This is a genomic window from Duganella sp. sic0402, assembly GCF_019219065.1.
Classification (GTDB): Bacteria; Pseudomonadota; Gammaproteobacteria; order Burkholderiales; family Burkholderiaceae_D; genus Rugamonas.
The window spans coordinates 395,814-451,912 of record NZ_JAHUWK010000004.1 but is presented as its reverse complement, the minus strand read 5'-3'; the positions used below and the strand labels follow the sequence as shown (position 1 = coordinate 451,912).

At 62.8% G+C, this 56,099-nt stretch carries 54 protein-coding genes (1 of these 54 only partly in view); 25 read left to right on the top strand and 29 right to left on the bottom strand.

What is annotated here, in order from left to right; genetic code table 11:
* Window positions 1-48: 48 nt before the first annotated feature.
* The 5 genes from KW842_RS13995 to KW842_RS13975 all read right to left on the bottom strand — a co-directional run bounded on the left by KW842_RS13995 (window position 49) and on the right by KW842_RS13975 (window position 2,371).
* The gene (locus tag KW842_RS13995; protein ID WP_218304727.1) at window positions 49-675 is read right to left on the bottom strand and encodes a hypothetical protein; all 627 of its coding nucleotides are present in this window, start codon (window positions 673-675) and stop codon (window positions 49-51) included.
* Window positions 676-733: 58 nt separating this feature from the next.
* Window positions 734-988, bottom strand: coding sequence for a hypothetical protein (locus tag KW842_RS13990; protein ID WP_218304693.1), 255 nt, complete (start codon window positions 986-988; stop codon window positions 734-736).
* 65 nt (window positions 989-1,053) lie between these two features.
* The gene (locus tag KW842_RS13985; protein WP_218304692.1) at window positions 1,054-1,440 is read right to left on the bottom strand and encodes a hypothetical protein; all 387 of its coding nucleotides are present in this window, start codon (window positions 1,438-1,440) and stop codon (window positions 1,054-1,056) included.
* Between the two features lie 64 nt (window positions 1,441-1,504).
* Window positions 1,505-1,825 carry a DUF6678 family protein gene (locus KW842_RS13980; RefSeq protein ID WP_218304691.1) on the bottom strand — a complete coding sequence of 107 codons (321 nt, stop codon included), beginning with the start codon at window positions 1,823-1,825 and terminating at the stop codon, window positions 1,505-1,507.
* 87 nt (window positions 1,826-1,912) lie between these two features.
* Window positions 1,913-2,371, bottom strand: a complete 459-nt coding sequence (locus KW842_RS13975) for a hypothetical protein (protein ID WP_218304690.1) — start codon at window positions 2,369-2,371, stop codon at window positions 1,913-1,915.
* A gap of 486 nt (window positions 2,372-2,857) precedes the next feature.
* On the opposite strand from KW842_RS13975, the gene KW842_RS13970 reads away from it, so the two are divergent.
* From KW842_RS13970 to KW842_RS13945, 6 genes are all read left to right on the top strand, one after another.
* Window positions 2,858-3,604: a cytochrome c gene (locus KW842_RS13970; RefSeq protein WP_373925185.1), complete on the top strand. Its 747-nt coding sequence runs from the start codon at window positions 2,858-2,860 to the stop codon at window positions 3,602-3,604.
* Window positions 3,605-3,669: 65 nt separating this feature from the next.
* Window positions 3,670-4,869 (top strand): cytochrome c, encoded by a 1,200-nt coding sequence (locus tag KW842_RS13965; RefSeq protein WP_229223694.1) that lies wholly within the window; start codon window positions 3,670-3,672, stop codon window positions 4,867-4,869.
* A 10-nt stretch (window positions 4,870-4,879) separates the two neighbouring features.
* On the top strand, window positions 4,880-5,059 hold the full coding sequence (locus KW842_RS13960; protein ID WP_218304688.1) for a hypothetical protein: 180 nt from the start codon (window positions 4,880-4,882) through the stop codon (window positions 5,057-5,059).
* Window positions 5,060-5,623 (top strand): cytochrome C oxidase subunit II, encoded by a 564-nt coding sequence (locus tag KW842_RS13955; RefSeq protein ID WP_218304687.1) that lies wholly within the window; start codon window positions 5,060-5,062, stop codon window positions 5,621-5,623. It abuts the gene before it with no gap.
* Complete coding sequence (locus tag KW842_RS13950) at window positions 5,607-7,229, top strand: b(o/a)3-type cytochrome-c oxidase subunit 1 (RefSeq protein WP_218304686.1); 1,623 nt, start codon at window positions 5,607-5,609, stop codon at window positions 7,227-7,229. The genes KW842_RS13955 and KW842_RS13950 overlap by 17 nt, the downstream gene beginning before the upstream one ends.
* Before the next feature lie 4 nt (window positions 7,230-7,233).
* Window positions 7,234-8,022, top strand: a complete 789-nt coding sequence (locus KW842_RS13945; protein ID WP_218304685.1) for a c-type cytochrome — start codon at window positions 7,234-7,236, stop codon at window positions 8,020-8,022.
* Here KW842_RS13945 and KW842_RS13940 read toward each other — a convergent pair.
* From KW842_RS13940 to KW842_RS13925, 4 genes are all read right to left on the bottom strand, one after another.
* Complete coding sequence (locus KW842_RS13940; RefSeq protein WP_218304684.1) at window positions 8,019-10,550, bottom strand: excinuclease ABC subunit UvrA; 2,532 nt, start codon at window positions 10,548-10,550, stop codon at window positions 8,019-8,021. The genes KW842_RS13945 and KW842_RS13940 overlap by 4 nt on opposite strands.
* 117 nt (window positions 10,551-10,667) lie before the next feature.
* The gene (locus tag KW842_RS13935) at window positions 10,668-12,398 is read right to left on the bottom strand and encodes an EAL domain-containing protein (protein WP_218304683.1); all 1,731 of its coding nucleotides are present in this window, start codon (window positions 12,396-12,398) and stop codon (window positions 10,668-10,670) included.
* A complete protein-coding gene (locus tag KW842_RS13930) occupies window positions 12,395-12,808 on the bottom strand; it encodes a CBS domain-containing protein (RefSeq protein ID WP_218304682.1) in 414 nt (137 codons plus the stop codon). The genes KW842_RS13935 and KW842_RS13930 overlap by 4 nt, the downstream gene beginning before the upstream one ends.
* Before the next feature lie 12 nt (window positions 12,809-12,820).
* Complete coding sequence (locus KW842_RS13925) at window positions 12,821-15,007, bottom strand: SUMF1/EgtB/PvdO family nonheme iron enzyme (protein WP_229223675.1); 2,187 nt, start codon at window positions 15,005-15,007, stop codon at window positions 12,821-12,823.
* Between the two features lie 140 nt (window positions 15,008-15,147).
* On the opposite strand from KW842_RS13925, the gene KW842_RS13920 reads away from it, so the two are divergent.
* Complete coding sequence (locus KW842_RS13920) at window positions 15,148-16,152, top strand: family 43 glycosylhydrolase (protein ID WP_218304681.1); 1,005 nt, start codon at window positions 15,148-15,150, stop codon at window positions 16,150-16,152.
* 12 nt (window positions 16,153-16,164) lie between these two features.
* Here KW842_RS13920 and KW842_RS13915 read toward each other — a convergent pair whose 3' ends face one another.
* From KW842_RS13915 to KW842_RS13880, 8 genes are all read right to left on the bottom strand, one after another.
* On the bottom strand, window positions 16,165-16,536 hold the full coding sequence (locus tag KW842_RS13915; RefSeq protein WP_218304680.1) for a hypothetical protein: 372 nt from the start codon (window positions 16,534-16,536) through the stop codon (window positions 16,165-16,167).
* Entirely contained in the window at window positions 16,520-17,350 is an 831-nt protein-coding gene (locus tag KW842_RS13910) for a DUF3325 domain-containing protein (protein WP_218304679.1), read from the bottom strand. Before KW842_RS13910 ends, KW842_RS13915 begins: the two co-directional genes overlap by 17 nt.
* The gene (locus KW842_RS13905) at window positions 17,347-17,646 is read right to left on the bottom strand and encodes a DUF3649 domain-containing protein (RefSeq protein ID WP_218304678.1); all 300 of its coding nucleotides are present in this window, start codon (window positions 17,644-17,646) and stop codon (window positions 17,347-17,349) included. Before KW842_RS13905 ends, KW842_RS13910 begins: the two co-directional genes overlap by 4 nt.
* Window positions 17,643-19,253: a PepSY domain-containing protein gene (locus KW842_RS13900; RefSeq protein ID WP_218304677.1), complete on the bottom strand. Its 1,611-nt coding sequence runs from the start codon at window positions 19,251-19,253 to the stop codon at window positions 17,643-17,645. Before KW842_RS13900 ends, KW842_RS13905 begins: the two co-directional genes overlap by 4 nt.
* A gap of 106 nt (window positions 19,254-19,359) precedes the next feature.
* Window positions 19,360-20,358, bottom strand: a complete 999-nt coding sequence (locus KW842_RS13895) for a FecR domain-containing protein (protein WP_218304676.1) — start codon at window positions 20,356-20,358, stop codon at window positions 19,360-19,362.
* Complete coding sequence (locus tag KW842_RS13890; RefSeq protein ID WP_373925184.1) at window positions 20,355-20,960, bottom strand: RNA polymerase sigma factor; 606 nt, start codon at window positions 20,958-20,960, stop codon at window positions 20,355-20,357. The genes KW842_RS13895 and KW842_RS13890 overlap by 4 nt, the downstream gene beginning before the upstream one ends.
* Before the next feature lie 42 nt (window positions 20,961-21,002).
* Window positions 21,003-22,007 (bottom strand): proline iminopeptidase-family hydrolase, encoded by a 1,005-nt coding sequence (locus KW842_RS13885; protein ID WP_218304675.1) that lies wholly within the window; start codon window positions 22,005-22,007, stop codon window positions 21,003-21,005.
* Between the two features lie 63 nt (window positions 22,008-22,070).
* On the bottom strand, window positions 22,071-22,880 hold the full coding sequence (locus KW842_RS13880; protein ID WP_218304674.1) for a hypothetical protein: 810 nt from the start codon (window positions 22,878-22,880) through the stop codon (window positions 22,071-22,073).
* A 25-nt stretch (window positions 22,881-22,905) separates the two neighbouring features.
* Here KW842_RS13880 and KW842_RS13875 point away from each other — a divergent pair, with 25 nt between their 5' ends.
* Entirely contained in the window at window positions 22,906-23,544 is a 639-nt protein-coding gene (locus KW842_RS13875; protein WP_218304673.1) for a TetR/AcrR family transcriptional regulator, read from the top strand.
* Between the two features lie 3 nt (window positions 23,545-23,547).
* Here the strand turns inward: KW842_RS13875 and KW842_RS13870 are convergent, their stop codons facing one another.
* The 3 genes from KW842_RS13870 to KW842_RS13860 all read right to left on the bottom strand — a co-directional run bounded on the left by KW842_RS13870 (window position 23,548) and on the right by KW842_RS13860 (window position 25,994).
* Window positions 23,548-24,516, bottom strand: a complete 969-nt coding sequence (locus KW842_RS13870) for an alpha/beta fold hydrolase (protein ID WP_218304672.1) — start codon at window positions 24,514-24,516, stop codon at window positions 23,548-23,550.
* A gap of 89 nt (window positions 24,517-24,605) precedes the next feature.
* A complete protein-coding gene (locus KW842_RS13865; protein WP_218304671.1) occupies window positions 24,606-24,980 on the bottom strand; it encodes a DsrE family protein in 375 nt (124 codons plus the stop codon).
* 114 nt (window positions 24,981-25,094) lie between these two features.
* Entirely contained in the window at window positions 25,095-25,994 is a 900-nt protein-coding gene (locus KW842_RS13860) for a LysR family transcriptional regulator (protein ID WP_218304670.1), read from the bottom strand.
* 116 nt (window positions 25,995-26,110) lie between these two features.
* Here KW842_RS13860 and KW842_RS13855 point away from each other — a divergent pair, with 116 nt between their 5' ends.
* The 9 genes from KW842_RS13855 (at window position 26,111) to KW842_RS13815 (ending at window position 37,383) form a co-directional block, all read left to right on the top strand.
* Entirely contained in the window at window positions 26,111-27,034 is a 924-nt protein-coding gene (locus KW842_RS13855; RefSeq protein ID WP_218304669.1) for a pyridoxamine 5'-phosphate oxidase family protein, read from the top strand.
* Window positions 27,035-27,038: 4 nt separating this feature from the next.
* The gene (locus KW842_RS13850; RefSeq protein WP_218304668.1) at window positions 27,039-27,983 is read left to right on the top strand and encodes a PDR/VanB family oxidoreductase; all 945 of its coding nucleotides are present in this window, start codon (window positions 27,039-27,041) and stop codon (window positions 27,981-27,983) included.
* Between the two features lie 80 nt (window positions 27,984-28,063).
* Window positions 28,064-29,365, top strand: a complete 1,302-nt coding sequence (locus KW842_RS13845; protein ID WP_218304667.1) for a hemolysin family protein — start codon at window positions 28,064-28,066, stop codon at window positions 29,363-29,365.
* 79 nt (window positions 29,366-29,444) lie between these two features.
* Window positions 29,445-29,942 carry a sigma-70 family RNA polymerase sigma factor gene (locus KW842_RS13840; protein ID WP_218304666.1) on the top strand — a complete coding sequence of 166 codons (498 nt, stop codon included), beginning with the start codon at window positions 29,445-29,447 and terminating at the stop codon, window positions 29,940-29,942.
* Window positions 29,942-30,883 carry a FecR domain-containing protein gene (locus KW842_RS13835; protein WP_218304665.1) on the top strand — a complete coding sequence of 314 codons (942 nt, stop codon included), beginning with the start codon at window positions 29,942-29,944 and terminating at the stop codon, window positions 30,881-30,883. The genes KW842_RS13840 and KW842_RS13835 overlap by 1 nt, the downstream gene beginning before the upstream one ends.
* 70 nt (window positions 30,884-30,953) lie before the next feature.
* Entirely contained in the window at window positions 30,954-33,383 is a 2,430-nt protein-coding gene (locus tag KW842_RS13830; protein WP_218304664.1) for a TonB-dependent receptor, read from the top strand.
* Between the two features lie 50 nt (window positions 33,384-33,433).
* Window positions 33,434-33,823, top strand: coding sequence for a DUF2946 domain-containing protein (locus KW842_RS13825; protein ID WP_218304663.1), 390 nt, complete (start codon window positions 33,434-33,436; stop codon window positions 33,821-33,823).
* 75 nt (window positions 33,824-33,898) lie between these two features.
* Window positions 33,899-35,905, top strand: coding sequence for a TonB-dependent receptor (locus tag KW842_RS13820; RefSeq protein WP_218304662.1), 2,007 nt, complete (start codon window positions 33,899-33,901; stop codon window positions 35,903-35,905).
* Window positions 35,902-37,383, top strand: a complete 1,482-nt coding sequence (locus tag KW842_RS13815; protein WP_218304661.1) for a PepSY domain-containing protein — start codon at window positions 35,902-35,904, stop codon at window positions 37,381-37,383. Before KW842_RS13820 ends, KW842_RS13815 begins: the two co-directional genes overlap by 4 nt.
* Here KW842_RS13815 and KW842_RS13810 read toward each other — a convergent pair.
* The 5 genes from KW842_RS13810 to KW842_RS13790 all read right to left on the bottom strand — a co-directional run bounded on the left by KW842_RS13810 (window position 37,380) and on the right by KW842_RS13790 (window position 42,145).
* Entirely contained in the window at window positions 37,380-38,021 is a 642-nt protein-coding gene (locus tag KW842_RS13810; RefSeq protein ID WP_218304660.1) for a VTT domain-containing protein, read from the bottom strand. The genes KW842_RS13815 and KW842_RS13810 overlap by 4 nt on opposite strands.
* 66 nt (window positions 38,022-38,087) lie before the next feature.
* Window positions 38,088-39,059, bottom strand: coding sequence for a glycosyltransferase (locus tag KW842_RS13805; protein ID WP_218304659.1), 972 nt, complete (start codon window positions 39,057-39,059; stop codon window positions 38,088-38,090).
* A gap of 2 nt (window positions 39,060-39,061) precedes the next feature.
* Window positions 39,062-40,102: a bifunctional UDP-4-keto-pentose/UDP-xylose synthase gene (locus KW842_RS13800; protein WP_218304658.1), complete on the bottom strand. Its 1,041-nt coding sequence runs from the start codon at window positions 40,100-40,102 to the stop codon at window positions 39,062-39,064.
* 76 nt (window positions 40,103-40,178) lie between these two features.
* On the bottom strand, window positions 40,179-41,486 hold the full coding sequence (locus KW842_RS13795) for an ATP-binding protein (RefSeq protein WP_218304657.1): 1,308 nt from the start codon (window positions 41,484-41,486) through the stop codon (window positions 40,179-40,181).
* Window positions 41,483-42,145 (bottom strand): response regulator transcription factor, encoded by a 663-nt coding sequence (locus KW842_RS13790; RefSeq protein WP_218304723.1) that lies wholly within the window; start codon window positions 42,143-42,145, stop codon window positions 41,483-41,485. The genes KW842_RS13795 and KW842_RS13790 overlap by 4 nt, the downstream gene beginning before the upstream one ends.
* A gap of 188 nt (window positions 42,146-42,333) precedes the next feature.
* Here KW842_RS13790 and KW842_RS13785 point away from each other — a divergent pair, with 188 nt between their 5' ends.
* The 3 genes from KW842_RS13785 (at window position 42,334) to KW842_RS13775 (ending at window position 46,375) form a co-directional block, all read left to right on the top strand.
* The gene (locus KW842_RS13785; protein WP_218304656.1) at window positions 42,334-42,840 is read left to right on the top strand and encodes a sigma-70 family RNA polymerase sigma factor; all 507 of its coding nucleotides are present in this window, start codon (window positions 42,334-42,336) and stop codon (window positions 42,838-42,840) included.
* On the top strand, window positions 42,830-43,807 hold the full coding sequence (locus KW842_RS13780; protein WP_229223673.1) for a FecR domain-containing protein: 978 nt from the start codon (window positions 42,830-42,832) through the stop codon (window positions 43,805-43,807). The genes KW842_RS13785 and KW842_RS13780 overlap by 11 nt, the downstream gene beginning before the upstream one ends.
* A gap of 93 nt (window positions 43,808-43,900) precedes the next feature.
* Window positions 43,901-46,375: a TonB-dependent siderophore receptor gene (locus KW842_RS13775; protein ID WP_218304655.1), complete on the top strand. Its 2,475-nt coding sequence runs from the start codon at window positions 43,901-43,903 to the stop codon at window positions 46,373-46,375.
* 106 nt (window positions 46,376-46,481) lie between these two features.
* Here KW842_RS13775 and galB read toward each other — a convergent pair whose 3' ends face one another.
* From galB to KW842_RS13760, 3 genes are all read right to left on the bottom strand, one after another.
* Window positions 46,482-49,202 carry a beta-galactosidase GalB gene (galB, locus tag KW842_RS13770; protein WP_218304654.1) on the bottom strand — a complete coding sequence of 907 codons (2,721 nt, stop codon included), beginning with the start codon at window positions 49,200-49,202 and terminating at the stop codon, window positions 46,482-46,484.
* Between the two features lie 113 nt (window positions 49,203-49,315).
* Complete coding sequence (locus KW842_RS13765; RefSeq protein WP_218304653.1) at window positions 49,316-50,044, bottom strand: CPBP family intramembrane glutamic endopeptidase; 729 nt, start codon at window positions 50,042-50,044, stop codon at window positions 49,316-49,318.
* Entirely contained in the window at window positions 50,041-50,451 is a 411-nt protein-coding gene (locus KW842_RS13760; RefSeq protein WP_218304652.1) for a hypothetical protein, read from the bottom strand. The genes KW842_RS13765 and KW842_RS13760 overlap by 4 nt, the downstream gene beginning before the upstream one ends.
* A gap of 222 nt (window positions 50,452-50,673) precedes the next feature.
* Between KW842_RS13760 and KW842_RS13755 the strand changes: the two genes are divergently transcribed.
* Genes KW842_RS13755 through KW842_RS13740 form a run of 4 tightly spaced genes read left to right on the top strand, consistent with a single transcriptional unit; the run spans window position 50,674 to window position 55,347 of the window.
* Complete coding sequence (locus tag KW842_RS13755) at window positions 50,674-52,179, top strand: ABC transporter substrate-binding protein (RefSeq protein WP_229223672.1); 1,506 nt, start codon at window positions 50,674-50,676, stop codon at window positions 52,177-52,179.
* Complete coding sequence (locus tag KW842_RS13750; protein WP_218304650.1) at window positions 52,176-53,141, top strand: ABC transporter permease; 966 nt, start codon at window positions 52,176-52,178, stop codon at window positions 53,139-53,141. Before KW842_RS13755 ends, KW842_RS13750 begins: the two co-directional genes overlap by 4 nt.
* Entirely contained in the window at window positions 53,138-53,944 is an 807-nt protein-coding gene (locus KW842_RS13745; protein ID WP_218304649.1) for an ABC transporter permease, read from the top strand. Before KW842_RS13750 ends, KW842_RS13745 begins: the two co-directional genes overlap by 4 nt.
* Window positions 53,941-55,347, top strand: coding sequence for an ABC transporter ATP-binding protein (locus KW842_RS13740; RefSeq protein ID WP_218304648.1), 1,407 nt, complete (start codon window positions 53,941-53,943; stop codon window positions 55,345-55,347). The genes KW842_RS13745 and KW842_RS13740 overlap by 4 nt, the downstream gene beginning before the upstream one ends.
* Here KW842_RS13740 and KW842_RS13735 read toward each other — a convergent pair.
* Complete coding sequence (locus tag KW842_RS13735; RefSeq protein WP_218304647.1) at window positions 55,342-55,827, bottom strand: nuclear transport factor 2 family protein; 486 nt, start codon at window positions 55,825-55,827, stop codon at window positions 55,342-55,344. The genes KW842_RS13740 and KW842_RS13735 overlap by 6 nt on opposite strands.
* A gap of 182 nt (window positions 55,828-56,009) precedes the next feature.
* Between KW842_RS13735 and KW842_RS13730 the strand changes: the two genes are divergently transcribed.
* Window positions 56,010-56,099, top strand: the beginning of a protein-coding gene (locus KW842_RS13730) for a LysR family transcriptional regulator (RefSeq protein WP_218304646.1). 807 nt of this gene lie beyond the right edge of the window; 90 of the gene's 897 nt are visible here — the first part of the coding sequence; it begins with the start codon at window positions 56,010-56,012; its stop codon lies off the right edge, out of view.

Genomic DNA, 56,099 nt, shown 5'->3' with positions numbered 1-56,099 from the left:
GGACATCAGCCACTATCTGATGCACCGGTATAACTGGATACGGCCACATCAGTTCAATGAAGGATTGGCGCCGGCCGTCACCGAAGAAAAACTTAACGTAGTGTCCGGGATGGGTTGACCACTACACAGTTTCGGAACAAACCTAAACCCCTTAGTAGTTCCTCTCGCTTCGACGAAGTGACCGCCGACATCGTCGAATTCGGCGTTAAACACTGTCGCGCGCATCGCTCTACCTATTCCGGTCCTGTTGCGTTCTGGCGCCCTGAACACCTTTGCGGCGGCCTCGCCATTTCCAATCCAACCATGCTGCGGGCATGCTTTAAATTCCTGATCAGTTATCCGATAAACGATCGGTTCAGGCCCCGATTGGGCCAGCAAGAAATCCGGAGATACCTCCCGGCCTAATTCCTCACTAATGGAGGCGCACCTTAGATGTAGCAGATGTGCCAAGTCTCCCACAGAGAGTTGAGGCGGGCTCTCTTGCTTAATTAAGTCAAAGAAAACTTCTAAGGCTTGTCGGTAGGCCCCACTAAAAGCAATCACCAAAGTAGGAGAAAGCATCAGTATTTTTAATACATGAAAACCTGGTTTCCCTTGCTGTTTGCTAAAGCTAACGAGCGTGTCGCTATACAGGTAGACCTCACCGTCTTCTATGTAAGACACTATAAGAGTCATCAGCATTCCTTTTAATAACTGCTTCGCTTTGTCGGCGGCAGCTACTGGCCGAACTCGCCTACGCAGTGGTGAACAGATCGCCAAAATCAGATGACGTGACGTCCCACCAATCCTGAGTCAGTGGCGTTACACCACCCAACTGCGCGATGCGTTTCGAGATGTCTGCCGCGATTGGTAAAGGCCCAGTCAACCAAACCCGGTAATGATTGGCACCGTTGTTTGGCAACTGAATGACAGCCATGATGCTGTCTGCGTTGACTGCAATCTCACTCTCAAGTACCGACAACGTCATTCGATAAAATTTCTTAGTCATGTAAATCCTCTTTTTTTCCTTTAACGGCACCGGCCGCTGTTGGCCGGTAGGTGATGCTGGCAAAATTATTTTTCCTTCGTAATCGTAGCGCCCTCCCATCCACAGGCCGCGCCGGAATAGACCATACAGGCGTCTCCCTTAATCCTGGCACGTTTAAAAGACTTATCGAATTCAACAGTGATGACGCAAGCATCACCATTCTCTTCCTTAGTAAAAGGAGTGAACGTCATCTTCCTACCCGCCACTTTCCCTAAACCTGCAACGGTACCAGAACATGCCCCTTGGACGACCGTCGTTGTTGCTGCGACATCGCCTTTTTGACTATCCAACACAATCACTTGCAGAGAAACACCAATAGGTGCTGAGTAGCTTCCTTCCATGTTTGCATATTGAGCCAAGGCATACGGGGAAGCTGCTAACAATGTGAACGCCAAAATTCTATTCTTTTTCATTTTTGGAATTATTGTGTAAAGCAAAAAATGTTAAAACTGACCGGCTGCTGTTGGCCGTTAGACGTCAAGCTAGGTAATCGACCTCGATACCCAGTTCGGCGTAGCCAAGAACTCGAAACCCGGTTTCATTGGACTCTCCTGGAACGTGTACCTTGGCCAGCTCAGTCAATACCGCCTGCCGTTGTGTGGGGGATTCGATAGCGATTTCTACCCATTTAATGAATTTATATCCGCCATTCCGGAAGTGGTAAAACCATTCTCCATCCCACTCTGAGAGGTGCCCATTTTCCACGTCCAATGTACGCCATTTGGGTGAGAGTGGTCCAAGCTGATACATCGCCAGTCGCAACTCATCCCACTTCGTATCGTTCATCAATGACAGCATACGGCTGTTCTTTCTATGGCTAGGTCCGCTCTTGGCCGCTGACCGACTGGCCGGTCAAGCGATTTTCCTAAGCTGCTTATCGCTCCATCATTCGTCTCCAAAATGCTTTTCAGCCAAAGCACGAATGTAGCCATAACCCCAAATTGACGGGCCATCGCTACTCAGGCCCATGTACATCACCTCTGGCGCGACATCCCAAGTGCCATCGACTGCGCCGTTCACTTCACCACCGTTACGCTGAATTGCTCGAATGTGCATAAATCCGCTTTGCAATACACCGGCGTTCTTTAGGTTCGACGGCGTAGGCAATGAGAGGCCGGACCAATTTAAAAGCCCACCAAGAAACAAAGTGCGATTCAGCTTCCCTTCCGAAGTAGTGCGTGCCAAAACCAAGCCGCAGGCAAAGTGACCATTGCTCAGCTGAAAACTCCAGTATTGTCCCTGTCGTAGATAGGAAGTGGAGCGAGGTTCAAAAGGGAAGTTCATCACACGGAAATCTTTGCGAAAGTAAAAATCGAATGTCTGTTGTTGGCCGAACTCGGACAAATATCTTCAGGATAACATCTTGCCAATACGAAAGGTTCACGCATTGTCACCATTGTTGCAGCGTAACCGCCGGTGGGGGGCGGCTTATAAGTGTTCGCGCCGAGCAATTCATACCCGGCACTGCAATCATCAGCAACAGTTCTGCGCAGCAACATTTGGGCGAGCGCGCATTGATGTCGCGGAGGGCCGTGTCTGACAGCGCAGCAGCATTCCCACATCCGCCATCCTGCCTATTAGGAAACCGTGGGCTTGACCGACCGCCAGGTGCCGCTAGGGCCGTCAAGTCCTAGCGTAGCTGAGGCAAGTCGTCGGCCTGCCAGATGTAATCTCCACACGAACGCGGATACCTTGTCGTAGACAAATCGTTCCTTTTCCACAACAATCAGCTCTGCTATGTGGTAGAGCGTGCGCTACAGCAGGGAGTTAAGGTTGTAAGATATATATTGATTAGCACCCGATCTTGTGCAGCAGCCCAGAGGAGACGGCATGGCCCCATCTCGCGGTTTATCAGCGTTATTGGTTTTAAGTACCTTCGCCTGCCACGCATACGCGCAGCAGGACGCGACGATTCCGCCACCGCAGCGCGCGCCGGATACGATGGAGGCGCGGGTTTTAGCCTGCGTCGGCTGCCATGGCGACAAGGGGCGCGGCGTCACCAATGTGTATTTCCCGCGCCTGGCCGGCAAGCCGTCCGGCTATCTGTACAACCAGCTGATCGCCTTCCAGGAAGGCCGCCGCCGTTACGCGCCGATGAATTACCTGCTGGCCTATCTACCGCCCGCCTACCTAAAGCAGATGGCCGATTATTTCGCCGCCCAGCATCCCGATCCGATCACCGTCACCGCGCCCAGCGCGCCACCGGCCACCATCGCCCAGGGCCAGCAGATCGTCACCAAAGGCCTGCCGGACAAGAAGATTCCCGCCTGTACCACCTGTCACGGCGCGACGCTGACTGGCCGCGAGCCCGGCATCCCCGGCCTGCTTGGATTGCGCACCGACTATGTCAGCGCGCAGCTTGGCGCCTGGCGCTACGGCACCCGCACCGCGCTGGCGCCGGACTGCATGCAGCTGATCGCCTCGACACTGTCCGAGCCTGAAGTGGCCGCCGTCTCCGCCTACCTGGCCACGCTGCCCGTACCGGCCAATGACAAGCCCGCGCCGGCCGACAATACCCAATTGCCGATGGGCTGCGGCAGCCAGAGTCCGCACGCGGCAGCGGGAGCCAAGCCATGATCAAACGCATCCTGCTTGCCGCCGTGCTGATCCTCGTTTTGCTGGCAGGCGCCGCCTGGTGGCTGATGAATCGCGGTTCGTCCGCACCCGATACCACCATCAACAGCGCGCAGATCGAGCGCGGCAAATACCTGGCGCAAGCGGGCGATTGCATCGCCTGCCACACCGTGCCGGGACAAGCGATCTTCTCCGGCAACCGCGCCATGCCAACGCCGTTCGGCAATCTGTACGCGCCGAATATCACGCCGGACAAGGAAACCGGCATCGGCAAGTGGACCCCGGCGCAGTTCTACGACATGCTGCACACCGGCCGCTCGCCGGACGGCAAGCTGCTGTACCCGGCCATGCCGTTCGCTTCCTACACCAAGGTGACGCGCGAGGATTCCGACGCCATCTTCGCTTACCTGATGTCGGTGCCGCCGGTGCACAAGGCCAACCGCGAGCACGAGCTGCGCTTCCCCTACAACAACCGCAGCCTGCTGATCGGCTGGCGCACGCTGTACTTCCAGGAAGGCGAGTACAAGGCCGATCCGCAGCAGTCCGTTGAATGGAATCGCGGCGCCTATCTGGTGCAGGGCCTGGGCCACTGCGCCATGTGCCACTCGCCGATCAACGCGCTCGGTGGCTCGGCCGAGGCCAAGGCCTTTCAGGGCGGCCTGATCCCGATGCAGAACTGGTACGCGCCGTCGCTGACCTCTAACCGCGAGGCGGGCCTGGGCAACTGGGAGCTGCAGGACATCATGGACCTGCTGCAAACCGGCGTCTCGCATCGCGGCACCGTGTATGGCCCGATGGCGGAAGTCACCTTCAACAGCCTGCAATACCTGAGCGATGCCGATGTGAAGTCGATGGCGGTCTACCTGAAAAGCCTGCCTGGCGACGATCCCCCTGCGCCGCCACCCGCACCGCTGACCAACGACGTGCAGCAGCAGTTTGCCGAAGGCCAGCGCATCTACGAAGCCCAATGCGCCACCTGCCACGCGGCCGACGGACGCGGCATGCCGCCGCACTTCCCGCCGCTGGCCGCCAACCAGTCAATCCTGATGGGATCATCTGTGAACCCGGTGCGCATGATCCTCAACGGCGGCTACCCGCCGGGCACGCGCAAGAATCCAACGCCGTACGGCATGCCGCCGTTCGCGCAGGATCTGAACGATGCGCAGGTCGCGGCCGTGGCCACTTATATCCGCAACGCCTGGGGCAACAGCGCCGCGCCTGTGACGCCGCAACAAGTCAACCAGCTGCGCAGCGCGCTGCTTGAATAGGAGGACAGCAATGATCGTGGAACCCGATACGCCCGCCGAAACCGAGGCGGCAAATCAGCAGCGCGTGGACGCCATCGTGGCGCAAGGACCGGGCGGCGCATTCGCACTGGCCGGTGTGGCGGTCGCCATCGTCATGCTGATCTGGTTCGCCTTTTATTTCCTGGTGTTTGTCGCGCGCGGAGGTGCCTAGATGAGCGATCAACAGCATACCGCCGCTCACGTTGCCGAACAGGCGGAAACACGCTGGGTGTGGGTGGTCGGCATTGTCGTCGCCACCCTGCTGTTCATGATGGGTTATATGAGCTTGCACTGGATTACCATGCCGCCGCAGCGCATGGAAACCGTCAATCCCGGCACACTGCACCTGGCCGGTGAATTTGTCGAGGCCAATCTGGGCAGCGCCACCGAAACCGATGGCAGCGTCACCGTGCGCGTGGTCGGCAGCCAGTATTCATTCACCCCGCAATGCGTGGTGGTGCCGGAAGATACGCCGATTGTCATTCGCGCCACCAGCGCCGATGTGGTACATGGCTTCAGCGTGACCAACACCAATATCAATGTCAACCTGATCCCCGGCTATGTATCGACCTTCCACGCACGCTTCAAGGAAACCGGCGATCACACCATGCCCTGCCACGAGTTCTGCGGCGTCGGCCACGCCGCCATGTGGGCCCACGTCAAGGTAGTCGACAAGGAAACCTTCGCCCGTGCGGCACAACAAAAACGGAGGCTGAGCTGTGCTGAACGTTCCTAACCGGCGCCTGGTGCTGGCCCACTTCTGGCTGGCCTTCATTGCCTTCTTCCTGGCGCTGATTCTGGGCGAGTGGCAGATGTATATCCGCAGCCCGCTGTCGGCCTGGCTGGGCAATCCTGAACTGTATTACCGCTCGGTCACCGCGCACGGCTCGGCCATGGGCTATGTGTTCCCGACGCTGGTGGCGATGGGCTTCGGCTACGCCATCGTCGAACTGGCGCTGAAGCAGGCGCTGGTCGGCCTGAAGTGGGCCTGGCTCGGCTTCGGCCTGGTAGTGGTCGGCACGGTGACGGCCATGGTGCCGGTGGCGCTGGGCAAAGCTTCGGTGCTGTACACCTTCTATCCGCCGCTGATCGCTAACGCCTTCTACTATATCGGCGTGGTGCTGGTGGTGGTCGGCTCGTGGATCTGGGTGGCGCTGATGGCGATCAACCTGCGCATCTGGCGCCGCAGCCATCCCGGTGAAACGGTGCCGCTGGCGATGTTCGCCAATAATGCCGGCGCCTATCTGTGGGCCTGGACCTCGGTAGGCGCGGCAGTGGAGATTCTGTTCCTGATCCTGCCGGTGGCGCTGGGCTTCAAGACCACCATCGACGCCGGTCTGGCGCGGGTGTTCTTCTCATGGACCTTGCACGCCATCGTTTACTTCTGGCTGATGCCGGCTTATATTGCCTTCTACACGCTGGTGCCGCGCGCGATAGGCGGACGGCTGTATAGCGACGCCATGGCGCGCATCTCTTTCATTCTGTTCCTGGTGTTCTCGATGCCCATCGGCGTGCACCATTTGTTCCAGGATCCGCAAGTCGGCACGGGCGTCAAATTCCTGCACGCGGTCTTCACCGGCATGGTGTCGGTGCCGACACTGCTGACCATCTTTACCATCTGCGCCTCGGTGGAAATCGCCGGCCGGCTGCGCGGCGGCACAGGCAAGTTCGCGTGGATCGCCAAGCTGCCATGGAAAAATCCGCTGATGCTGGCCTTGGCGCTGTCTTTCATCATGCTCGGTTTCGGCGGTGCGGGTGGCTTGATCAATATGAGCTACCAGCTGGACTTCGCCATCCACAACACGCAGTGGATCACCGGGCACTTCCACCTGATTTTCGGCGGCGCTATCGTGATCATGTACTTCGCTGTTGCCTATGACTTGTGGCCGCATCTGACCGGCCGCGCGCTCGATTGCTGGAAGCTGATGCGGGTGCAGCTGTGGCTGTGGTTTGTCGGCATGATGGTGTTGACGCTGCCATGGCACTGGGTCGGCATCCTCGGCATGCCGCGCCGTATGGCTTACTACGACTACACCGCTGCTGATCTGGCGCCGATGGCGCTGTCGGTGATCATCACTTTCAGCGGCGGGCTGCTGCTATTGGCGTCCGGCGTGCTGTTCCTGTGGATTTTGTTCAGCGGCCACCGCGCCGCGCGCATCGAGCTGCCGCAATTCAGTTTCAGCAAAGCTGCACATGAGACGGGGCGCGTGCCTGCCGCGTTGAACGGCTTCGCACTGTGGCTGGCCTTGATGATCGGCCTGAGCCTGATCAACTACGGCTTCCCGATCGCGCAGCTGATCAACACTCCGAATACCGCCGTGCCGGCCGTTCCGATCAGGTGATCCCATGCAAGAACATTCTGTCCTTTCCCTGAAAAACCGCTGGACACGCTACAGCGTCATCATCCTGCTGCTGACGGCCCTGGTGTCGGCCGCCATCGGCTTCATCTGGGTGCCGATGGCGAATAACCGCCAGGCCACGCTATCGCTGTGGGAAGCCATTTGCAGCGCCGCGGGCATTGCCGGGCCGACCCGCTCCAGCGAGTTGGGTGATGATGCCGCCCAACGGCCCAGCAACGTTATCGTGACTGCCAATATGATGCGGCCGGCGAATGCCGAGTCAATCGGCCGTGGCGCCACGCTGGCCATGCGCTGCACCATGTGCCACGGTATTCGCGGCGTCAGCGAGGCCAACTCGCCCAATCTGGCTGGGCAGATCGAGGCGGCAATGTACAAGCAGCTGCGCGATTACCAGTCGGGCCACCGCGTCAGCGCTATCATGCGGCCGATGGTGCAGGGATTGAGTGACCAGGACATGCGCGATCTATCGGCCTATTACGCTTATCTGCCGCATGAACGCGAGCCTGGGAGTGACAGCCATGCGGCGCCGAAGCTAGTCAGCAATGGTGCGCCGATGCGCAATATCGGCGCTTGCGCCAGCTGTCACGGCGGCATGGCGCGGCAGGCGGCCACGCCGATACTCGACGGCGAACCGGAAAACTACATCCGCGACCAGCTCTACGCCTTCCGCAACGGCACCCGCAGCAACGATCTGAATCAACAGATGCGCAACGTCGCACGCCAGCTGACCGACGCTGAAATCGCCGAGCTGGCAGCATATTACTCGCGCCGCTAGCTGGCTTTGAGCGCCGCACGCAGATAGGGCGCGGTGCGGCTGTCTCTTTGCCGCGCCACCTTGGCCGGCAGGCCGCTGGCGACGATGCGGCCGCCCTCCTCGCCCGCGCCGGGACCGATATCGATCAGCCAGTCGCTGTCCGCCAGCACCTGCACATTGTGCTCGACCACGATCACACTATTGCCCGCATCCACCAGGCCATGCAGCTGTTGCAGCAGCAGGTCGATATCGGACGGATGCAAGCCGGTGGTCGGCTCGTCCAGCACATACAAGGTATCGCCACGGCTGGCGCGTTGCAGCTCGGTCGCCAGCTTGATCCGCTGCGCCTCGCCACCGGACAATTCGGTCGCCGGCTGCCCCAAGCGCAGATAGCCCAGGCCAACCGCGCGCAGCACGTCCAGCGCATGGCGCAGCGCTGGCACGTCCTCAAAAAACTCCCAGGCCGCATCCACGGTCATCGCCAGCACCTCGGCGATATTGCGTTCGCGATAGCGCACCGCCAGCGTTTGCGGGTTGTAGCGCGCCCCTTCACACTCCGGGCACGGCGCGTACACGCTGGGCAGGAACAGCAGTTCGACCATGACGAAGCCCTCGCCCGAGCAGTGCGGACACCGCCCCTTGGCGACATTGAACGAGAAACGACCGGCATCGTAATGCTTGGCCTTGGCCGCGCGCGTGCCGGCAAACAGCTTGCGCACATGATCGAATAGTCCGGTGTAGGTGGCAAGATTTGAGCGCGGCGTGCGGCCGATGGGCTTCTGGTCTACCTGTACCAGCCGCCGTACGCGATCCATACCGCTGACAATCTGGCCTTGCAGCTCGCCCTCATCTGCCGCCTCCAGCAAGTCCTCGCTGGCGTCTGCGGGTTCGGCCGCCACCGCATGGCCCAACTGCGCCTGCACCAGCTGGATCAGCGCCTGACTGACCAGGCTCGACTTGCCGGAGCCGGACACACCGCTAACGCTGGTCAATACACCCAACGGAAAATCGGCAGCCAGGCCTTGCAGGTTGTTGCGCGTGATGCCGCGCAGTTGCAGCCATCCCTGCGGCTCGCGCAGCGGACGTTGCGACCTTTTCGCCGCACCGAACAGATAGTGCGCAGTACGCGACTCCTGCACCGACTTGAGTCCATCCGGCTTGCCGCTGTACAGCACCCGGCCGCCGTGCTGGCCCGCCTTCGGGCCGACATCGATGATCCAGTCCGCATGCCGTATCACATCGAGCGCATGCTCCACCACAAACAGCGAATTGCCCGAGGCCTTCAGCCGGTCCAGCGCGCGCAGCAGCGCTTCAGTATCGGCGGGATGCAGCCCAGCCGATGGCTCGTCCAGCACATACACCACGCCGAACAGGCTGGAGCGCACCTGCGTGGCCAGCCGCAAGCGCTGCAACTCGCCAGGCGACAAAGTCGGCGTGCCGCGCTCCAGATTAAGATAGCCCAGGCCCAGATCCAGCATCACCTCCAGCCGCGCCAGCAAGTCAGCGGCAATGCGCTGCGTGACCAGCGCCTTTTCGGGATGCGCCTTCCCTGCCGCGCGCCGCTTGCCGCCGGATGGCGTGCCCGCCGCATACGGTTGCAGCAGCTGTGCCAAGTGGCGCAAGGACAGCCGGGAAATCTCGGTGATGTCGTGGCCGGCAAATGTCACCGACAGCGCCTCCTTGCGCAGCCGCTTACCCTCGCAGGCCGGACACGCCATGCTGACCAGGTACTGCGCCACGCGCTTCTTCATCAGCGCGCTCTCGGTGCCGGCAAAGGTTTGCAGCACATATTTGCGCGCACCGGTAAACGTGCCCTGATAGCTTGGCGTCTCCTTGCGCTTGAGCGCCCGGCGCGTCTCGGCCGGCGTCAGGCCGGCGTAGACCGGCACGCTCGGCTGCTCGTCGGTGAACAGAATCCAGTCGCGGGTTTTCCTGGGTAGATCACGCCACGGTGTATCCACATCGTAGCCCAGCGTGACCAGAATATCGCGCAGATTCTGGCCATGCCACGCCGTCGGCCAAGCGGCAACAGCGCGTTCGCGGATCGTCAGGCTGTCATCCGGCACCATCGACTTTTCGGTCGCTTCGTAGACGCGTCCCAGTCCATGGCATTGCGGGCACGCGCCCTGCGGCGTGTTCGGCGAAAACGATTCGGCGTACAGCAACTCCTGCCCCGCCGGATAATCGCCAGCGCGCGAATACAGCATGCGCAAGGAATTCGACAGCGTGCTGACGCTGCCGACCGAGGAACGCGTCGTCGGCGTGCCGCGCTGCTGCTGCAAGGCCACGGCCGGTGGCAAGCCGTCGATGGCGTCCACTTCCGGCACCGGCATCTGATGAAACAGCCGACGCGCATACGGTGACACCGACTCCAGATAGCGCCGCTGCGCCTCCGCGTACAGCGTGCCAAACGCCAGCGACGACTTGCCAGAACCGGATACGCCGGTGAACACCACCAGCGCATTGCGCGGAATATCGACATCCACGTTTTTCAGATTATGTTCACGCGCGCCACGCACGCGAACATAGCCATCGAAGTCATTCGCCATACATCAGTCCAGAAGGGTTGCGATTGGGGGGCATAGCTTGATTATGGAGACTCCGGTCAGCAGCTTGCATCGGGAACAATGCTGTGTTTGCGTAAGACAATGCTTACGCGGACGTATTTAGTGTTTCACGTCAGGTACGCAAGCGGTGATGAAGGCATAGCAAACGCGTGCGTCGCGGGCAATTTCGTCAAACCGCATCGGGTCAGGCCGCCAATCCTTGAAATCCGGCCCATGACGGCGCGCCGCTGTGCTATCGACCAGCAGCATGCTCCAGTGGGTGAACATGCGCCGCCGCGCCGGCCCCTGCATCACCACGCGCACGCCGGTGTGCAGCGCACTGACGCGGATGCGCTCGAACGTCTCCTGCACCCTGCCACGCTCACCCTCCAGGATCTGCATGAAATGCCCGTCCTCGTACAGCAGGCAGCCAGTGATGCCTGCATTGGCGTTGTTGACGCGGGTACGGGTCAGCAATTGCTCCAGCTTCGCGCCGGACAACGGCGCCACCGCCTCGCTGACGTACAGCAGGAAATACAGTTCGTTGGCCGGCACCTGTTCGCCGCTGGCGGCTTGCTCCTCCATCGCCTTGACCAACTGCGCGGCGGTCAGCGGCTTGTAAAAGTAGTAGCCCTGAATCAGATCGCAGCCGTAGCCGCACAGTTCCAGTTGCTGATCGGCCGTCTCCACGCCTTCCGCCACCAGCTTCATGCCGAGCGCGCGGCCAAGGCCGATCACCACTTCCACCACCGCGCGGCTTTCGCCGCTGTTGGCGATATCAACGATGAAGGAGCGGTCGATCTTCAGCACATCCACCGGCAGCCGCGCCAGTTGCGACAGCGACGAGTAGCCGGTGCCGAAATCGTCCATCGCAATGCGCAAGCCCATGCCGGACAAACGGTCCAGCACACGCAGCTTGGCGTCGATATCGTCCATCAGCATGCTCTCGGTGATTTCCAGCAGCAGCCGTCGAGGATCGGCGCCGGTATCGCGCAGGATGGCCTCAAAGCTGTCGGCCAACCCCGGATCGTCCAGCTGGCGCACCGAGACGTTGACCGACACGTAAGGCGCCGCATCGTTCCAGCGCTGATGCCAGTCGCGTTCGGCCAGGCAGGCCTGACGGAACACCCAAGCGCCGATGGCAATTACCGCGCCACTCGCTTCGGCGATCGGGATGAACTCCGCCGGCGAAATTTCGCCTTGCTGCGGGAACCAGCGCAGCAGCAGTTCGGCGCCGACAATGTGGCCGCTGCCGGCTTCCACGATCGGTTGAAAGCGCGGCGACATTTCATCGCGCTCCAGCGCCAGTTGCAAGCCGTGCGCCAGGTCCATGCGCTGCAAGGCGCGCTGGTGCACCTGCGGGTTGAAGAATTGCCAGCTATCGCCGCCGGCACTGCGCGCGGCTTGCACCGTGGCGGTGGCGTAGCGCAGCAGCTCGTCGGCCACATCAGCGTCGCCGCCGCAGACGATGCCGATGCTGGCAGTCACCGGCACCTGCTCGCCGCCGATCACCACTGGCGCCCGCAACGCTGTCTGAATACGCTCGGCCAGCGCAGACAGCATGGCCGGCGCGGCCACCTGTTCGCAGACGATACCGAATTCGTCGGCGCCCAGCCGCGCCACCAGTTCGCTGGCGCGGGCCAGATTCTGCAACCGCTGCGCGATTTCGCGCAGCAGGGTGTCGCCGCCATCCTGCCCGTGCTGGTCATTGATGCTCTGGAAGCCATCAAGGTTAATCAATACCAGCGCCATCTGCGTGCCGGCCCTTGCGGAACGCTGCAGCGCCGCGTGCAAGCCTTCACGGAAGGCCTGGCGGTCGGCCAGGCGGGTCAGCGTGTCGATCGTATTCATTTGGCGTCCAGTGAGCGCATATTACGCAGGATGTCGCGCCAGCTGATGATGCCCAATAGCTGGCCTTGCAAGGACAGGATAGGAATGCAGGAAATGACGTGGGCGTTGAAGATGTCGATTGCATCGTCCACCGTCGCATTCTCGTTCAGCACGATGGGCTGCTGCGACATGATCTCGCGCACCGTCTTGTTCAGCGTGGCCGTGTCCTTGTAGCTTTCGGCCGGCGTGTCGATGTTGGGACTGAGCGCCTTGTACAAATCGCGGTCGGAAACCACACCGATCAGCCGTCCCTGTTCCATCACCAGCACATGATGGAACCGCCCAAGATGGAACATTTGCTTGACCAGCGCCAGCGTGTCGTCCGGCTCCACCGTCACCACCGCCTTGCTCATCATCTCTTTCAGCAGCATGCTGTCTCCTGTTTACTCGGCGTCGGTGACGCAGCGGAAGCCCAGCGTGGCGGCGCGGTCGCGGCCTGGCGCCATCAGCAGCAGCTTGCCATGCTGGTCGTTGCGATAGGCTTGCGGGAAATACCACATCGAACCTTGCGGACGATACGAGCTGCCGCCGCGCAGGATGGCGAAGCGGGTGTGCTCGTCGCTGTATTCATCGGTCCATTGCCAGACATTGCCGACCAGGTCCTGCACGCCGAACGGACTGGCGCCTGCCGGGTGCGCATCGACGTCGTCCGGCATGCCCACAAGGCGGCCGGTGACCTGCTGCGGTACCAGGTCGGCGCGCCAGTCGTTACCCCATGGGTAGATGCGGCCGTCATTGCCGGTGGCGGCATACTGCCATTCCCATTCGCGCGGCAGACGCTTGCCGGCCCAGCTGGCATAGGCACGCGCGTCCTCCAGGCTGACCCAGGTCACCGGCTTGTTGCCCCAGCCGGCTGGATACCTGCCGTTCTTCCAGTGCTTGAGGAAATTGGCATCGTCGGCCGGATGGTATTGGGTCGCATCGATAAAGGCTTTGAACTGGGCGTTGCTGACCGGGTAGCGGTCGATGAAGAAACGCTGGATGTCCATATCGCGCTGGTGGAAGCGGCGCGCACTGTCTTCCCACGGATATTGCACATCGACGCCGGCCGTATTGCCGCCTTCGATCGCCAGGCCGCGCATGGTGAAGTTGAATTTCCCGGCCGGGATCTCGACCATGCCCGCTGGTGCGCTGCTGGCCGGTTTGCTTGGTGTGACCGGCGTCAGTGTCTGCGGCAAGGGTTTCCATTCGGCGGAGAACTCGCTCAGCGGACGCGTGCTCATCGCTTTCATTTTGGCGAGGTTGGCGTGCAGCCTGGCGTCCGGTGTGGCGTGCGTCATCAGCACCGCGCCGAAGCCGCGCGCCTCGATCGGGAACGACAGCAGCACGCCATCGCCATCGCGCTGTGGCGTCAGCTCGACGCCGTGGTAGGCGTCGAAGTAACGCGCGCCTTCGCGGTATGGTGCGCGCAGTTGCACGCCCTCGCTTTCGTATTCGTTGCGGTTGACGATGGTCCACAGCGTGCCTTCGGCCAGCGGCCAGCGGCTGGTGAACACGCCATGCCGGCGCGATGGGTAATGCGGCTCCCAGTCCGGGCTGACCAGAAAGCGCGCGTACATGCGCGACAGCGTGGCAACGCGGCGGGTGGCTTCGCCGTCACGCGGCGTGACGCCATTCCAGATGCCCCAGATATTTTCCCAGCTCTCCCAACCGACACCGTTGAAGAAGGCGAATTGCAGGTCATCGGTCTTGCTGCGGTTCCAGCGGTCCGAGATGTTGACCATGTGGCGGGTTTCCAGCCACTTGTAGCGGTCCACGGTCGGCGCGAACGGGAACGTGTACTGGCCCCAGGTCATCAGGTTCCAGGCCAGCGCCTCGTCGGACGGCAGGCCTTCCGGCTGGAACACCAGTGGATTATTGATCTTGTCGGCGGCCAGCGTGAAGGCCAGCGGCACGCCGTCCTGGGTGTCGCCGTTGATGCCGTCGGCGCCGATTTCCTTCATCAGCGCGGCCAGTTCGTCCGGCCAGGAGCGGTCCAGCGCGCGCGTGCCCTGGTCCCACAACATCATCGGAAACATCACGCGCACGCCGCGCTGGTGGAAATCGGCCACCATTTTTTTCACCGCCGGAATCCCGCCCGGCAGCGAGCGCACCATGTCCACCGTGTTACGGTCATCCAGGCCGATATTCGGATAGGTCGGCCACACCAGTACTGCGTCGATGCCGCCGAAGCGCTTTTCCAGGTCGTCCAGATAACGGTCGACCGTGTAGCGGCGCGCGGCCGTATCGTAAAAATAACGGTCCTCGACCATCATCTGCGCCTGCATATAGCTCGATTGCGTCCACGCCGCCGAAGGCCGCGCGTAGCGGCTGCCGTCATAGCCGATACGAATGCGGCGCTCGTCGCGCCAATGCCGCAAATCCTGCAACCACTCCTTGTGGTCCGCCTCCGTACACGGATTCCAGACGCCCTCCCAAGGCTGATTCATCGTCAAGCAAGCCGGCCCCGGAATCGCCAGCTGCGTGTACGACGCGTGCGGCACGTAGCGGGTGTCCTGGGCGTGGGCGGCAAGGCTCAGGACCGAGGTGATCGCCAGCGGCAACAGGCCTTTTAATGTAATCAGTTTCATGCGGATGTATCTTGGTCGGAGGGAGCATTTTACGGCAAGCGCAACAGATTCCAATAAAAGTATCGCTGGATGCAAAAAAGTTATTGGATGCCCAGGCGGTTTCATCACATCATCGTCAAAAAATATTCTGGAGACTATCGATGAACCGCCTTGCTTTTACGCTGGCTGCCGCGCTGCTGGTGTCGCATGTGTCGGCGGCGCCGGCGTTTCATAATCCGCTGGTGACGCAGCGCGCCGATCCGCAGGTGACGCTGCACAGCGACGGCTATTACTATTACACCGCAACCGTGCCTGAATACGACCGCATCGAGCTGCGGCGGGCCAAGGAGCTGAACGATCTGGGCAAGGCCGAAGTCAAGACGATCTGGCGCAAGCACACCAGCGGGGTGATGGGCGCGCATATCTGGGCGCCGGAAATCCATTACATCGATAGCAAATGGTATATCTACTTCACCGCCGGCTCGGTCGAGAAACCGTGGGAGATCCGCCTGTATGTGCTGGAGAACGCGGCGGCCAATCCGCTTGAAGGCAGCTGGATCGAACGCGGCCAGCTGAAAACCGGCTGGGAGACATTCTCGCTCGATGCCACCACCTTCACGGTGGACAAGCAGCGCTATCTGGCGTGGACGCAGCGTCCGCCGGAAATCGACCAGCATGTGACGGCGATTTACCTGGCGCGGATGGATACGCCGCTGTCCATTGCCGGTCCCGCCGTGATGCTGAGCCAGCCGGAGCTGGCGTGGGAGAAGATCGGCTTTGATGTCAATGAGGCGCCGGCGGTGCTGGTCAAGAATGGCCGCGTGTTCATGACCTACTCCGCCAGCAAGACCGACGCCAATTACGTGCTGGGCATGCTGACCGCAGACGCCTCGGCCGACCTGCTCGATCCCAAAGTGTGGAACAAGTCGCCCGTGCCGGTGTTTGCCAGCAGCGCGCAACATGGACAGTACGGCCCTGGCCACAATTCCTTCACCACCACGCCGGACGGCAAGTCGGACATCCTGGTCTACCACGCACGCAATTACCGCGATATCAAGGGCGATCCCTTACATGACCCCAATCGCCACACGCGGGCGCAGCTGATACAGTGGCGCGCAGACGGCACGCCGGACTTCGGCGTGCCGGTGGCGGATGCACCGCGCTAGCCCGGCATGGGGCTAGGGTTTGCGTAGCCAGCTGGGCGCGCGCCCCGGCGGCGGTGCGGTGATTTCATCCTGCTCCACCACCGATTGCAAACCCGGCCCGGTATCGAACAGCACGTAGAACGGCTGCGCCGGTTTCTTGAAGGTCAGCGTGGAATTGGCGTCGAGTTTGCCTTCGATCAGCGTCTTGCCGTCATGCGCGATCACTTCCATGCGAGCGCCCGGCAGCGGGTCGTCGTCATTGGTCACGCCGCGGCAACGCACCGTGGTGTCGTTCAGCAGAAAACACTTGGCGACCGGCTCGTGCGCCAGCGCAGCCGATGCGGCCAGCATCATGCAGGCCAGCGCCAGGCCGCGTTTCAGAATGCGATCAGCGTTGCGCATCATTACTCCTTTGTTGATTGAACCACGCCACCGTGGACGGCGACACCTGCGCCATGCGCACTGCTTGCTGGTGAACCGCGCCATCCTTGCCGATCACGGTCAGCCACAATTCGCTGTCGGCGGTGGTGGTCGACGGCAGTGGAATTTCCGCGCGACGCTCCCAACGCGCGCCCATGAAGGCCATGCCGGTGGTGCGCTCGCTGCGCGGCTTGTTCACCTTGATCATCACCTGGCGGATTTCCAGGTCGCAGCTCTCGCAGAAGCGGATACGGAATTCCTTGAACGGGATATCCATCGCCATCAGCTCCGGTGCTTCGCGGTGCGCCTCGGCCAGCGTAAAGTCCCATGGCCCGATCTTGCCGCGCACCGCGTCGGGCCGCTTCAGCAATTGCGGCTCCACCTGTCCCAAGGTATAGGCGAATACGCTACCCGTCACCACCAGCAGCACAGCGGCGACCAGCCGGCGCAGGCGCGGCACCGGTATGGTGCTGGCGTCCGGCAGCTTCGGCGTCCGCTCAGGTTTTTCGCGTGCCGGCGGCTGCCATGGCCACTTGGGGAAAGCGAACACCAGCGCCAGCGCGGCGACGCTCAGCCAGCCGATCCACATGGCGATGCCGACGCCGGCGTTCAGTTCCCAAACGCCCCACGCCAGCGCGACCGCCAGCAGCAGCCAGCCAATCAGGCGCGCCAGCAGCTGCACGCGCGGCGACGGCAGACTACCCAGCAAATGTTCGCCATAACGTTCGGTCGCCAGCGCCAGCGCGAAAAAGCCCAGCAGGCTGATAGCCAGGATGCCGATATGCAGAGCGGTATTCATACGGGGGCTCCTTTCAGGGCCCACGCCAGACCCGCGCAGAGAGCGGCGCTGGCCAGCATGCCAACCCATGCACGGGTGGCGCTGCGGGTGGTGAACGCCCAGATCACCGACGTGGTGTAGACGGCGAAGCTCAGCATGGTGCCCCACAACACCGCTTGCGCCTTGGGCGCGGGCCAGATCAGCGCCAGCAGCACCGTGACGGCCGAAGTCAGTGCGTAGCCACCGAAGGCGGCTGCCAGCACGCGTGAGAAAACCGCCAGGCGGTCGGCAGTGCTTAGTTTGGATGTCTTGCTCATGCGATTCCCCTGGCCGGCACAAGGCGGCGTTGTACTTTGACGGCCATCACGGCAAACAGCGCCGCCAGGCCCAGCATGGTGAGGTCGAAGCCGGCCAGCACCCAGTCGCCTTGCGGCAGCGTGTTGCCAAGATGGCGGCTGGTGGTCAGCGCGTTCACTACCGGCAGCAGCGCGAAGCCGGCGCAAGCGGCCCACAGCAGTTCGATCCAGGCGCGCTTCAGCGGGCGCGCCATGGCATAGAACAGGGTACCCAGCCAGACGGCAAACAGGCAGTGCAGCTCCCATTCCGCGCGCGCATTCAATTCCACCGGCAACAGGCGGTTGGCGTAGAAGTAGGCGGTCAGCGCCAGCGGCAGGCCGGCGATGGTGGCGATGTTGAGGTTTTCCACCAGCCGCACACCAAAGTGGTCCGCGCCTTCCAGGCCGGACGCCAGATGGTGCTTGCGGCGCTTGACGGTCCACAGCACCAGTCCGGTGCCGATCATCGCGCAACCCAGCAGGCCGGCGGCAAAGTACAGCCAGCGTCCCCAGGTGGCCGCGTAAATGCCTTCGTGCAGGTTGAACAGCACGCCTTGCGTGGCGACGGCGCTGCCGCCCGGCTCCGGCTTTTCGGGCAGTTGTTCGCCGGTCAGCGCGTTGAAGCGCAGCGTCGCCGGGCGATACACGGAGAGGTGATTGCCGGCCACGCGCGCCAGCACGATCTCCGGTGGCTCGCCCTCATCCGCTTCGATCAGGATCGACGCCAGCTTGCCCGGCCCCCATTCGGTCTGCGCCTTGTCCACCAGCGGCGCCAGCGGAATCGCCGGACGGTTCACCGGCAGATGCTTGTGGCCGCCGTCGTACAGCTCGTCGAAGAATGCTTCCACCTGGTCGTGATCGGAGCCGTACACGATGTCGCGGCCTGCGGGCACATAGGTGTACAGGAAGAACACCAGTCCGCTGTAGGTAATCAGCAAGAAGAACGGCAGCGCCATCACGCTGATGGCGTTGTGCGCGTCGAGCCAGCTGCGTTGTCCTTTGCCGGGACGGAAGGTGAAGAAGTCCTTGAAAATTTTCTTGTGCGTGATGACGCCGGTGACGATCGCAATCAACATCAGCATGGTGCACACGCCGACAATCCGGATCGCCCACATATACGGCATGTAATGCAGCGAATAATGCATGCGGTACAGGCCGGAGCCGCCGGTGGTGGCGCGCGGCTCGGCTTCCTGCGGCAGCAAGGCGCCGTTCGCCGGATTCAGTCGCTCGGAAAAACTGGGGCCGTAGTCATGGCCAGGCTCCGGCAACTGCTCCCAGCGCACCGAGAACTCCTGCCAGGCGCGGTTGCCCATGCCGTAATGCGGCAGCGTAATACGCCAGTTGGCGGCCTGCGGTGCGGACAGCGCCAGCCGGTCCAGCGCCAGGCCGACCATGCGCTGCGTGTCGGCGCTGCTGGCCGCTTGCGCGGGCGCTTGCGGCGCCAGCCGCTCGGGCTGCATCCAGCGCGTGATCTCGTACTGGAAATAGCCGGCGCTGCCGGTCACAAATACAAAGAACAATACCCAGCCGACCACCAGCCCGGCCCAGGTATGCAGCCAGGCTGCGCATTGACGTAAAGTCTCCTTCATCTTCCCCATCCATAGTTAAGTTACCGCAGGAGTCGACTCCTTAAGGTAATAACGCACTGCCGGGGAAATCCAGAACCTGGGGATGCGAATAAAGTGCAAATAATTTTTAGCGCGTGCTGCTGATGCGCCAGCTGCCGTCCGCCAGCTGACGCACCTGCACCGGTAGCGCGGCCGGCAAGGCCTGCAGGAATACGCCGGGATTGCTGGTGGCTGCCAGGCCGGAGATCGCCTGCGCGGCCAGTGCCGGATCGTCGATCAGTACCGGTTGGCCAAGATAGCGTTGCAGCTCGCTCGCCACCTCGGACAAGGGTGTGCTGCTGAAATGCAGGTGGCCGCTACGCCAGTCACCGACCGACTCGGCGGCGGCGGACAGGCGGCGCGCGCGGCCGGTGGCGGTGTCGATGCTCAGGCCGCTGCCGGGATTCAGCACATGGACTTGCGCGTGGGCGGCGTCGAGTACCGGGCGGACTTCGACGCGTCCTTCCAGTACTTTTACCACTGTCTGCGGCGCGGAAGTGCGCAGGTTGAATATGGTGCCGAGGACTTTGACCTGGCTGGCGCCGCTGTCCACGGTAAACGGCCTGGTTTCGTCGTGCGCCACCTTGAAGAAGGCTTCGCCGCTGTCCAGCGTCAGCGCGCGGCGGCGCCCGGAATAGCGGACCGTTAGTTTGCTAGTGTGGTTGAGCGTTACGCTGGAGCCGTCAGGCAGGTCAAGTACGCGTATCTCGCCTGGCGCGGTGGCGACCGCGATGGTATAGCTTGGCAGGTCCAGCCAGCGCTGCCAGCCATATCCAGCGCCAACCGCCAGCACCGCGCCGGCGGCCAGCGCCGAGGACAGCCAGGTCCGGCGATTCCAGCGAGGTGCGGCTGGAGCAGAGAGAGGCTGCGCGGCTGCGGCTGCTTGCGGACGCCATGCGCCATCCTGCGCCAGTGGAATCTGCTGCAGGTCGTGGGCGGTCAAGGCCATGCTGCCGTAGATTTGCCGGTGCTGCGGAGAGGCGTCCAGCCAGGCGTTCAGGTCGCGCTCATCGGCACCGGTCCAGCCGGGCTCGCTGCGGCGGAGGAACCATTGCGCCGCCTGCTCGTGCAGGGAGATCAGGTTCATGCAGCATCCTCGGTTGCGTCATCGTTCAGGTGCAGGCGCGCCATCTGCTCGACGCTGCCGTAATTGACGCGCAACTGGCAATACGCCATCGCCCGGCTCAGGTGCTTGGACACCATGCGCGCCGAAATCCCCATCGCCTCAGCCACCTCGTCGTGCGTCAGCCCATCGATGCGGTTCAGCAGAAAAGCCTGGCGCTGGCGCTCCGGCAGTTCGGCGACCGCGTCATTCAGCCGGGCGATGCGCTGCCGCTGCTCGGCAATATGCTGCGGTTCGGATTGCGGCTGGTCCGGCAAGCCGTTCAGCTCCTGCGCCACCGCGTCCATCGACACCACGTCGGCGTCATCGCTGCGGCGCCACTGGTCGGTGGCCGCGTTGCGCGCGGAGGTGGCGAGATACGGCGCCTCTTCGGCCGGCGCCAGTGCCCTGCCCGACGCGGCCAGGCGAACAAACACATCGTGCGTGGCGTCCTCCGCCAGATCGCGGTTGCCGGTGCGCCGCTGCAGCAGGCGCAGCAGCGGCAAGCGCCAGCGCTGGTAGAGGCTGGTCAGCGTATCGCTTGTCAGTTGGCGTTGCTTAAGCTGTTGATTGCCGGAGACAGGCACCCGTTGATCCGCACTGAATGAAAATGATTCTCATTATATCATTCAAACGGACTTCAGAAACTTCAGCAGATGGCCAAAATAATCCGCCTGGGCATCCCACATCGCCAGATGGCTACCCTGTTCACAGATGGCGGCGCGGGCGTTCGGCATCATGCGCGCCATTTTCTTGATGTCTTCCGGATTCATTTCATCGTAGCGGGAGCCCATGGTCAGCGTCTTCACCTTGATGTCGTGCAGGCGGTCCCAGCGTTCCCAATCCTTCAGGTTGCCGGTCATCAGGAACTCGCTCTTGCCCTGCATCTGGTGGTAGATGTTCTGGTTGGCGTGACGGAAGGCGCGCTCGACCGGCTCCGGCCATGGCGTCAAACGGCAGATGACCTTCGGATACAGGTCTTCCATCATGATCTGCTGGTATTCCGGCGTGTCATAGGCCTCCTTGGCTTCCAGCGCCAGCAGCTTGGCCAGCGAGGCTGGCGGCAGCTGCCGCTTGATGGTGTCCAGGTGTTGCAGCAGCGACTGCATGCCGGCGGTCATATTCGAAATCACCAGGCCGCGCAGGTGGCGCTGGTGCGTCAGCGCATACTCGATGCCCAGCACGCCGCCCCACGAGTGGCCGTACAGCACGAAGTTGTCCAGGCCCAGGCCCTCGCGCACCTCTTCCAACTCCTCCAGGTAGCGCGGCAGCGTCCACAGCGACGCATCGTCCGGCTGATCGGAATTGCCGCAGCCTAGCTGGTCGTAGTAATACATCTCGATGCCGGCTTGCGGCAGGAAGGACTCCATCGCTTCCAGGTATTCATGGGTGAAGCCCGGACCGCCATGCAGCAGCAGGACCTTGACCGGGCCGCTGCCGACTTTCTTGGTCCACACCTTATATTTACCGCCCATCACCGGCACCATCTTGATGCCGGCGGTGCGGATGCCAACCGGATTGATGCCGTCCGGCTGGGTGGCGGTGGCGCCATTCGAGGCAGCGGCGGCAGTATTCGCCACGGTGCCGCCCGCCACAGTCACCACGCTGGCGGCCAGAAAATTACGACGATCCATTACTCCTCCGTGCTTTACATTGTAAAGCCAAGCAGAATACACGTTTACATTTACACTGTAAAGTCAGCTCTGGCAAAGGTAGTTCTGACGTGTACCGATCTGCCGGAAGCCCGCGCGCAGGATGTTTTTCGCTGAAGAACCGGCCTGCCCCGGCTCTGGCGCCTCGGCCTCGACACTGACCATGACGCAACCGGCCGCCTTGGCCGCCGCCAGCCGCAGCGCCAGCATGGCTTGTTGGCAGCCGCGCCGCTGCGCGACCTGCAAGGTGCCGCCCATGCCCAGCCAGGCGTCCTTACCGTCGATCAGCAAGGTGCCGGTGGCGACCGGCGTGCCTTCATCGTCACAGGCGAAAAACACCTGCCACTCGGGCCGCCCGGCCAATCCTTCCATCCAGGGCACCAGCAGCGGCATGCTGAAACTGTCGGCCAGGATCTGCCCGGCCACGCCGTACTCGTCTGCCCTCGCAAGCCGCAGGCTGTATGGAAATTCCGCCGCCAGCGCGGGCAGGTCTTCCAGGCCGCGTTCGAACTTGGCCCAGGCGCCCTTGCGCTGGCAACCCAGCGCCAGCAGACTCTCATGCAGCACACTGCTGTCCGGCGTATTCCAGGCGTGCAGCCAGAAGTGTGGAATTCCGCGTTCCCTGAACACCTGGCGGATCTGCGCCAGGGCGGCTGCCGATAGCGGCGCATCGCCCGGCAGGCCGAGTACGCGGTTCATGGTCGGCGACGGCATGGCCAGCACGCTCAGCAGCGTGGCCGGCGTGCCCGGCAAGTCCATGATGCAGCATCCAAACGCGTCCGGCGCGGCGGCGAAGAAGTGGCGCCGCGCCGCTATTTCTATGGTTTCGGTTCCAGTGCGATAATGCGTAGGCATATTGAAATAAAGGCTAAAAAAGAGCGTGAAAAACAAGACTGAACCGCTGGACCGTCAGCGCATCGCCCAAGTGGCGCTCAATATGATAGACCAACATGGCACCGACCAGCTCAGCATGCGCAAGCTCGGCAGCGAGCTGGGCGTCGAAGCCATGGCCCTTTATCACTACTTCCGCAACAAGGCGGAACTGCTGGATGGCATACTGGATATCGCACTCGAGGAAGTCAGCGCCAAGCTGGCGGCTGAGGGCGCGCCGCTGCAACGCGTGCGCGCCACGTTCGACGGCCTGCGCCTGATGGCGATCGAGCATCCGCACGCCTACCTGGCCATGGTATCGCGCCGCTTCCGCACCCAGATTTCACTGCAATTTTACGAACAGCTGCTACAGCACTTTCACGACGCGGGCCTGAGCCCGGCGCAAAGCGCGCGCTACTACCGGATGATGGCCAACTTCACTGCCGGCGCGGGACTGGCGGAAGTTGGCAGCCGCGCCCAACAGCCGGACGCGACGCCGATCATCCTGGAAAATTTCGACCAGCCGGAATTCCCCCTCATCACAGCCGCCATGCCCTTCCTGCGCGTCAGCGAAATCGACGGCATCTACCACACGGGCATGGACATCCTGTTTGCCGCGCTGCAAGCAGAGCTGGCGCGGCCGGCCTGATACTTATTTGGCCTTGACGTTCTTCGCCATGAAGTTGCGGATGTAGCCGGCAATCACCTGGCTATCCTCTTCCAGCGCGAAGTGGCCGGTGTCCAGCAGATGCAGCTCGGCCTTCGGCAGATCGCGCAGATAAGGATGGGCGCCGGCTGGCGGGAAGATCTTGTCGTTCTTGCCCCAGACGATCAGCATCGGCGGCTGGTATTTACGGAAATAAGCCTGCCATTCCGGATAGTGGCCAGGATTGGTGCCGTAGCTGTAAAACATCTCCAGCTGGATATCCTTGTTGCCTGGCCGGTCCATATACGCCTGGTCGAGAATCGCCGGGTCCGGGCTGACGCGGGCGATATTGCGCGCGCCTTCGCTGTACTGCCACTTGGTCGCTGGCAGTTCGAACAGTGGACGCAGCTTGTCGCCATTGGCCACCGTTTTATCCTTCCAGTACGCACGGGCGGGGTCCCAGAAATCGTTGGCGATGCCTTCGTCATAGGCGTTACCGTTCTGTACCACGATTGCGGTCACGCGTTCCGGATGGGCGTGGGCAATGCGGTAGCCGATCGGTGCGCCGTAGTCTTGTACGTACAGCGCGTATCGGGTCAGGCCCAGCTGCTCGGTGAACTTGTCGATCACCTTGGCCAGGTTGTCGAAGCTGTAGGTGAACTTGTCCATCGGCGGCATATCGCTCTGGCCATAGCCTGGATAGTCCGGGGCGATCACGCGATAACGGTCGGCCAGTTGCGGGATCAGGTTGCGGAACATCTGCGACGAGGTCGGGAAACCGTGCAGCAGCAGCAGCACCGGCGCGTTCTTCGGACCGGCTTCGCGGTAGAACACATTGACGCCGTCGACCTTGACGGTGCGGTATTCCACGGTGGCGGTGCTGGCGACGTTGACCGCGTCCTTGGCGCTGGCGACAGGTGCGGCGTGCACCAGCACGGCCAGGCTTAGCGCGGCGAGTATGCGGGTAGTTTTCATGGTGATTCCTCTCTGATTAGTTTTTTCGCACGATGGCGCTGTGCAGCACAGCATGCCGGCGCAGAGCCACAGCGTTTTCGTGGTCTGGCTTAGAAGGTGAAGACGGTGTAGCCGTCAGCCGAAATCTGCGCGATGCTGGGCAGGCCGGAAGTGCCTGGCACGCTGTTATCGGTGATCAGGTCGAAGCCGGCTTTTTCCACTTCCTCGCGGGCGCCGAACACATCGGCGCAGCCGCAGGAAATGCCGACCACCTTGTCTTCAACGCCTTTGTACAGCGCGTGGATAGGATGCTGTTCCGAGGCCAGCACGCCCGGCCAGCGGGTGGCGGCGCCCTGGAAGTAGATGCCGACTTCGATGCCCTTCTGCTTAAAATCATAGGCGGCGGCCAGGCCGTTGAACATGCGGCCCAGTGCGTCGTCGCCGCCGGATTTAGGGTCGGACAGAATGATGATCGCTACTTTCATGATGGTTTCCTTTCGGTCTCAGGTGAATGAATGAGGCCATTCTAGGCACTGAGTTACACGAAATAAATAATGCTAGAAACAATTCATCATTTCGCACAGCGAAATACTACGGTGTCAATTCAGGTGCGGATGCGTGCGCAGGTGGTCCGCCAGCAAGTCGATAAAATTGCGCACTTTGGACGAGCCGAACTTGCTCTCCCGGTGCAGTACATGCACCGGCCATGGCGATTCCTCATACTCGGCAAGGATGATTTTCAGCCGTCCGGCCGCCAGCTCATCAGCGATCTGGTAGGACAGCAGGCGGCAGATGCCCACACCGGCCAGCGCCGCGTCCATGGCCGAGTCATTGCTGGTCACCATCAGCCGTGGCCGCATGCGCACCATGGTCGGATCGTCCACCGCACCAAACTTCCATTCAACGCGTGGCGAAATGCCGCTGGCCGCAATAATCGCGTGCCTTAGCAGGTCGGCCGGGTGCTGCGGCACGCCATGCCTGGCCAGGTACTCCGGCGAGGCGCACAGCACCCGCCGCACCTGTCCTACCCGCAGCGCCTTCAGGCCGGAGTCTGGCAAATGGCCGATGCGCACCGCCACGTCGATGCCCTCGTCAACCATATTCACCACCCGGTCGAGGAAATAGGCCGACACCTCGACCTCCGGGTAGGCCGCCAGGAAGCGCACGATGCAGGGCATGACAAACGCTTTGCCAAACAGCACCGAGGTGGTCACCGACAGATTCCCTTTGGGCGAAGCATTGATGCCGGTGGCGGCCTGGTTCGCCTCGGCGATGCTGGACAGGATGTTACGGCTGTCGTCCAGATAGCGCCGCCCCGCCTCGGTCAGCCGTACATTGCGCGTGGTGCGCGCCAGCAGCTTGACGCCCAGCTGCTCCTCCAGCGCCGAAATCGCGCGGGTAATCGCGGCCGGCGACAAGCCCAGGCGGCGCGCGGCGGCGGCAAAACTCTCTTCCTCACCAGCGGCGACAAACACCGTCATCAGGTGAAATTGATCCATTTATTACTCCAGGCGAAACAGTGACTTGCGTTGGGCGGCTATTCTTGTTTGCCGGATTATTGCGCAGAATGCACGCTACAGCAATTTATTCGGCCAGGCCGACGACGGAGAAAACCATGGAAGACAGCAGTTTCCACCCAGGCGAACGCGAGGCGCAACGGCTCGCCGGCGAAACGGCGATTGCCGACCGCAACATCGTGGTGTTGTCCGACCGGGTCATCGCCGGCGCCCGCCCGTTCATCGCCAAGCAGTTCATGGCGGTGCTGGGCAGCGTGGACGCGCAGGGCAAGGTCTGGGCCTCGCTGCTGTTCGGCAAACCGGGTTTTTTGCACACCGAAGACGGCAGCTCGATCATCATCGACGTGCCGGACAAGGAACGTGACCACTCAGATCCGCTGTGGAATAACCTCGCCTCCAATCAGGACCTGGGCATGCTGTTCATCGAACTCGGCTCGCGCCGCCGCTACCGCGTCAACGGCATGCTGAACCGGCTCGACAAGCGCGGCGCCGAAGTCGCCATCCGCGAGGCCTACCCGAACTGCCCCAAATACATCCAGCGCCGCCAGTTGCGCGCGCTGGGCGAACCACTGCTGCCGGTACAGACCGCGCACGGCACGGTGCTGCGCGGCACGGTGGAAAACCTCATCCAGCAGGCCGATACACTGTTTCTGGCCAGCCGCCACGCCAGCAGCGGCGCCGACGCCTCGCACCGTGGCGGCAAGCCCGGCTTCATCCATCAGGTGGATGACAGCACGCTGCGCATTCCCGACTACGACGGCAACAGCCTGTTCAACACGCTAGGCAATTTCCATATCGATCCGCACGCCGGCCTGTGCATTCCCGACTTTGCCAACGGCCAGCTGCTGCAACTGACCGGCACCGCTAAAGTGCTGTGGCACCAGGACGATCCGCACAATGAAACCGGCGGCACCAAGCGCTATTGGGAATTCAAGGTGGAGCGCTGGATCCTGCGCGACACACCGCAAAAGCTGGAGTGGGAATACCTGGACGCGTCGCCATTCAACCCGGCGGTGAGCTGACATCATGCGCTACATCATCTCGCAGGTGATCGAGCACGGTCCCGCCGTCAAGGAATTCCAGATCCGCCGCCAGGACGGCGCGCCACTGCCCGACTGGCAGCCCGGCTCACACATCGTGCTGCATTTCCAGGGCGCCGGCGGCGAAGCCATGGAACGCCACTACTCGCTGGTCGGCGCCGCCGGCCCGGCCCACGCCTACCGCATCGCCGTGCAGCGCGAGGAAACCGGCAAAGGCGGCTCGCGCTGCCTACACGAAGCCTATGGCACCGGCAGCGAAATCGACCTGAGTGGACCGTTCAACAGCTTTCCGCTGGAAGCGGCAGGGCCACGCGTGCGGCTGATTGCGGGCGGTATCGGCATCACGCCGCTGGTGTCGATGGCACACGCGCTCAGCGCGGCCGGCCAGCCCTTTGAGCTGCACTACCTGGCCCGCAGCGCCGAGCGGCTGGTGCTGCTGGATGAACTGCGCGCCATCCCGCACGCCACCATCATCCAGCACCTGTCGGAGCGGGATGGGCGCGCCGACCTGGCCGCCGTGCTGGGGCCGTACACGGCGGGCGACAGCCTGTATTCCTGCGGCCCGGCTGTGCTGCTGCAAGCTCTGGCCGAAGCCGGCGCGCAAGCGGGCTGGCCGCAATCTGCCATGCACTTTGAAAGCTTCGGCGCGCGCACCGGCCAGGACGATGGTCCACTGACGGTAGAGCTGTCACTATCGGAGATGACCATCGAAGTCCAGCCCGGCACCTCCATCCTTGACGCCCTGCTGGCAGCCGACGCCTTTGTCTCCTACGACTGCCAGCGCGGCGAATGCGGCAAGTGCTACACGCCGGTGCTGCACGGCGCGCCGCTGCACCGCGACATCTGCCTGACGCCGGCCATGCGCGCCACCGGCATGTGCACCTGCGTCTCCTGGGCCGCTGCGCCCGGCCATCTGGTGCTGGAAATATAGGCAAGGCCAAAAAAATAAATTCTTAAGAACTCTGACATAGAATAGGCGCTTTCTAACATCGCGCTCTCTGCGCCACTTCAATGGAAATTGCTATACTTTTTGGGTTAATTCTGCTCAACGGCCTGTTTGCCATGGCTGAAATCGCACTGATGACGGCCCGCAAGGCCCGCCTCGCCAAAGCGGCCGAGGGCGGCGACAGCGGCGCCCGCGCAGCCCTGCAGCTGGGCGAAGATCCCACGAAGTTCCTCTCTACCATCCAGATCGGCATCACCTCCATCGGCGTCCTGAATGGTATCGTCGGTGAAGCCACGCTGGCGCGCCCGTTCGGCGAATGGATGCTGTCCCACGGCGTCCCCGAAAAATGGGCCGACAACGCCGCCACCGCGTCGATCGTGGTGATCCTGACCTATTTCTCCATTGTGCTGGGCGAACTGGTGCCGAAGCGCCTGGCGCAGCTGAATCCCGAACCGCTGGCCCGCCTGATCGCCCGCCCGATGCAGCTGCTGGCCATCATCGCCCGACCATTCGTGCGCCTGCTGTCGGCTTCGACGCAGCTGGTGCTGCGCCTGCTCGGCGTGCGTAACACCGGCCCGCAGGCGATGACCGAGGAAGAGCTGCACCTGATGCTGGAGGAAGGTTCCGATTCCGGTGTCATCGAAGAACAGGAGCACCAGATGGTGCGCAAGCTGTTCCGCCTGGACGACCGCCAGATCGCCTCGTTCATGATACCGCGCCGCGACATCATCTACTTCGACGTCGACGAAGACCCGGCCGTCAATCTGAGCCGCTTCAACGCCAGCACCCACTCGCGCTTCCCGGTGCTGCGCGACGGCTGGCGCCAGGTGCTGGGCGTCGCCAGCGCGCGCCAGATGCTGATGCAGACGCTGAACGGCCATCAGCTGGACCTGACCGCGCAACTGGAAGAACCGGTATTCGTACCCGAGTCGCTGACCGGCATGGAGCTGCTGGAACACTTCAAGCAATCCGGCGCACAACTGGCCTTCATCGTGGATGAATACGGCGAAGTGCTGGGCATCGTCACGCTGCAGGATGTAATGGAAGCCATCACCGGCGAATTCAAGACGCCGCATCCGGAAGAATCCTGGGCAGTGCAGCGCCACGACGGTTCGTGGCTGCTGGACGGCCTGATCCCGATCCCGGAACTGAAAGACCGTCTGGGCCTGCGCGACGTGCCGGAAGAAGAACGTGGCCGCTACAACACCCTGAGCGGCATGGTGATGCTGCTGATGGGCGACATCCCGCGCACCAGTGACCGCTGCCACTGGCAGGGTTGGGATTTCGAGGTAGTGGACCTGGACGGCCTGCGCATCGACAAAGTGCTGGCCACCCGCCAGATCGAACCGGTGCTGGCCGGGGACTAAGCAATCAAACTTCGAGGTATTGCTCAAGCCGCATGACTCAAGGTATCATGAGAATAATTATCATTTACAAATTTTTCTCATGTCCCCCGTCGAAGCCCGCCAACAAGCCGGTACGCTCTATAACGAGCATCACGCCTGGCTGGCGACATGGCTGAGCCGCAAGCTGCACTGCCGCAGTCTTGGCGCGGATCTGGCGCACGACACCTTCCTGCGCATCCTCGGCAGCCGGCTGCCGCTGGACCTGCGCGAGCCGCGCGCCTATCTGACCACTATCGCCAAAGGCTTGCTGAATAATCACTTGCGTCGGCAGCAGCTGGAGCTGGCCTATCTGGAAGCGCTGGCGGGCATGCCGGAGCCGGCCCAGCCATCGCCAGAAGAACGCCTGGCGGTGCTGGAAACGCTGAGCGAGATCGACCGCATCCTCGACCGCCTGCCGGCCAAGGCCCGGCAAGTGCTGTTGCTGGCCCAGCTGGACGGGCTGTCCTATGACGAGATCGCCAAGCTGCTGGAGATCTCGCTCAGCACCGTCAAGCGCCACATGCTGCTGGCCCTGCAGCGCTGCCTGAAAGCGCTGTAATGCAGGCAGCGATTCCCGACCATATCCTGACCGAGGCGGCCACCTGGCTGATGGAAATGCACGACGGCCCGCTGCCGCCCGAACGCCGTGCCCAACTGGCCCAATGGCGCGAGCGCAGCCCGGAGCATCAACGCGCATGGGAAAAGGCCTCGCTGCTGATGGACAAATTCAGCGGCCTGCCGCCAGGCGGCGCAATCGCGCTAAGAAAAGCGCCCGCGAGGCGGCGCGCCATCAAGACCGTGGCGGCGCTGCTAGTCGCCGGCCCGGCCGCCTGGCTGGCTTTCCGTCATGCGCCCTGGCTGCAAAATGACAACACCTACCGCACCGCGATCGGCGAGCATCGGGAAATCGTGCTGGCCGATGGCACGCGGGTGCATCTGAATACCGATAGCGAAATCGACGTGTTCTTCAGCCAGACCCTGCGCGGCATCTGGCTGCATCGTGGCGAGATCCTGGTCACCACCGCCAAGGACCCGCGCTCGCTGATGGTATCCGTGGACGAAGGCTACATCAAGGCGCTGGGCACACGCTTCATGGTGCGCCGCTCAGGCGAGCAAAATAAGATTGCAGTATTTGAAGGCGCGGTAGAACTCAGCCTGAGTGAAGCGCCCTACTCCCTTTTGCACGTCCCGGCAGGCAAGCAATCAGCGATGTCCGCGACGCGCATTGATCCGTTGTCCGACGCCGACGATAACAGCAGCGCCTGGGCCAGCGGCATGCTGATCGCCAACCAGATGCCGCTATCGCAGTTCATTGCCGAACTGAGCCGCTATCGCCGCGGCGTGCTGGAATGCGATCCGGCCTTGGCCAGATTGCCAGTCTCCGGCGTGTTCCCGCTCAACGATACGAGTTTGGCGCTATCGCTGCTGGAACAAACCATGCCGGTCCACATGCAATACCGTACCCGCTACTGGGTCCGCGTAACCCGGCCTGAAAAATAATTGAGCCTTTTTTGAATCTCGTTGGGCATATCAGATAAGAACAACACATCTGATCCATGAAAGGCCCGCAATGAATTTATCTCCTTTGCCATTGATACTCGCCTGTGCGCTGGCGCAGGCGGCGCCGGAGGCCGTCCAGGTCTACGATATTCCGGCTGGTCCGCTGAGCCAGGCACTGTCTGGTTTTGCCGCGAAAGCCCGCGTACCGCTGTCGTTTGATGGCCGGCTGCTGGAAGGAAAAACCAGCAAGGGGCTGCACGGCAGCGTGTCAGTCGAGGATGGCTTTGCGCGGCTGCTGGACGGCAGCGGTCTGCAAGCGCAGCCGCTGGCGAATGGTGCTTATACGCTGAAGGTCGCGCCTCAAACGCCTCAGGCAAGCAAGCCGGCGACGGCGACGGCCGCTCCGGCGGAGGAATCGTTGCCGTTGCAATCGATTGAAGTGACGGCCCAGCGTACCAAGAGCAATCTGATCCGCCCTACCCGGCAAAGCACCGTCATTACCCGCGCTGAACTGGAGGAGCTGAACCAGACCTCGGACAGCCTGGCCACCGTACTTAGCAAAGTGGTGCCGGGCATGGCGGATTCCAGCCGCACCATCACCGACTATGGCCAGACGCTGCGCGGCCGCAGCACGCTGGTGCTGGTGGATGGCATCCCGCTCAACACCAACCGCGATTCGTCGCGCAATATGGCGGCGCTGAACCTGAGCAGCATCGACAAGGTTGAAGTCGTGCGCGGCAGCAGCGCCATTTACGGCGCAGGAGCCAGCGGCGGCCTGATCGCCATCACCACCCGCCCGGCTGGCGGCGCGCCGCTGGCGGAAACCACGGTTACACTACGTTCGGCGCTATCGCACATCGACGCCGACGGCATGGGCGGCGAAGTCCGTCATTTCATGTCCGGTTCCAATGGCGCGGTTGACTACGCATTCAACATCGGCCTGCAACACATCGGCGGCTCCTTCGATGGCAAAGGCAAACGTATCGCTCCCGAGCCTAGCCAGGGTGATCTGTTCGACAGCAACAACTATGCCGTGAGCGGCAAAATCGGCATGCGCATCGACCGCGCACAGCGCGTCCAGTTGTCAGTCAGCCGCTACGTTGCCGACCAGGACAGCGATTATGGCTCCGATCCATCGGTAAGCCGCCTTCCGGCAGGCGCAGCCATCGCCAAGCCCATCGATGGCTTGCAACTGGCGCAGCAAAACCAGCTGCGCAACACGCTGGCCAGCCTGAATTACCAGCATCAGGATGTGCTGGGTGGCAGCCTGTCCACCCAGCTGTACTATCGCGATTATTACACGCGATTTACGCCATTCGACGCGCGCGCGGTGTCCACACGCGGCAATAACGTCGACCAGGTGATGCAGAATTCGCGCGTGGCTGGCGGCCGCGCCACTTTCGACACCCCGTTGGCAAGCCAGCTCAAGCTGCTATGGGGCGTGGATTACAATCAGGAACGTAGCGACATGCCGGACGATATTTTCAACCCTGCCGTCTACGACGCCAGCGCAGGCAAAATCTTCCAGAAGACCGGCACGCTAATCTACATGCCGCTGCTGACCACGCGCAGCATAGGCGGCTTCGGCCAGCTGCAATACAAGCTGAATCAGCAATGGGCGCTGGAAGGTGGCCTGCGCTACGAACACGCCCGCGCGCGCTTTGATGATTTTGTGCCGCTGTCGCAGATCCGCGCCGCCAGTCCGCAGCAGGTCAAGGGCGGCGCGCTGAGCTACGGCGCGTGGATGGGCAACGTCGGCGCGGTCTACAGGATCTCGCGCGATCATGAAGTATATGGTTCGTTCAGCCAGGGCTTCCAGCTACCGGATATGGGCGTACAGATCCGCAACGCCACGCCCGCGTTCAAGCTGGCATCGTCAGCATTGGAACCGGTCAAGACCAACAACTATGAACTCGGCTGGCGCGGCGGCGTCAACGATCTGCAAGGCGCGCTGGCGGTGTTCTATACCACGTCCAAACTGGGCGATGTGCAAAGCTTCAACAACGGTTTGATCCTGACCCGCACCGCGGAGAAAATCAAAGGCCTGGAAGCAAGCGCCGACTATCTGCCGGCCGACGCAGCCTGGGGCGGAGGTGCGACGCTGACCACCCTGTCCGGCCGCGAAACGCCGCAAGGCAGCAGCAAGGACCAGCGCATGTCCGGCTACCGCATTCCGCCACTGAAGATCACTGGCTATGTGCAGTACAAGCCAAGTGGAACCTGGAGCAACCGCCTGCAACTGACACACTATGGCCAGCGCGATTACCGGCTGAATGGCGTCGCCGGTTTCGGCCGCCGTGAAGTCAGGAGCTACACCACGCTCGATCTGGTCAGCCGCTTCCAGTTGACGCCACGCGACAGCCTGAGTGTGGGCGTCGAGAACTTGCTGAATCGCTACTACCTGCCGGCCTACAGCCAGCTTATGCGCAGTAGTAACAACGCCAGCCGCCTGCCAGCACCGGGAGCGGTGCTCAACCTGAGCTTCAACCATCGCTGGTAAAAACCAGGAGGCTAAACGCAAGCAAATCCATCCTGATTTACAATAGCGCCATGTCCTCCTTCCTTAACCGCCGCGTGCTTGTTGCCTGGATCGCCTTGCTGGCCGTCCTGTTTGGCGCGCTCGCACCGGTGGTGTCGCATGCGATGTCGGCCAGCCGTGGCAGTCCGCCGCAATGGCTGGAGCTGTGCGGCGTCAATGGCGTCAAGCGCGTGCAGCTGCCGGCCAGCGACACACCGCACCAGCCGGATCTGATGCAGCACATGGAGAAATGCCCGTACTGCGCCGCACACGCCAGTCCACAGGCATTGACGCCGCCGGAAGCGTTCAGCTTCGCCGTCGTTGGCGGCCATGACCTCTACCCTTCGCTATTCCACCACGCGCCCGCGCCGCTGTTCCCATGGGCCGCCGCCAAGCCGCGCGGGCCTCCCGCTACTTCCTGAGTCTTATTCCATCCGTTTGCATGGCGGCACAAGCACGTTCGCTTGCGCCGCAGGAATCTCTACAGGGAAGTAACTATGTCATCTGCAAAAATATACGCGCAGGCAGCACTGCTGCCCGCGCTTCTGAGCGCGTCAGCTTTTGGCCTGGCGCAGGAAAACGGCGATGATGCCGCACTGGTGCTGGGCCGCGTGGAAATCAGCGCGCAACGCAGCGGTCCCATGGCCGCGCGCAGCGTACTCAGTTCAGTCGATATCCTGGGCGCGGAACTGATCCAGGACCAGCAATCGCAACACACCTGGGAACTGTTCTCGCGCGCGCCCGGCGTGATGCTGACGCAGTTCCGGCAAGGGAATGAGTCCGGCAAGCTGTCCTTCCGTGGCTTCAATGGTGAAGGTGAAGTCAATGCCGTCAAGCTGCTGATCGACGGCATCCCCAGCAACGACAACGCCGGCGGCATGCCGTTTCTCGACATGCTGTTCCCGCTCGAAATCAACAGTATCGAAGTGGTACGCGGTACCAATGACCCACGCTACGGCCTGCACAATATCGCCGGCAATGTGAACATCAACACCCGCCTGGGCGGCAACGATAGCGATGTGCGGATCGGCTACGGCAGCTTCGCCACCCGCCAGTTGCAATTCGCGCAAGGGATCGAAAGCGGCAACTGGACGCAGAACTATTTTGCCGGCTATCTGCAATCCAACGGTTACCGCGCCAATAGCGGCTTCGATAAACTGACCGTGGGCGGCAAATGGTTTTACACCAGTGACGATGGCCGCACGCGTTCCGGCCTGATCCTGCGCCACACCGAAAGCAAGGGCGACGAAGCCGGCTATCTGGAAGCCAAGGATGCACGCAGCGACCCAAGCACCGCCTATGCCTACGCGCGCGCCACCGGCGGCAATCGCGACATGACGCAGGCCAGCCTCCATCTCGACCATCGATTGAGCGAGCGGCTGTCGCTGGCCGCGAGGCTGTATCGCAATAGCGTGCAGGACCAGCGCTGGCTGCGCTACTCCATCATCACCTCGCAGCAGGAGCGCGTGATCGATGAAACCCACGAGGGGCTGCTGGCCAGCCTGACCTACCGTCTGCCAAGTGTGTCGATGGAGGCCGGCGTCAGTGCCGAGCATCAGCACGATGCCAGCCCGCGCTACAACACCAGCAATCAGGTACGCGTGTCCACCACACGCGACCAGCACTTCCGCTTCGATACCTACGGCGGCTATGTGCAAGCCGTGCTGCAACCGCTGCCAGGCGTCAAGCTGATACCCGGCTACCGTGTCGACAAAGTGGCAGGCGATTTCACCGACCGCAGCCGCAATGTCCACTACGATATCCAGGACTATGGTCTGATCAGGCAGCCGAAGTTCAGCGCGGTCTATGCACCAAACACCACCGCCAGCATCTACGCCAACTGGGGCAAGACTTTCCAGGTCGGCGCCGGTGCGGCCGCCTATCAGAGTACGGATAGCGCGCTACGGCCATCGATCAATGAAGGCTGGGAAGGCGGCGTCAAGTTCACGCCAGTGGAATGGCTGAACGGCCGCGTGGCGCTATGGCGGCAGGATGCGTCGGATGAGGTCAAGCGGCGTCTCAACGACCCGGCCGGCGGCTCGGAAAACATTGGCAGTACGCGCCGCGAAGGCGCCGATGCCCAGCTCAATATCCGCACCAGCAGCGGCGCGTCGGCCTGGGTAAGCTATTCCTGGCAGCGCTCGCGCATCACGCGGCCGGATCCGGCCGCGCCAGCCACGCTGGGCAAGCAGATCGACCACCTGCCTGGCCGCCTGTACTCTGCCGGCTACGAGATGCAGCTGACGCCAGCGCTTAAACTGTCCGCCTGGGCCAACGGCCAGGGCGACTACTATCTGACCACCGCCAACACCGGCAGCAAGTACGGCGCATACACTCTGCTGAACGCCAGCGCCAGCTACCGCGTGTCGCGCAACCTGACGCTGGACGTGCAGCTGAAGAATCTGGCAAATCGCTACTATGAGTACGTCTGGCTGAACGATCAGACGCGCCATGCGCCCGGCGATGGCCGGGCTGTCTACGTCTCGGCCAATATCAGCCTATGAGCAAGCGACTCTTATTCCTGCTGCACCGCTGGATGGGCATCATACTGTGCATGTTCTTCGCCATGTGGTTCTTGTCCGGCATGGTGATGATGTATGTCGGCTATCCCAAGCTGACCGAAACCGAGCGCCTGCAGCATCTGCCCACACTGACGGCGGATGCTAGCCTGCTCGCACCGCAGCAGGCCATGGAACGCGCCCACATCAGCGGCCCGTTCGCCGACCTGCGGCTGTCCATGGCCAGCGCCGGCCGGCCGGTCTACCTGGTGCAGCCAACGGCCAGCAAGGCGACCATCGTGGTCGATGCGCGCACCGGACAGCGTGTGATGGTCACGGATGCGCAACGCGCGGTCGCCAGCGCCGCAGCCTATGCAGGTCCTGGCACAGCGCCGCGCTACCTGGACATGACCGATGAAGACGCCTTCACCCACACGCGCAGCCTGGACCGGCACCGCCCGCTGCATCGCGTGCAGCTGGACGATACGGCGCAAACGCTGCTTTACATCTCCGGCCGCACCGGCGAAGTGGTGCGCGACGCCTCGCGCAATGAGCGGCTGTGGAATTATGCCGGCGCGTGGATACACTGGCTGTATCCCTTCCGTGGTGGCGTGCTGGATCGCTATTGGGCGGATATCGTCAACTGGCTGGCCATCGCTGGCACAGTGATGGTGCTGATCGGCGCCACCGTGGGCATACAGCGCTGGCGCTTTTCGCGGCCATATCGCAGCGGTTCGCGCTCGCCCTACCCTGACAAGTTCATGCGCTGGCATCACATCGGCGGTCTGCTGTTCGCGGTGATCGCCACCACCTGGATTTTCAGCGGGCTGATGTCGATGAATCCCTGGCGCGTGTTCACCAGCAGTGCCGCGCAACTGCGGATGTCGTCGCTGGAACAGGGAGCGCTACAGCCATCCGCGCTGGATGCTGCCCCGGCTGCGTTGCTGGCCGCAGCTAACGGCGACATCCGCGAGCTGCGCTGGACGCGCGTATTGGGACGCACCGTGGTGCTGGCCCAGCCAGCAAGCGGCAAGCCGACACTGATCGACAGCCACAGCGCGACAGCAACCGTCATCGACGCCAACGCGCTGACCGAAGCCGCACGCGGCCTGCTGCCTGCGCCGTTGATCAGTGTTGAGACTTTGTCCGCCTACGATTTTTACTATTACAGCCGCGATGAGCACAGCATGACCAGTGGCAGCGTTAAGCCGTTGCCGGTGCTGCGGCTAGTGTTCGCCGACGCGCAGCATAGCTGGATTTATCTCGATCCGCATACTGGCATGGTGGTCACGCGTTGCGACCGGCTGCAACGCTGGAGCCGCTGGCTGTTCTCCTTGCTGCATAGCTGGGATTGGCTGCCGCTGGTGGAACGCCGTCCCCTGTGGGACGGCGTGCTGATCCTGCTCAGCCTCGGCGGCGTGGTGATGAGCCTGACCGGCGTGGTGATCGGCTGGCGGCGGCTGGGAAAGAAACTGCGTGCTTAGGCTGCGGCACGGGCGCGCAGCCAGCCCGCGATCGCCGGCACGATGGACAGCACCACAATGCCCATCACCACGGCGGTCAGGTTTTTACTGATCCATGGGATGTTGCCGAACAGGTAGCCTGCCGATACCAGGCTGCCGATCCACAGGAAGGCGCCGCTGACGTTATAGCCCAGGAACACCTTGCGCGGCATCGAACCCAGCGCGGCGACAAACGGCGCCAGCGTGCGGACGATCGGCACGAAACGGGCCAGGATAATCGTCTTGCCGCCGTGCTTGTCGAAGAAATGCTGCGTATGCAGCAGGTGTTCCTGCTTCACGAACGGGATTTTGCTGGTATCCAGCGCCCTGCTCTTGAACCACGAGCCTATGCTGAAATTCAGCGCGTCGCCTGCAACGGCGGCGATAAACAGCAGCACACACAGCGTTACCGGGTCCAGCAGCCCCTTGGCTGCCAGCGCGCCGGCAATGAATAATAGCGAATCGCCAGGCAGGAAAGGCATGACCACCACCCCGGTCTCAATGAAGATAACCAGGAACAGGATCAGATAGACCCAGTCGCCATGCTGATCAATCAGCTGCGCCAGATGCGTGTCCAGGTGTATAAACCAGGCCATGAAGGCGGCGAGCAACTCTTCCATCTATTTCCCCTCGTTAATCAAATAGCATCAATTCTAAACAAACAATCATTAAGAAGGCGTTAAATATCAGTTGAGTGTGAAATGTTCGCGCGATTTCTGCTCAAGAATGGTCTGCACCACGTAGCGTGGGCGGGCGCGCACTTGCTGATAGATGCGGCCTACGTATTCGCCCAGCAGTCCGATGCCAAACAAAATCACGCCCATGAAGAAGAAGGAAATTGCGAACAGCGTGAACACGCCTTCCGCCTCGGCGCCCAGGAATAGGCGGCGCACCAGCAATATCCCCACCAGTCCGGCGGATGCCAGCGACATCAGCATGCCCAGCATCGAATAAAACTGCAGCGGAATCAGCGAGAAGCCTGTCACCAGATCGAAATTCAGGCGGATCAGGCTATACAGCGAATATTTCGACTCGCCGGCGGCGCGTTCCTCGTGCTCGACCACGATTTCGGCCGGGTTGCGCGCGAAACGGTATGCCAGCGCCGGCACGAAGGTATTGACCTCGGCGCACTGGTTCATCAGGTCGACCACATTGCGGCTGTAGGCGCGCAGCATATTGCCCTGGTCGGTGATTTTGATATTGGTAATGCGCTCGCGCAGCCGGTTCATGGCCTTGGACGCGTAAGTGCGCCACGCGGCATCCTGGCGCTTGCGGCGGATCGAGCCGACGTAATCATGGCCTGCGCGGATTTTGGCGACCAGCTTGCCGATTTCCTCCGGCGGATTTTGCAGGTCGGCGTCCAGCGTCACCATGATCTGGCCGCGCGCCGCCTCAAAGCCCGCCAGGATGGCCATATGCTGGCCGTAGTTGCCATTGAATAGCACCACCCGCGTCACATCCGGACGCTTGCGGAACTGCCCGGCCAGCACCGCGACTGAATTATCGCGGCTGCCATCGTTGACAAATACAATCTCGTAGCTGGCGCCCAGTTTGTCCAGCGCCGGATACAGCCGCGCGAACAGCGCAAACAGGCCGGCCTCCTCGTTATAAACGGGGATGACGATAGACAGTTCAGGCGGTGGCAGGTCGCGGTTCATGATTACTCCATCAGGGCGCGCGCGGCGGTCACTTGGCTACGGTAAGCATCGAAGATTTTTTTCAGCGCATCGGCCATGCTGGTGGATGGCTTCCAGCCCAGCTCCTCGCAGGTGTTGGTGATCTTCGGTACGCGGTTCTGCACATCCTGATAGCCAGTGCCGTAGTACGCGCCAGAGGTGGTTTCAACAATCTTCACTTGCGCGGCGCCGCTGGCGTATTCCGGATAATGCGCGGCCAGCGTCATCATCATGTCGGCCAGTTCGCGGATCGAGTAGTTGTTGACCGGGTTGCCGATGTTATAGATTTTCCCGCTGGCGGCGCCGTTCTTGTTCTCGATGATCTTCATCAGTGCGTCGATGCCGTCGTCGATGTCGGTGAAGGCGCGCTTTTGGTGGCCGCCGTCGACCAGCGAGATATTCTCGCCGCGTACGATATGGCCGAAGAACTGCGTCACGACGCGCGACGAGCCTTCCTTCGGCGTGTGGATCGAATCCAGGCCGGCGCCGATCCAGTTAAATGGGCGGAACAGCGTGAAGTTCAAGCCTTCCATGCCATAGCCCCAGATCACGCGGTCCATCAGCTGCTTGGCGTTGGAATAGATCCAGCGCGGCTTGTTGATCGGGCCGCAGATCAGTTCCGAGTTCTCCGGATCGAATTCCTCGTCATGGCACATGCCATACACTTCGGAGGTCGATGGAAACACCAGATGCTTGCCGTATTTGGCGGCGGAACGCACGATCGGCAGGTTGGCTTCAAAATCCAGCTCGAACACGCGCAGCGGCGCTTTCACATAGGTCGACGGCGTGGCAATCGCTACCAGGGGCAAAATCACATCGCATTTCTTGACGTGGTACTCGACCCACTCCTTGTTGATGGTGATGTCGCCTTCAAAAAAGTGCATGCGCGGATGATTCAGCAGGTCCGGAATGCGGTCGCTATTCATGTCCATGCCATAGACATGCCAGTCGGTGGTTTCCAGAATGCGCTTCGACAAATGGTGGCCGATAAAACCGTTGACGCCGAGGATGAGGACTTTCTTCATTGATGCACCGCTTATACGTTAGTAAAGCAGTGATTCTGCCGCCGCGATCATGAACAGCGCATTAAAGATTCCTGAATCAGCACGTGAATAACACCGTCACGCTCAGGCCCTTGCCCTGTTCGCCCTCGCCATTGTCCAGCCGGATCGCCGCCCGATGATGATCAGCGATATTGCGCACAATGGACAGGCCAAGGCCGGCGCCCCAGACATCGTTGCCGTCGGGCCGGTAGAAGCGGTCGAACAGGCGTTCCCGCAGCGCTGGCGCCACACCGGGGCCGTTGTCGCGCACGCACAGGAAAGGCTGGCCCTGCTCCACGCCAGCCAGCAGGTCGACGCGGCCGCCGCGCTGCGTGTAGCGCAAGGCGTTGTCCACCAGGTTATTCAGCAGCACGCGCAGGCCATCCGGATCCGCTTGCAGCACCAGCGGCGCAAAGGACTCCACGCCCAGGTCGATCTCGCGGCTATCGGCCAGCGCGGAATGATCGGACACCACGCTGGCCAGCAGCTTGTTGACCTCCACCGCTTGCAGCTGCGTGCGGGCCAGGCCGGATTCGTGACGTGCGAGACTGAGTAGCTGGCGCACCAGATGGCTGCCCCGGTCCAGACGCTCATGCATCTTGCTCAGCGCCAGTGCGCGCGCGGCCTCGCCGTCGGCGCGTTCCACCAGTTGCAGCTGCAGCTTGAGCGCGGTCAGCGGCGAGCGCAGTTCATGCGCGGCGTCCGCCACAAAGGTTCGCTGCGCCGCCAGCGCTTCATCAAACTTGCCCATCAGGCCATTCAATGCGGTGACCACCGGCAGCAGGTCCGGCGTCATGCTGTCCGGGTCCAACGGTTGCAGCGCCGTCGGCGACTGCCCGACCACCGCCTGCGCCAGACGGTCCAGCGGGCGCAGCGCGCGTCCCACCACCACCAGCATCAGCGCGGCAAACAGCACCGCGATGACCAGCAGCGGTGCACCGGCGCGCCAGGCCATGCCCAGCGCCAGCTCGTCGCGCACATGCTGCGGCTGGCCGACCTGCACATAGCGGCCGTGCGCCTGTTCGCCATACACGCGCCAATTGTCGCCGTTCACCATGATCTGGGCATAGCCGTCCAGCTGATAGCGCGGCAGCTCGGTCAGGCCCGCCGCCACGGCGCGATGCGCGACTGAGCTGTCGGCGTTCCAGGCTTGCAGCACAAATTCTTCTTCCGGATCGTTGCTGCCGGCTTGCACGCCGCCGCTCAGATCACCCGGCAACGCGCCCGCCAGCTGGCGCAGCTGCAAGTCGGCCAATTCATTGGTTTCCGCCAGCAGCGAGCGGTACAGCATGGTACCCGCGCCGAGCACGCAGGCCAGCGTAGCGCACAACAGGCCAATCAGCAGTTGTTGACGGATGGTCCTCATGGTGCGGGGCTCACTTTGTAGCCGACGCCGCGCACATTCTTGATGAAGTCGGCGCCGAATTTTTTCCGCAAACGGTGCACATACACGTCGACCGTATTGCTCTCGACTTCGGCATTCCAGCCATACAGTTTGTCCTCCAGCTGGCTCTTGGACACCACGCTGCCCGGACTGTCGAGCAAGGCGCGCAGCACCGCGAATTCGCGCGCCGACAGCTTGACCGGCTCGCCCTCGAACTGCGCCTCGTGGCTGGCCAGGTCCAGCACCAGCGCGCCATGCACCACCAGCGAGCGCGTCCGGGCAACCCGGCGCCGTAGCAAGGCGCGGATGCGCGCCAGCAGCTCGTCCAGGTCGAACGGCTTGACCAGGTAGTCGTCGGCGCCGCCGTCCAGCCCCTCCACGCGGGCAGGCGTGCCGTCGCGCGCGGTGATGATCAGCACCGGCAGGTCAGCGCCGCAGGCGCGCAAAGTGCGCAGCACGTCCATGCCCTGCTTGCGCGGCAGCCCCAGGTCGAGCAGCAGCAGATCGTAGTTGATGGTTTTTAGCGCCAGGTCGGCCGCCTGGCCATCGCGTACCCAGTCCACCGCGTAGCTCTCGCCGCGCAAACCGTCTTCGATACTTTCGCCGATCATCGGATCGTCTTCCACCAGCAGCAAGCGCACCATCCACTCCTATTTTTGTCAATATGACCAGCCGCCTGATGGTAGCGCGGCCAGAGTTAACACTACATTAAAAATGTTGCCGCAGAGCTGGCGGATTGCATAATTCACGGCGATAAATTAAAATGGAATGATTCTTATTCACGGATTATTCTTGCTGCAGGTGCCCGCACCTGATTGAAGGGCGCCAGATGTCGGCCGTCGAACTCCTGTATTCCCACCATCACGGCTGGCTGTATGGCTTGCTGCAACGCCGCCTGGGCAACCATGGCGATGCCGCCGACCTGGCCCATGATGCGTTCATCCGCCTGTTGCTCAAGCCGCGCGCCTTTGACAGTGCCGAGGGCGCACGCGCCTATCTGAGCACGGTCGCGCGCGGCCTGTGCGTCGATCTGTGGCGCCGCCGCCAGGTCGAACAGGCCTGGCTCGACGCCCTTGCCGCCCAGCCGGCCAGCAATATCTGCTCGGCCGAGGACAGCGCCATCGTGCTGCAAGCCCTGACTGCGGTGGACGCCATGCTGCGCAAGCTGGCGCCGAATGTAGCGCGGGCTTTTGTGATGGGCAATGTGCTGGACATGAGCGACAAGGAAATCGCCGCCGAACTCGGCGTCTCCGACCGCATGGTGCGCAAATACATGGCGCAAGCCATGCTGCACTGTATGCAGCTGGAAGCCCGCTGGGGCGCCGATGCACACTGAGGCCGCCACGCCGTCGCACGCGGTGATGCAGCAGGCGGCCGAGTGGTTCGCCCTGCTGCGCTCCGGCGACGCTACCGAACAGGACCGCGCCGCGCTGCGCGACTGGCTGGCGCAGGCCGGCGATCACCGCCAGGCCTGGGCCTATGCCGAAACCATCAGCCAACGCTTCGCGCCGATGCAGGCCGTGGACAGCCGCCAGGCCGCCGCCGGCGCGCTAACACAGGTGCACACCGCGCGCGCCGGACGCCGCCGCCTGCTGGGCTGCATCGCCGCGCTGGCCGGCACCGGCTTTCTGGGCTGGGCCGGCTGGCGCCGTGGCGAGCTGTCGGAGGTCGCGCTGGCCTGGTCGGCGGAGCATCGCACCGCAACCGGCGAGCTACGCGATATCACGCTGGCCGACGGCACCCGCATCTGGCTCAACACCGCCACTGCACTGAACACCGATTATCAGCCAGCCATGCGCTGCATCCAGCTGGTCAGTGGTGAAATGCTGATTGAAACCGGCCATGACGCCCGTCCTTTCATCGCCGAAACCCGCCATGGCCGCATGCAGGCGCTGGGCACGCGCTTCACCGTGCGGCTGGATGGCGACAGCACCCTGCTGGCCGTCTATGAAGGTGCGGTTGCAGTGAGTCCGGCGCACGGCGGCTCGCGCGTGATCGAAGCTGGCCAGCAGCTGCGCTTCAGCGCCGGGCAGCTCCAGCCGACCGAGAACGCCGATCCGGCCCGCGAGGCCTGGACACGCGGGGTGCTGCTGGCCAGCGACATTCCATTGCAGCAGTTGGTGGCGGAATTGAGCCGCTACCATCGCGGCCATCTGGGCGTGGCGCCGCAGGTGGCGCAGCTGCGCGTGCTCGGCGGTTATCCGCTGCGCGATCCGGACCGGGCGCTGGCCATGCTGGAGACGGTATTGCCGGTCAAGATACAGCGCACGCTGCCCTGGTGGACCAGCATCGAGCCCAAATAAAAAATATTTACCGCGACAGTTCCGCTTTTGGGCGAGCACTTCGATTCAGAAGATGAAGCAATCTTCTTATTGATAACTGTCCGAGAGAATTACATGTCGAAGCAATCCTTCCCTACTCCCCGCGTGCTGGCGCGCGCCTTGCGCCTGGCGCTGAACGGCGCCGTGCTGGCCTCGCCGATGCTGCTGGCTGCGCAAGCGCACGCACTAGCCTCTGCCTCCGCACCCGCCGCGCGCGACTACCAGATTCCAGCCGGCCCGCTGAAAACCGTGCTGACCCGCTTCATCGGCGAATCCGGCATTTTCCTGGCCGGCACCACCGAGCTGGCCGATGGCAAAAACAGCCGTGGCGTGCAGGGCAAGTTCAATGTGCAGCAAGGCCTGGCGGCACTGCTGGAAGGCACCGGCCTGGAAGCCGTGCCCACCACCAGCGGCGCATACGCGCTGCGTGCCATCCCCAAGGGTGAACAAACGCTGGCAGCAGTGGTGATCACCGCCACGCGCGACAATATCAGCGAAGGCACCGGCTCGTATGCGGCACGCGCACTGTCGATCGGCAAAATCAACGCCTCGCCGCGCGAGACGCCGCACAGCCTGACCGTCATCAGCCGCCAGCAGATCGAAGACCAGGGCTTGTCCGATCTGAGCGATGTATTGCGCAGCACGCCCGGCATCGAGGTATTCAACACCGATTCGGAACGCGTCAGCTACTACGCGCGCGGCCAGGAAATCACCAATGTGCAGTTCGACGGCAACGCCGCCATTACGCCGGGCAGCGGCAACGGCTTCTACATCCAGCCCGATATGGCGACCATGGACCATGCCGAAGTGCTGCGCGGCGCCGCTGGCCTGATGCGCGGCGCCGGCAGTCCGTCGGGCGCGGTCAACCTGGTGCGCAAGCGTCCGCTCGATCACTTCGCCATGTCCGGCGCAGCCACGGTCGGCCGCTGGGACACTTACCGCGCTGAAGTCGATATTTCCACGCCACTCAACGAAAGCGGCTCGGTGCGCGGCCGTGCGGTGGCGGTCAAGGATGATCGCCGCCACTTCCAGAAATCGCGCTACGCCGACAAGGGCGTGCTGTACGCGGTGATGGAGGCGGACCTGGGTCCAGGCACCAAGCTGTTTGCCGGTGCCGAATACGCGCAGTTGAAAACCAACGGCGCCTGGGGAAATCTGATGGCGAATATCGACGGCAGCCCGATGAACTTCGCGCGCGATACCTATCTCGGTTCGGCGCAGAACCACTGGGACCGCGAGAACCAGCAGGTGTTCGCCACGCTGGAACAGGATCTGGGCGGTGGCTGGAACGCCAAGGCCAGCTTCGACTTCATCAAGATGAAACGTCTGAACGACGCCAACGGCTATGTGCAAACGCTCATCTCGCGTAACGCCAAAGACCCGAACAAGGTCAATTACCAGATCAGCCGCTGCGGCGAAAAAGACTACACCGCCGAGCAAAGCAGCTGGGACCTGTATGCCAGCGGCCCGTTCTCCTTGCTGGGCCGCACGCATGAACTGGTAATCGGCGCCAACGGCACCCGCGACTACGCGCAGCCGGTAGCCGGCTCCTGCGCCACCGTCAGCGGCCTGGCGTCGATGACCGGGCTCGATCCCTACACCTGGGACCCGTACCAGATCGCCATGCCGGAAGGCGCGCCGTTCACCGGCAAGTACGTCAAGAATCTGACCGAGCAGCAAGGGGTCTACAGCACTGCGCGCTTCAGCGTCAGCGATCCGCTGACCGTGATCCTCGGCGCGCGCATGAGCTGGTGGGACTACAAGCCGGACGCCATCGTCAACGCCTTCAGCGTCGACGCCGAGTTCACGCCCTATGTGGCCGCGCTGTACACGCTCAACGACAACCTGACCGTGTACGGTAGCTATGCCGACGTGTTCACGCCGCAGCGCGCCTTTGGCGTCGGCGGCAAGCCGCTGAAGCCTATCACCGGCCGCAACATAGAACTGGGCGTCAAGGGAGAGTTTTACAACAAACGCCTCAACGCCAGCATGGCGATCTTCCAGTTGGACCAGAACGGCAAGGCGGTAGATGACCTGAGCAGCCCTAACCCATGCCCGCCGGACTACACCAACGGCTATTGCCAGATCGCCGACGGCGAGCAGCGCAGCCGTGGCTTCGAGGCGGAAGTGTCGGGACAGCCGAGCAAGAACTGGAATATCTCGGCCGGCTACACGCTGAACAACACCAAGTATGTACGCGACACCGCCAGCAACACCGGCAAGGCGCTGCGCACCACCACGCCGAAGCACCTGATACGCCTGTTCACCACCTACACCCTTCCGGGCGAATTGAATCAGTGGCAGATCGGTGGCGGCCTCAATGTGCAAAGCGAGATCACCAGCCAGAGCGGCACGGCGTTTGCGCGCCAGGGCGGCTACACGCTGGCGTCCAGCTTTGTCGGCTACCGTTTCAGCAACAAGCTGAGCGCGCAGCTCAACGTCACCAATCTGTTCGACAAGGTCTACTACGAGAAGATCCGCGAGTACGGTCCGGGCTACTACTACGGCGCGCCACGCGGCGTGATGCTGACCGTGCGCGGCCAGTACTAGTTACTTGACCAGCACCACCGTGCCCTGGCTGACGTGGAATTTCTGCTGCACGGTGGTGTACAAGGAGTGTGAGGTTTACTGGCAGAAGTCAAAATCTGCTGACTCCTTAACGTGTGCTGCGGACCGTGATCACGGACTCCTTCAGGCCATCGGCCGACACACGTATTTTAATCGCTCCGGCGCTGCCTGGCTTGGCGCGGACGATGCCCAGTGCCAGGCCGTTGAAGGCGGCGCGTTCAGGCGACTGGAAGGAGACGAAGCTGGTCGCATCGCCATTGTCGGTCGCCACCAGCTCGCCCGGCCCTTCGACGCTGAATCGCACTTTGTTGTTGGCACGCGGCGCGGTCATGCCGTTCTTGTCCGTGACGCGCACAGTGATGAAGGACAGGTCGTTGCCGTCAGCCGCGATGGTGCTGCGGTCGGCAGTGGCTTCCAATGCGGCCGGCACGCCGGTGGTTTTCACCGACGAACGCGCCCACTCCTTGCCATCCTTGTAGGCGACCACGCTGATTTCGCCCGGCTCGTACACCACATAGTCCCAGCGCAAGCGATAAGCATACGGCGCTTTTTTCAGCTTGCCCTGCGACTTGCCATTGACGAACAGCTCCGCCTCGTCGCCGGAAGTGAAGACGTGTACCGGTGTCACTTCGCCAACGCGGTCCGGCCAGCTCCAATGCGGCAGGATGTGCAGCGTTTTTTCTTCCGGACGCCAGCGCGATTTGTAGATGTAGTAGCGGTCCTTCTTGAAGCCGGCCAGGTCGAAGATGCCGGTGTAGGCGCTGCGCGCGCCGTAGTACGGCGTCGGTTCGCCAAGGTAGTCGAAACCGGTCCAGACGAATTCGCCAGCAGTGTAGGGATTCTGGTCGAGCGAAGCGAAGGCGCGGTCGGCCGAGCTGCCAAAGTCTGCCGCAAACAATTCATAGGCACTAACCTGCATGGTCTTCGTATCACCGCCTATGCCCGGCCGCACCGCAGCACTGGTCACACCCGGCACCGGGAACTGGTACTCGCCACGGCTGGAAACGGCCGATGCGCTCTCGGTATGCAGAATCACCTTGTCCGGGAACTTCTCGCGGAACATCGGGAACTTGCCCGGCAGCGTACGGATGCCCGTGCCCTGGTAATTCAGGCTGATGACATCCACCGTGGTTGGCAGCGGCATGTCGGCCTGCGCCCAATTCATGGCGTTGGTCAGCGGACGAGTGCCGTCCTCTTCACGCACGATACCAGCGAGCTTGCGGCCGATATCGGCGCCAGCGTCACCGGTGTACTGCTCGCCCACCTCGTTCCCCACGCTCCACATCACAATCGATGGATGATTGCGGTCGCGGCGCAGCATCGAGCGCAAGTCCTGCTCATGCCAATCCGGGAAGATAAGGTGGAAGTCCAGCGGCGTCTTCTTGCGCTCCCAGGAATCGAACACCTCGTCCATCACCACGATGCCCATACGGTCGGTCAGCTCCAGCAGTTGCGGATCGGGCGGATTGTGGCTCATGCGCAGCGCATTGGCGCCCATCTCCTGCAGCAGCTCCAGCTGGCGTTCGGCGGCCCGCACATTGAAGGCGGCGCCCAGTGCGCCGAGATCGTGGTGGTTGTTCACGCCGCGGATCGGGATATGTTCGTCGTTGACGTACAGGCCGGAATTCGGATCGAAGCGCAGCGAGCGGATGCCGAATTTGGTTTCGTACTTGTCCACCACGCGGCCGCCGCTGCGCACCGTGGTCAGCGCCACATAGCGATGCGGCTGCTGCGTCGGCAGCGGTCCCCACAGGCGCGGATTGCTGATGGTGGTGGAACCACTGATCACAGTGCCAGCGCCCGGCGCGACCTGCGCACGCGGCGTGATGACGCTGGCAACGGCGTTGCCGCTGATGGCGCCCTTCTCATCCAGTGCATACAGCTGCGTGCTCAGTTCGGCGTCGGCCGCCGCGCCAGTATCATTGTCCAGCGTGACCTGCCACGCCACCTGGGCCGATTCACGCGACACTTTCGGCGTGGTGATCTGCACGCCCCACTGGCCGATGTGCAGCGGCGCTGTTTTGGTCAGCCACACATTGCGGTACAAGCCGGCGCCCGGATACCAGCGTGCCGATTCGGCGGTGTTATCCAGGCGAATGGCGATCTGGTTATCCGCACCAGTCTTCACATACGGCGTCAGGTCGATGCGGAACGAGTTATAGCCATACGGCCAGCCGCCGGCCAGTTGACCGTTGACCCACACGCTCGAATAAGCCATCGCGCCATCGATATCCAGGAATAGCGACTTGCCCTTGTCGGCGGCCGGCAAGGTCAGCGTCTTGCGATACCAGGCAGGTCCCCAGGTTTTCAGGCGGCCCATGCCGCCGTATGGGCCGGTGGTCAGGAACGGGCCTTCGATGGCCCAGTCGTGCGGCAGCTGCACGGCGCGCCAGGACTTGTCGTCGAAGCCGGCTTGCGCATACGGCGCCTGGAAGGACGGACCGGTGGCGGGACGCGCATGGCGCTTGGCAGGGTCTTTGATGAAGGCGTTGCCGGTCGGGAGTATCCACGGTTTCAGCAGCGCGGCATTGCTGCGGGCGATGCGCGCGGCTTCTTCCGGCATGGCGTCGGCGACCTTGCCGTCGGCGGATTTCAGCACTTCAGGGCGGATGTCGTACAGATAGGGCGCGGAGTTGTCGTCCGGGTCGCCAAGCTGGAAGCGCCAACCATCGTTGAACAGGATGCGCTGGCGTGGCGCCAGATTATCCGCCGCCGGCGCTGCCAGTACGACGGGCGCGATGGCCGCGCCAAATACCGCTGTCACCAGCATGACCATGGGCGCGCCCGGCCAGAAAGGCTGTGCTTTCATCAAACTCCTCCGAAATAGTGTTCACATGTCCAGTAAAAGTTGGGCAAATAACACTTCTGTGGTGTTTATGGTTGCGCAACCATTTATAACTATGCGGGAAGCCGGGGCAAAGGTCAAGCGCGCTGACCAGGTCGCAGCAGGTAGACGCCGTACAGGCACAGCGGCAGGACCGCCAGCAAGGCGGCATAAGGCAGGATCGACGCCTCCCCTTCGGCGCTGGCGGACAAGGTCGCGGTCACTAGCGCAAAGTCCCACACGCCGTGCACCACCAGCATCGGCCACACCGAGCGGGTGCGCAAGCGAATCGCGGCGTAGCATACGCCTTGCAGGAATGCGGCCGCCGACTGCCACAAGGCGCCGCTGAAATCGCCGGTGGCCAGGCCATTGACGCTGTGCGCCAGGCCAAACAGCAGCGAACCGGCCAGCACCGCCGGCCACACCGTCAGGCGCTGCAGCAGGCCGTGCAGCAGGATCGCGCGGAACATCAGCTCCTCGGACAAGGCCACCAGCGCAGTGTTGATGGCCACGATCAGCAGCACCTCGCGCGGCGGCCAGCCGCCCGCCCAGGCAAGCAATAGCATCAACAAGGAATACAGCAACGGAGGCCAGACCAGCCACGCCGATTTCAAGGGGGCCGGCGCGCCCAGGCCCAGCGCGCGGCGCTGGCCGGACAGCAGCACCACCGCGAACGCAAATGCAGCAGCCAGCAGCCATGGCAAGCCGATGCCGCCGCCAACCGAGGCCGCCAGCGATTGCTGGCCGGTGTCCGCGCCTAGCCAGCGGCCGCTGACCGTCAACAGCAGCCAGACCGCCAGCGCGGCGAGGGCACGCGTCAGCGTCAATCCTTCACCGCGATTTTCAAGGTGTAGTTGGCGCGTTCGTCGCGGCGCGCCGCATTGGCCATCAGATAAACGCTGATTTTGTAGGCGCCATCCTGCGCCACTTTCGCGCTGTAGCGGGCGCCGTCGCGCGAGCCGACAAACAGCGCGTCGCCCTCTCCCGGTCCCGTAACATTGAAATAATTGGAGCGCTGATTGGTTTTCAGCGTGACTGTCAGCGACTGGCCCGCGCGCAGGCGGATGTTGTATTCCGCCGTGTCGTGGGCGCGCAGCTTGCCGCGCATGGTTTTGGTTTGCGGCGCACCGCTCAGCTCCGTCATATGTCGCGCCAACTGGCCGGCCGCACTGGCCGGAGTGGAAGTCAGCACCAGCGCGCCGCACAGCACGGCAATGGCCGGCAAAGCATTCATGTCATCTCCCAGGCATAAGGACTCTGAGCTCAACCATATCACATGCGTCGGCTTGATGAGTTTAACACCGGGCCGGATGCGCTTTTTTTGCATAGCCAATCGCGGCCGGATCGATTAGTATGGCCGGCTATTCTGACCATTCCGACCATCGCCAGCAAGCCGTGTCCCGGCATATTGAACGCCGTCTTGAAAACGCATCCACTCCTCACAACACTATTCGCATTGAGTCTGCTCCCCGCTGGCGGCGCATGGGCCGATCCCGGCCATGGCGAAGTAACGCCGGCGGCGGCGGGCACGGTAACGGTCGTGGGTCCATGGGAGCTGACGGGACTGGAGCCTTCGCGTAGTGGCTATATGTTTACGCGCATGGAGGTGACGCAAACGCTGTTGGATGTCGATGACCAAGGCCGCTTGCTGCCCGCCTTGGCCGGCAATTGGGAAGTTTCGGACGACCAGCGCGAATGGCGCTTCTTCATCCGCCAGGGCCGCAGCTTCCACGACGGCACGCCGCTCACCGCCACCACCGCGCTAGTGTCGCTGAAACGCGCGCTGGCCACGCCTGGCGTGCTGCAACTTGCCGGCATCACCGATATGTACGCCGAGCGCGGATCGATCGTGGTGCGGCTGGCCAGGCCGCTGGCGCCCTTGCCGTATCTGTTTACCCACTACAGCACGCAGGTGCTGGCGCCCTCCTCCTTCGGCCAGGATGGGCGGGTCACGCGCATCGTCGGCAGCGGCCCGTACCGCATCAAGACGATACGCCTGCCGCAGCAATTCGATACCGAATTATTCGACGGCTGGAACGGCGCGCATCCGCGCGTTGCGGCGGCGCGCTACATCAGCGTTTCGCGCGCAGAAACGCGCGCACTGATGGCGCAAAGCCGCCAGGCCGATCTGGCGTTCACGCTCGACCCGCCCAGCATCCGCCGCCTGCAACACCAGCCCGGCGTGTCGCTGAAGGCGCAGGACCTGCCGCGCACCACCTTCCTCAAGCTGAACGCCGGCCACCACTTCCTGCGCGACGCGCGGGTGCGCCAGGCGATCAGCCTGGGGGTGGAGCGCGACGGCATCGCCAAAGCACTGCTGCGCGACGCCGACCTCGCCGCCACCCAGCTGTTTCCGCCGGCGCTGGCGCAATGGCATCAGCCGGCGCTGCCGCCGCTGCGCCACGATCCGGCTGCGGCCAGGCGCTTGCTGGCGCAAGCCGGTTTCCGTCCCGGCACGGACGGCATCCTGTGGCGCGACGGCCGCCGCTTCGCGCTGAAGCTGCATACCTTTGTGGACCGGCCGGAGCTGCCGCTGATCGCCTCCGCCATTCAGGAAGAAATGCGGCAGATCGGCATTGCTGTCACGGTCATCGTCGGCAACTCCAGCGACATTCCGGCCGGCCATCGCAGCGGCAGCCTGGAGATGGGACTGGTGGCGCGCAACTTCGGCACCACGCCCGACCCTACCGCCACCATGATCGGCGACTACACCGCCGGCGGTGGCGATTGGGGCGCAATGAACTGGCGCGATGCGGCGCTGGACCAGGCGCTGAACCAGCTGGCAGTGGGCGCAAGCGGCGAGCAACGCGCCAGCGTCGCGGCGCGCCTGCAATCGCAGCTGCCGGTCATTCCCGTGGTCTGGTACCGGCAGACAGTCGCCGTCTCGAACCGCCTTGAGGGACTGAGCATCGATCCGTTCGAGCGCAGCTACCGTATCTCAACTTTGAAGTGGGCCCAATGAACGCCAGCCTCGCCACCTTGAAACACTGGGCGCCGCCGCTGGGCCGCCGTCTGCTGCAAGCGCTGCTGGTGGCCCTGCTGGTCGGCACGCTGAGCTTCTTCATGACGCGCATGCTGCCCGGCGACACGGCGTTCCGCATCGCCGCCGGCCGCTATGGCTACGACATGGTGGACGCCGCAGCGGCCGAAGCCGTGCGCGCCGAACTTGGCCTGAACCGTCCGCTGCTGGCAGCGCTGGCCGAATGGTGGGGACGCCTGTTGCGCTTCGACCTAGGCGTATCGATGGTGACGGCGCAGCCGGTGGCGTCGGAAATCGCACTGCAATTGGGCCAAACCTTACGCCTGTCCTGCTGGGCGATCGTACTGTCGCTGCTGCTCGGCCCCGTGCCTGGCGTGCTGGCGGGCCTCAGGCCCGGCGGCTGGCTGGACCGCGCCACGCTGGGCCTGGCGCTGCTGCTGCGCGCGATGCCGCCGTTCGTCTTCGGGTTGGTGCTGGTGCTAATATTTTCAGTGGAACTCAACGCCCTGCCCGCCGCCGGACACACCGACTACGGCAGCATCGCCCTGCCCGCAATGACGCTAGCGGCCGGCCTGGCCGCCGTCTCGTCGCGCATCGCGCGCGACGCCATGGTGTCGGTGCGCGGCAGCGCCTATTACGCGTTCGCGCTGACCAAGGGATTATCCCCGGCGCAGGCGCTGTTGCGCCATGGCGTGCGCAATGTGGCCGCGCCGGTCGTGGCCTACCTCGGCGTGCAGCTGGTGTACCTGATCGAAGGTGTGGTGCTGGTTGAAACCATCTTCGCCTGGCCGGGCATCGGCCACGCACTGGTGCACGCCATCTTTGGCCGCGACGTGCCGATGATACAAGGCACGGCGCTGGTGCTGGGGCTGATGTTCGTGCTGTTTAACGCCCTGGTCGATCTCGCCTGCGCGGCAATCGATCCACGCCGCCGTCCGCGATGAATCACGACCTGACCACGCCACGCTGGCCCATGACGCGCATCGCCGGTGCGCTGATGCTGGCCCTGATCGCCGCCTTGGCGCTGCTCGGCCCCTGGCTGATCGGCATCGATCCGGCGCGCCAGACGCTGAGCCGCTTTCTGGAGGCGCCCAGCCTGGCGCATCCGCTCGGGCTGGACCATCTGGGCCGCAGCATGCTGGCGCGGCTCGCGGACGCCTGCCGGCTGTCGCTGTCGATGGCTGCATTGAGCGTACTCACCGCCGCCATCCCCGGTTCCCTGCTGGGACTACTGGCTGCGTGGCATGGCGGCTGGCCGGAGCGCATTCTGACCTCGCTGGCCGATGCGGTATTGGCCCTGCCCGGCCTGCTGCTGGTGCTATTGCTGGCGGCGTTTGCGCCGGGCCGGTTCTGGCCACTCTATGCCGGCATCTCGCTGGCGCTGTGGGTGGAATATTTCCGCGTGGTGCGCGCCGCCTCCCGGACGCTGCTGGCCAGTCCGCAGGTCGAAGCGTCGCAGCTGCTCGGTTTCGGCAAACTATATGTGGTGCGCCGCCACCTGCTGCCGGAACTGCTGCCGCGCATTGTTACGCTGATGCGCTTCGGCTACGCCGGCGCGGTGCTGGCGATGGCGGCGCTGGGTTTCATCGGCGTCGGCCTGCAACCGCCAACCGCCGAATTGGGCGTGATGATGATCGAACTGCTGCCCTACTACAGCGAAGCGCCATGGCTGATCGCCGCGCCCATCCTGATACTGTTCTGCACCTTGCTGGGCATGATACTGCTCGGCAGCGAGCGCAAGCCATGAGCGGCAAAATCAGCGCGCACCTCGGCGTGCGCAATGTATCGATCAGCGCCGGCACGCAGGTGCTGGTGCGCGACATCTCGCTGCATATTCCCGCTGGCGGCGTGTTGACGCTGCTGGGTGAAAGTGGATCCGGCAAGTCGCTGCTGGCGCAGGCCATCATGGGCAACCTGCCGGCGCCATTGTCGTGCAGCGGCGTGATCGAGATCGGCGGGCGGCAGTACGATGCCGCAGATCTGCGTTCGCGCCGGGCGCTGTGGGGCCGCACGCTGTCGCTGCTGCCGCAGGAGCCGTGGCTGGCGCTCGACCCCACCATGCGCGTGGTGCGGCAGATCGGCGAAGTGCATGAACTGGTGCTGGGGCGCGGTGAAACGGAAGCCAGCGCCGCAGCGACAGCAGCGCTGGCGCGCCTCGACATGGCCGATGCCAGCGCCAAGTATCCGTTCCAGATTTCCGGCGGCATGGCGCAGCGCGTGGCCTTCCTCGCCACGCACGCGGCGCAGGCGCCGATACTGATTATCGACGAACCGACCAAAGGGCTGGACAGCGACCGTCGCGGCGACGTGCTGGCCATGCTCAAGGCGGCGATTGCAGACGGCGTCACGCTGCTGACCATCACCCACGATGTCTGGCTGGCGCGCCAGTTAGGCGGCGAAGTGGCGGTCATGCTGGATGGCGCCATCGTCGAACGTGGCACAGCAACTGCGCTGCTCGACGCGCCGCAGCACGCCTACACGCGCTGTCTGCTGGCTGCCGAACCTGCCGCCTGGGCGATTGAAACAGGCCACACACCAGCCCACGAAACGCCGGTGGTCAGCATCCAGGGCGTCGGCAAGCGCTTCGGTGCACAGCGCCTGTTTGACAGTGTGTCGGCCGAGATCCGGCGTGGAGAACTGATTGCTGTCACAGGCCCCAGCGGCTCGGGCAAAACCACCTTCGGCAATCTGGTACTAGGCTTGCTGAAAACGGACAACGGCAGCGTACACCGCGCCAAAGGCCTGGCCCGCACCGCGTTTCAAAAGATTTACCAGGACCCGGCAGCAGCCTTTGCACCAGGCGTCAGCTTGCGCCGCTCGATGCAGGACCTGATCGACCTGCACCAGCTGGCATGGGAAGACTTGACGCTGCTGCTGGAGCGACTGCGCCTGCCGCCGGCCTTGCTGGAGCGGCTGCCGGGCCAGGTGTCCGGCGGTGAGTTGCAGCGCTTCGCCATCGCCCGCGTGCTGATGATGCGGCCGGCGCTGATCTTTGCCGACGAGCCGACCTCGCGCCTCGATCCGATAACGCAGCAGGAAACCCTGCTGCTGCTGCGCGAACACGCCAGGCGATATCAATGCGCGGTGTTATTGGTCACGCACGACCATGACATCGCTGCGAAACTTGCGCAGCGCCAGATCAGCTTATAAGCCTGGACGCTCGGTGTGGCCGATGATGGCCTGAACCTTTTCCAGCGCCTCATTCGGCACCGCGACCGACAGCTGGTAATGCTGGATCGCCAGCCCTTCAGGTCCGGCGCGCAGCACGCCGCTGGCCTGGCAGATGCCCATTTGCGTGTTCAGCTGCTCATCCCACCATACAATGCGGCGGTCCGGCGTGAAGTAGATATTGCGCTTGATCGCCTTGAAGTCCCACGCGCTCCCCTTGTCAAAGTACGGCTTGGCCCAGACGCGGAAGGCTTCGCGCTGCCAGTACTCGGTTTTGTCGGTGCCGATGTAGACGCCGTCCGGCGCCATCTTCTCGAAGTAAGCCTGGCGGCCGTGAGCGGCATCGTCATGCCAGGCGTCGATGAAGGCGCCGACCTGCGCGCGGAAGGCTGCGTCATCAGGCTCCGCAGCGCTGGCCAGGGTCATATTCAGGAATAACAAAACAGCGAGTACATAGCGCATTCAATACCTCTTGCAAGATGGTGGTCGGATACCGCCTCTTCATCAGTTGCACGATGTGCTCCTGCGTCGGAATGTTGGGCGATTGGATATCATACACGCCGGGGCAGATCGCATGGCAAAGATCATAACCAATGAAGTAAAATGGATTTTTCTAAAAATTTCATGAGTTTAATTCATCGATTATGTTGGAACGCATTCATCTCGCCACCCTGTTGGAAGTTGAAAAGCAGGGCTCACTGACCGCCGCCGCCGAAGCGCTGCATGTAACGCAA

Bases quoted from the DNA above. Each gene is read 5' to 3' on its own strand.
- KW842_RS13995 (WP_218304727.1), bottom strand. From the start codon at position 675: ATGACTCTTATAGTGTCTTACATAGAAGACGGTGAGGTCTACCTGTAT.
- KW842_RS13990 (WP_218304693.1), bottom strand. From the start codon at position 988: ATGACTAAGAAATTTTATCGAATGACGTTGTCGGTACTTGAGAGTGAG.
- KW842_RS13985 (WP_218304692.1), bottom strand. From the start codon at position 1,440: ATGAAAAAGAATAGAATTTTGGCGTTCACATTGTTAGCAGCTTCCCCG.
- KW842_RS13980 (WP_218304691.1), bottom strand. From the start codon at position 1,825: ATGCTGTCATTGATGAACGATACGAAGTGGGATGAGTTGCGACTGGCG.
- KW842_RS13970 (WP_373925185.1), top strand. From the start codon at position 2,858: ATGGCCCCATCTCGCGGTTTATCAGCGTTATTGGTTTTAAGTACCTTC.
- KW842_RS13965 (WP_229223694.1), top strand. From the start codon at position 3,670: ATGAATCGCGGTTCGTCCGCACCCGATACCACCATCAACAGCGCGCAG.
- KW842_RS13960 (WP_218304688.1), top strand. From the start codon at position 4,880: ATGATCGTGGAACCCGATACGCCCGCCGAAACCGAGGCGGCAAATCAG.
- KW842_RS13955 (WP_218304687.1), top strand. From the start codon at position 5,060: ATGAGCGATCAACAGCATACCGCCGCTCACGTTGCCGAACAGGCGGAA.
- KW842_RS13945 (WP_218304685.1), top strand. From the start codon at position 7,234: ATGCAAGAACATTCTGTCCTTTCCCTGAAAAACCGCTGGACACGCTAC.
- KW842_RS13940 (WP_218304684.1), bottom strand. From the start codon at position 10,550: ATGGCGAATGACTTCGATGGCTATGTTCGCGTGCGTGGCGCGCGTGAA.
- KW842_RS13935 (WP_218304683.1), bottom strand. From the start codon at position 12,398: ATGAATACGATCGACACGCTGACCCGCCTGGCCGACCGCCAGGCCTTC.
- KW842_RS13930 (WP_218304682.1), bottom strand. From the start codon at position 12,808: ATGCTGCTGAAAGAGATGATGAGCAAGGCGGTGGTGACGGTGGAGCCG.
- KW842_RS13925 (WP_229223675.1), bottom strand. From the start codon at position 15,007: ATGAAACTGATTACATTAAAAGGCCTGTTGCCGCTGGCGATCACCTCG.
- KW842_RS13920 (WP_218304681.1), top strand. From the start codon at position 15,148: ATGAACCGCCTTGCTTTTACGCTGGCTGCCGCGCTGCTGGTGTCGCAT.
- KW842_RS13915 (WP_218304680.1), bottom strand. From the start codon at position 16,536: ATGATGCGCAACGCTGATCGCATTCTGAAACGCGGCCTGGCGCTGGCC.
- KW842_RS13910 (WP_218304679.1), bottom strand. From the start codon at position 17,350: ATGAATACCGCTCTGCATATCGGCATCCTGGCTATCAGCCTGCTGGGC.
- KW842_RS13905 (WP_218304678.1), bottom strand. From the start codon at position 17,646: ATGAGCAAGACATCCAAACTAAGCACTGCCGACCGCCTGGCGGTTTTC.
- KW842_RS13900 (WP_218304677.1), bottom strand. From the start codon at position 19,253: ATGAAGGAGACTTTACGTCAATGCGCAGCCTGGCTGCATACCTGGGCC.
- KW842_RS13895 (WP_218304676.1), bottom strand. From the start codon at position 20,358: ATGAACCTGATCTCCCTGCACGAGCAGGCGGCGCAATGGTTCCTCCGC.
- KW842_RS13885 (WP_218304675.1), bottom strand. From the start codon at position 22,007: ATGGATCGTCGTAATTTTCTGGCCGCCAGCGTGGTGACTGTGGCGGGC.
- KW842_RS13880 (WP_218304674.1), bottom strand. From the start codon at position 22,880: ATGCCTACGCATTATCGCACTGGAACCGAAACCATAGAAATAGCGGCG.
- KW842_RS13870 (WP_218304672.1), bottom strand. From the start codon at position 24,516: ATGAAAACTACCCGCATACTCGCCGCGCTAAGCCTGGCCGTGCTGGTG.
- KW842_RS13865 (WP_218304671.1), bottom strand. From the start codon at position 24,980: ATGAAAGTAGCGATCATCATTCTGTCCGACCCTAAATCCGGCGGCGAC.
- KW842_RS13860 (WP_218304670.1), bottom strand. From the start codon at position 25,994: ATGGATCAATTTCACCTGATGACGGTGTTTGTCGCCGCTGGTGAGGAA.
- KW842_RS13855 (WP_218304669.1), top strand. From the start codon at position 26,111: ATGGAAGACAGCAGTTTCCACCCAGGCGAACGCGAGGCGCAACGGCTC.
- KW842_RS13850 (WP_218304668.1), top strand. From the start codon at position 27,039: ATGCGCTACATCATCTCGCAGGTGATCGAGCACGGTCCCGCCGTCAAG.
- KW842_RS13845 (WP_218304667.1), top strand. From the start codon at position 28,064: ATGGAAATTGCTATACTTTTTGGGTTAATTCTGCTCAACGGCCTGTTT.
- KW842_RS13840 (WP_218304666.1), top strand. From the start codon at position 29,445: ATGTCCCCCGTCGAAGCCCGCCAACAAGCCGGTACGCTCTATAACGAG.
- KW842_RS13835 (WP_218304665.1), top strand. From the start codon at position 29,942: ATGCAGGCAGCGATTCCCGACCATATCCTGACCGAGGCGGCCACCTGG.
- KW842_RS13830 (WP_218304664.1), top strand. From the start codon at position 30,954: ATGAATTTATCTCCTTTGCCATTGATACTCGCCTGTGCGCTGGCGCAG.
- KW842_RS13825 (WP_218304663.1), top strand. From the start codon at position 33,434: ATGTCCTCCTTCCTTAACCGCCGCGTGCTTGTTGCCTGGATCGCCTTG.
- KW842_RS13820 (WP_218304662.1), top strand. From the start codon at position 33,899: ATGTCATCTGCAAAAATATACGCGCAGGCAGCACTGCTGCCCGCGCTT.
- KW842_RS13815 (WP_218304661.1), top strand. From the start codon at position 35,902: ATGAGCAAGCGACTCTTATTCCTGCTGCACCGCTGGATGGGCATCATA.
- KW842_RS13810 (WP_218304660.1), bottom strand. From the start codon at position 38,021: ATGGAAGAGTTGCTCGCCGCCTTCATGGCCTGGTTTATACACCTGGAC.
- KW842_RS13805 (WP_218304659.1), bottom strand. From the start codon at position 39,059: ATGAACCGCGACCTGCCACCGCCTGAACTGTCTATCGTCATCCCCGTT.
- KW842_RS13800 (WP_218304658.1), bottom strand. From the start codon at position 40,102: ATGAAGAAAGTCCTCATCCTCGGCGTCAACGGTTTTATCGGCCACCAT.
- KW842_RS13795 (WP_218304657.1), bottom strand. From the start codon at position 41,486: ATGAGGACCATCCGTCAACAACTGCTGATTGGCCTGTTGTGCGCTACG.
- KW842_RS13785 (WP_218304656.1), top strand. From the start codon at position 42,334: ATGTCGGCCGTCGAACTCCTGTATTCCCACCATCACGGCTGGCTGTAT.
- KW842_RS13780 (WP_229223673.1), top strand. From the start codon at position 42,830: ATGCACACTGAGGCCGCCACGCCGTCGCACGCGGTGATGCAGCAGGCG.
- KW842_RS13775 (WP_218304655.1), top strand. From the start codon at position 43,901: ATGTCGAAGCAATCCTTCCCTACTCCCCGCGTGCTGGCGCGCGCCTTG.
- galB (WP_218304654.1), bottom strand. From the start codon at position 49,202: ATGAAAGCACAGCCTTTCTGGCCGGGCGCGCCCATGGTCATGCTGGTG.
- KW842_RS13760 (WP_218304652.1), bottom strand. From the start codon at position 50,451: ATGAATGCTTTGCCGGCCATTGCCGTGCTGTGCGGCGCGCTGGTGCTG.
- KW842_RS13750 (WP_218304650.1), top strand. From the start codon at position 52,176: ATGAACGCCAGCCTCGCCACCTTGAAACACTGGGCGCCGCCGCTGGGC.
- KW842_RS13745 (WP_218304649.1), top strand. From the start codon at position 53,138: ATGAATCACGACCTGACCACGCCACGCTGGCCCATGACGCGCATCGCC.
- KW842_RS13740 (WP_218304648.1), top strand. From the start codon at position 53,941: ATGAGCGGCAAAATCAGCGCGCACCTCGGCGTGCGCAATGTATCGATC.
- KW842_RS13735 (WP_218304647.1), bottom strand. From the start codon at position 55,827: ATGCGCTATGTACTCGCTGTTTTGTTATTCCTGAATATGACCCTGGCC.